The organism is Enterobacter sp. JUb54 (genome assembly GCF_014298075.1).
Classification (GTDB): Bacteria; Pseudomonadota; Gammaproteobacteria; order Enterobacterales; family Enterobacteriaceae; genus Klebsiella; species Klebsiella lignicola.
This window is the reverse complement of record NZ_CP060418.1, coordinates 3,968,343-4,026,013: the sequence shown is the minus strand read 5'-3', so window position 1 is coordinate 4,026,013 and position 57,671 is coordinate 3,968,343. Positions and strand designations below refer to the sequence as shown.

52 protein-coding genes, 1 pseudogene and 1 other annotated feature (2 of these 54 cut by a window edge) are annotated in these 57,671 nt (G+C 54.7%); of the genes and pseudogenes, 14 read left to right on the top strand and 39 right to left on the bottom strand.

Translation table 11 applies throughout. The annotated features are described in order from the left end of the window. Both HF679_RS18530 and HF679_RS18525 read right to left on the bottom strand, forming a co-directional pair. Positions 1–1,025: the 5' portion of a 6-phospho-alpha-glucosidase gene (locus tag HF679_RS18530; protein ID WP_154144387.1), read on the bottom strand. The gene continues 298 nt to the left of window position 1, outside the view; only the first 1,025 of its 1,323 coding nucleotides appear in the window; it begins with the start codon at positions 1,023–1,025; its stop codon lies beyond the left edge, outside the window. After that, positions 1,022–2,644, bottom strand: a complete 1,623-nt coding sequence (locus tag HF679_RS18525) for an alpha-glucoside-specific PTS transporter subunit IIBC (RefSeq protein ID WP_123757006.1) — start codon at positions 2,642–2,644, stop codon at positions 1,022–1,024. Before HF679_RS18525 ends, HF679_RS18530 begins: the two co-directional genes overlap by 4 nt. A 298-nt stretch (positions 2,645–2,942) precedes the next feature. Here HF679_RS18525 and HF679_RS18520 point away from each other — a divergent pair, with 298 nt between their 5' ends. Next, positions 2,943–3,689, top strand: coding sequence for a GntR family transcriptional regulator (locus tag HF679_RS18520; RefSeq protein WP_123757005.1), 747 nt, complete (start codon positions 2,943–2,945; stop codon positions 3,687–3,689). Here HF679_RS18520 and HF679_RS18515 read toward each other — a convergent pair. The 3 genes from HF679_RS18515 to ibpA all read right to left on the bottom strand — a co-directional run bounded on the left by HF679_RS18515 (position 3,657) and on the right by ibpA (position 6,472). Further along, positions 3,657–5,318 (bottom strand): putative transporter, encoded by a 1,662-nt coding sequence (locus tag HF679_RS18515; RefSeq protein WP_123757004.1) that lies wholly within the window; start codon positions 5,316–5,318, stop codon positions 3,657–3,659. The genes HF679_RS18520 and HF679_RS18515 overlap by 33 nt on opposite strands. Before the next feature lie 191 nt (positions 5,319–5,509). Then, positions 5,510–5,938, bottom strand: a complete 429-nt coding sequence (gene ibpB / locus HF679_RS18510) for a small heat shock chaperone IbpB (protein WP_123757003.1) — start codon at positions 5,936–5,938, stop codon at positions 5,510–5,512. A 120-nt stretch (positions 5,939–6,058) separates the two neighbouring features. Further along, entirely contained in the window at positions 6,059–6,472 is a 414-nt protein-coding gene (ibpA, locus tag HF679_RS18505) for a small heat shock chaperone IbpA (protein WP_123757002.1), read from the bottom strand. After that, positions 6,466–6,539: a sequence feature (ROSE (Repression Of Heat Shock gene Expression) occurs in the 5'-region of heat shock genes and acts as an RNA thermometer to modulate expression.), on the bottom strand. Its footprint overlaps the gene before it by 7 nt. 243 nt (positions 6,540–6,782) lie before the next feature. Here ibpA and HF679_RS18500 point away from each other — a divergent pair. Next, on the top strand, positions 6,783–7,115 hold the full coding sequence (locus HF679_RS18500; RefSeq protein WP_123757001.1) for a YceK/YidQ family lipoprotein: 333 nt from the start codon (positions 6,783–6,785) through the stop codon (positions 7,113–7,115). Between the two features lies 1 nt (position 7,116). Here the strand turns inward: HF679_RS18500 and HF679_RS18495 are convergent, their stop codons facing one another. The 9 genes from HF679_RS18495 to HF679_RS18455 all read right to left on the bottom strand — a co-directional run bounded on the left by HF679_RS18495 (position 7,117) and on the right by HF679_RS18455 (position 16,999). After that, complete coding sequence (locus tag HF679_RS18495) at positions 7,117–8,343, bottom strand: DUF3748 domain-containing protein (RefSeq protein WP_187042279.1); 1,227 nt, start codon at positions 8,341–8,343, stop codon at positions 7,117–7,119. A 174-nt stretch (positions 8,344–8,517) separates the two neighbouring features. Then, complete coding sequence (locus HF679_RS18490) at positions 8,518–9,855, bottom strand: MFS transporter (protein ID WP_123757374.1); 1,338 nt, start codon at positions 9,853–9,855, stop codon at positions 8,518–8,520. A 174-nt stretch (positions 9,856–10,029) separates the two neighbouring features. Further along, the gene (gene dgoD, locus HF679_RS18485; protein WP_123756999.1) at positions 10,030–11,178 is read right to left on the bottom strand and encodes a galactonate dehydratase; all 1,149 of its coding nucleotides are present in this window, start codon (positions 11,176–11,178) and stop codon (positions 10,030–10,032) included. Beyond that, positions 11,175–11,792, bottom strand: a complete 618-nt coding sequence (locus HF679_RS18480; RefSeq protein WP_123756998.1) for a 2-dehydro-3-deoxy-6-phosphogalactonate aldolase — start codon at positions 11,790–11,792, stop codon at positions 11,175–11,177. Before HF679_RS18480 ends, dgoD begins: the two co-directional genes overlap by 4 nt. Before the next feature lie 26 nt (positions 11,793–11,818). After that, entirely contained in the window at positions 11,819–12,718 is a 900-nt protein-coding gene (locus tag HF679_RS18475) for a 2-dehydro-3-deoxygalactonokinase (RefSeq protein ID WP_123756997.1), read from the bottom strand. After that, positions 12,715–13,404, bottom strand: a complete 690-nt coding sequence (dgoR, locus tag HF679_RS18470; protein ID WP_123756996.1) for a D-galactonate utilization transcriptional regulator DgoR — start codon at positions 13,402–13,404, stop codon at positions 12,715–12,717. The genes HF679_RS18475 and dgoR overlap by 4 nt, the downstream gene beginning before the upstream one ends. A gap of 233 nt (positions 13,405–13,637) precedes the next feature. After that, entirely contained in the window at positions 13,638–14,768 is a 1,131-nt protein-coding gene (locus tag HF679_RS18465) for a BamA/TamA family outer membrane protein (protein ID WP_187043067.1), read from the bottom strand. Between the two features lie 278 nt (positions 14,769–15,046). After that, positions 15,047–15,859: a sugar-phosphatase gene (yidA, locus tag HF679_RS18460; protein WP_123756995.1), complete on the bottom strand. Its 813-nt coding sequence runs from the start codon at positions 15,857–15,859 to the stop codon at positions 15,047–15,049. Between the two features lie 114 nt (positions 15,860–15,973). Next, on the bottom strand, positions 15,974–16,999 hold the full coding sequence (locus tag HF679_RS18455; protein WP_123756994.1) for a zinc-dependent alcohol dehydrogenase family protein: 1,026 nt from the start codon (positions 16,997–16,999) through the stop codon (positions 15,974–15,976). 109 nt (positions 17,000–17,108) lie between these two features. Here HF679_RS18455 and HF679_RS18450 point away from each other — a divergent pair. Further along, positions 17,109–18,046 (top strand): annotated as a pseudogene (locus HF679_RS18450) (LysR substrate-binding domain-containing protein). 33 nt (positions 18,047–18,079) lie between these two features. Here HF679_RS18450 and gyrB read toward each other — a convergent pair. The 4 genes from gyrB to dnaA form a co-directional block, all read right to left on the bottom strand. After that, positions 18,080–20,494 (bottom strand): DNA topoisomerase (ATP-hydrolyzing) subunit B, encoded by a 2,415-nt coding sequence (gene gyrB, locus HF679_RS18445; RefSeq protein WP_123756992.1) that lies wholly within the window; start codon positions 20,492–20,494, stop codon positions 18,080–18,082. A 28-nt stretch (positions 20,495–20,522) separates the two neighbouring features. Next, positions 20,523–21,596, bottom strand: coding sequence for a DNA replication/repair protein RecF (recF, locus tag HF679_RS18440; protein WP_123756991.1), 1,074 nt, complete (start codon positions 21,594–21,596; stop codon positions 20,523–20,525). 139 nt (positions 21,597–21,735) lie between these two features. After that, positions 21,736–22,836, bottom strand: a complete 1,101-nt coding sequence (dnaN, locus tag HF679_RS18435; RefSeq protein WP_123756990.1) for a DNA polymerase III subunit beta — start codon at positions 22,834–22,836, stop codon at positions 21,736–21,738. 4 nt (positions 22,837–22,840) lie between these two features. Continuing rightward, entirely contained in the window at positions 22,841–24,247 is a 1,407-nt protein-coding gene (dnaA, locus tag HF679_RS18430; RefSeq protein ID WP_123756989.1) for a chromosomal replication initiator protein DnaA, read from the bottom strand. Between the two features lie 621 nt (positions 24,248–24,868). Here dnaA and rpmH point away from each other — a divergent pair. The 9 genes from rpmH (at position 24,869) to HF679_RS18385 (ending at position 32,615) form a co-directional block, all read left to right on the top strand. Next, positions 24,869–25,009 carry a 50S ribosomal protein L34 gene (rpmH, locus tag HF679_RS18425; RefSeq protein WP_004871828.1) on the top strand — a complete coding sequence of 47 codons (141 nt, stop codon included), beginning with the start codon at positions 24,869–24,871 and terminating at the stop codon, positions 25,007–25,009. A gap of 15 nt (positions 25,010–25,024) precedes the next feature. Further along, on the top strand, positions 25,025–25,384 hold the full coding sequence (gene rnpA, locus HF679_RS18420) for a ribonuclease P protein component (RefSeq protein ID WP_049264554.1): 360 nt from the start codon (positions 25,025–25,027) through the stop codon (positions 25,382–25,384). Then, entirely contained in the window at positions 25,348–25,605 is a 258-nt protein-coding gene (yidD, locus tag HF679_RS18415; RefSeq protein ID WP_123756988.1) for a membrane protein insertion efficiency factor YidD, read from the top strand. The genes rnpA and yidD overlap by 37 nt, the downstream gene beginning before the upstream one ends. A gap of 2 nt (positions 25,606–25,607) precedes the next feature. Further along, positions 25,608–27,254 (top strand): membrane protein insertase YidC, encoded by a 1,647-nt coding sequence (yidC, locus tag HF679_RS18410; RefSeq protein WP_123756987.1) that lies wholly within the window; start codon positions 25,608–25,610, stop codon positions 27,252–27,254. A gap of 195 nt (positions 27,255–27,449) precedes the next feature. Continuing rightward, the gene (gene mnmE / locus HF679_RS18405; protein WP_123756986.1) at positions 27,450–28,814 is read left to right on the top strand and encodes a tRNA uridine-5-carboxymethylaminomethyl(34) synthesis GTPase MnmE; all 1,365 of its coding nucleotides are present in this window, start codon (positions 27,450–27,452) and stop codon (positions 28,812–28,814) included. A 190-nt stretch (positions 28,815–29,004) separates the two neighbouring features. Beyond that, entirely contained in the window at positions 29,005–30,189 is a 1,185-nt protein-coding gene (locus tag HF679_RS18400) for an MFS transporter (protein ID WP_187042278.1), read from the top strand. Then, positions 30,158–31,117, top strand: a complete 960-nt coding sequence (gene yidZ, locus HF679_RS18395; protein ID WP_123756984.1) for an HTH-type transcriptional regulator YidZ — start codon at positions 30,158–30,160, stop codon at positions 31,115–31,117. Before HF679_RS18400 ends, yidZ begins: the two co-directional genes overlap by 32 nt. A 156-nt stretch (positions 31,118–31,273) precedes the next feature. After that, on the top strand, positions 31,274–32,011 hold the full coding sequence (locus HF679_RS18390) for a 4'-phosphopantetheinyl transferase family protein (protein WP_123756983.1): 738 nt from the start codon (positions 31,274–31,276) through the stop codon (positions 32,009–32,011). A 37-nt stretch (positions 32,012–32,048) separates the two neighbouring features. Further along, complete coding sequence (locus HF679_RS18385; RefSeq protein ID WP_187042277.1) at positions 32,049–32,615, top strand: NADPH-dependent FMN reductase; 567 nt, start codon at positions 32,049–32,051, stop codon at positions 32,613–32,615. 44 nt (positions 32,616–32,659) lie between these two features. Here the strand turns inward: HF679_RS18385 and adeP are convergent, their stop codons facing one another. After that, positions 32,660–33,997, bottom strand: a complete 1,338-nt coding sequence (gene adeP, locus HF679_RS18380) for an adenine permease AdeP (RefSeq protein WP_123756981.1) — start codon at positions 33,995–33,997, stop codon at positions 32,660–32,662. Positions 33,998–34,167: 170 nt separating this feature from the next. On the opposite strand from adeP, the gene yieH reads away from it, so the two are divergent. After that, positions 34,168–34,833, top strand: coding sequence for a 6-phosphogluconate phosphatase (gene yieH / locus HF679_RS18375; protein ID WP_154144399.1), 666 nt, complete (start codon positions 34,168–34,170; stop codon positions 34,831–34,833). 57 nt (positions 34,834–34,890) lie between these two features. Here the strand turns inward: yieH and phoU are convergent, their stop codons facing one another. From phoU to glmU, 7 genes are all read right to left on the bottom strand, one after another. Beyond that, on the bottom strand, positions 34,891–35,616 hold the full coding sequence (gene phoU / locus HF679_RS18370; RefSeq protein ID WP_123756979.1) for a phosphate signaling complex protein PhoU: 726 nt from the start codon (positions 35,614–35,616) through the stop codon (positions 34,891–34,893). Positions 35,617–35,752: 136 nt separating this feature from the next. Next, a complete protein-coding gene (gene pstB / locus HF679_RS18365; RefSeq protein ID WP_123756978.1) occupies positions 35,753–36,526 on the bottom strand; it encodes a phosphate ABC transporter ATP-binding protein PstB in 774 nt (257 codons plus the stop codon). A gap of 45 nt (positions 36,527–36,571) precedes the next feature. Further along, a complete protein-coding gene (pstA, locus tag HF679_RS18360; protein WP_123756977.1) occupies positions 36,572–37,462 on the bottom strand; it encodes a phosphate ABC transporter permease PstA in 891 nt (296 codons plus the stop codon). Beyond that, entirely contained in the window at positions 37,462–38,421 is a 960-nt protein-coding gene (gene pstC / locus HF679_RS18355) for a phosphate ABC transporter permease PstC (protein ID WP_123756976.1), read from the bottom strand. Before pstC ends, pstA begins: the two co-directional genes overlap by 1 nt. Before the next feature lie 125 nt (positions 38,422–38,546). Then, positions 38,547–39,587 (bottom strand): phosphate ABC transporter substrate-binding protein PstS, encoded by a 1,041-nt coding sequence (gene pstS / locus HF679_RS18350; RefSeq protein ID WP_123756975.1) that lies wholly within the window; start codon positions 39,585–39,587, stop codon positions 38,547–38,549. Positions 39,588–39,928: 341 nt separating this feature from the next. Next, entirely contained in the window at positions 39,929–41,758 is a 1,830-nt protein-coding gene (gene glmS, locus HF679_RS18345) for a glutamine--fructose-6-phosphate transaminase (isomerizing) (protein WP_154144401.1), read from the bottom strand. 308 nt (positions 41,759–42,066) lie between these two features. Further along, positions 42,067–43,437, bottom strand: coding sequence for a bifunctional UDP-N-acetylglucosamine diphosphorylase/glucosamine-1-phosphate N-acetyltransferase GlmU (gene glmU / locus HF679_RS18340; RefSeq protein ID WP_123756973.1), 1,371 nt, complete (start codon positions 43,435–43,437; stop codon positions 42,067–42,069). A gap of 346 nt (positions 43,438–43,783) precedes the next feature. Between glmU and HF679_RS18335 the strand changes: the two genes are divergently transcribed. Further along, the gene (locus tag HF679_RS18335; protein WP_154144403.1) at positions 43,784–45,955 is read left to right on the top strand and encodes a right-handed parallel beta-helix repeat-containing protein; all 2,172 of its coding nucleotides are present in this window, start codon (positions 43,784–43,786) and stop codon (positions 45,953–45,955) included. Between the two features lie 422 nt (positions 45,956–46,377). Here the strand turns inward: HF679_RS18335 and HF679_RS18330 are convergent, their stop codons facing one another. The 13 genes from HF679_RS18330 to asnC all read right to left on the bottom strand — a co-directional run. Continuing rightward, on the bottom strand, positions 46,378–46,797 hold the full coding sequence (locus HF679_RS18330) for a F0F1 ATP synthase subunit epsilon (RefSeq protein WP_123756971.1): 420 nt from the start codon (positions 46,795–46,797) through the stop codon (positions 46,378–46,380). Positions 46,798–46,817: 20 nt separating this feature from the next. Beyond that, on the bottom strand, positions 46,818–48,200 hold the full coding sequence (gene atpD / locus HF679_RS18325) for a F0F1 ATP synthase subunit beta (protein ID WP_004869217.1): 1,383 nt from the start codon (positions 48,198–48,200) through the stop codon (positions 46,818–46,820). Between the two features lie 26 nt (positions 48,201–48,226). Beyond that, positions 48,227–49,090: a F0F1 ATP synthase subunit gamma gene (atpG, locus tag HF679_RS18320; RefSeq protein ID WP_123756970.1), complete on the bottom strand. Its 864-nt coding sequence runs from the start codon at positions 49,088–49,090 to the stop codon at positions 48,227–48,229. 50 nt (positions 49,091–49,140) lie between these two features. Beyond that, a complete protein-coding gene (atpA, locus tag HF679_RS18315) occupies positions 49,141–50,682 on the bottom strand; it encodes a F0F1 ATP synthase subunit alpha (RefSeq protein ID WP_123756969.1) in 1,542 nt (513 codons plus the stop codon). Between the two features lie 12 nt (positions 50,683–50,694). Further along, complete coding sequence (atpH, locus tag HF679_RS18310) at positions 50,695–51,228, bottom strand: F0F1 ATP synthase subunit delta (protein ID WP_123756968.1); 534 nt, start codon at positions 51,226–51,228, stop codon at positions 50,695–50,697. Between the two features lie 14 nt (positions 51,229–51,242). Next, entirely contained in the window at positions 51,243–51,713 is a 471-nt protein-coding gene (atpF, locus tag HF679_RS18305; RefSeq protein WP_004869221.1) for a F0F1 ATP synthase subunit B, read from the bottom strand. Positions 51,714–51,767: 54 nt separating this feature from the next. Continuing rightward, positions 51,768–52,007 carry a F0F1 ATP synthase subunit C gene (gene atpE / locus HF679_RS18300; protein WP_000429386.1) on the bottom strand — a complete coding sequence of 80 codons (240 nt, stop codon included), beginning with the start codon at positions 52,005–52,007 and terminating at the stop codon, positions 51,768–51,770. Positions 52,008–52,054: 47 nt separating this feature from the next. After that, complete coding sequence (gene atpB / locus HF679_RS18295; RefSeq protein ID WP_123756967.1) at positions 52,055–52,870, bottom strand: F0F1 ATP synthase subunit A; 816 nt, start codon at positions 52,868–52,870, stop codon at positions 52,055–52,057. A gap of 8 nt (positions 52,871–52,878) precedes the next feature. Then, entirely contained in the window at positions 52,879–53,259 is a 381-nt protein-coding gene (atpI, locus tag HF679_RS18290; RefSeq protein ID WP_123756966.1) for a F0F1 ATP synthase subunit I, read from the bottom strand. Between the two features lie 614 nt (positions 53,260–53,873). After that, complete coding sequence (gene rsmG, locus HF679_RS18285) at positions 53,874–54,497, bottom strand: 16S rRNA (guanine(527)-N(7))-methyltransferase RsmG (protein ID WP_123756965.1); 624 nt, start codon at positions 54,495–54,497, stop codon at positions 53,874–53,876. Between the two features lie 108 nt (positions 54,498–54,605). After that, complete coding sequence (gene mnmG / locus HF679_RS18280) at positions 54,606–56,495, bottom strand: tRNA uridine-5-carboxymethylaminomethyl(34) synthesis enzyme MnmG (protein ID WP_123756964.1); 1,890 nt, start codon at positions 56,493–56,495, stop codon at positions 54,606–54,608. 381 nt (positions 56,496–56,876) lie between these two features. Next, positions 56,877–57,317, bottom strand: a complete 441-nt coding sequence (mioC, locus tag HF679_RS18275) for an FMN-binding protein MioC (protein WP_123756963.1) — start codon at positions 57,315–57,317, stop codon at positions 56,877–56,879. Positions 57,318–57,408: 91 nt separating this feature from the next. Continuing rightward, positions 57,409–57,671 carry the 3' portion of a transcriptional regulator AsnC gene (gene asnC / locus HF679_RS18270; RefSeq protein ID WP_045853727.1) on the bottom strand. The gene runs 196 nt beyond the window's last position, so 263 of the gene's 459 nt are visible here — the last part of the coding sequence; its start codon lies beyond the right edge, outside the window — the gene reads right to left on this strand; its stop codon occupies positions 57,409–57,411.

Below are 57,671 nucleotides of genomic sequence, written 5' to 3'. Positions count from 1 at the left end.
GGCACAATCAGCAGCATGCGCTCCTGGGTGTTGAAGGCAATGGCGGTCGCCAAATCCACAATGTAGGAGGCGTGCTCATCGATCTCCAGGTCGCCGGCGGAAGACTGACCCGCGGCAATAATCGAGCGGCAGGCGCTGAAGACATTTTTCTCACGGTGATCCATCACCTCGTTAGCACGGGTACGCGCCGGGTTGGAGTGCTCGACGACGTAATCCGGGAACAGGTAGTACTTCAGGTAGGTGTTCGGCATGGTGTCCGGATCCAGCGCCTGTACATCTTTGGCCTTGGCGAAGGTGTCGTTCCAGCTGGCCTCGGTGTGCGGATCGTTAGATGGCGGAACATAGCCAAATTTCGCCACATGTTCCCGCAGTTTCGGCATCAAATCGTTCCCTTGCAGGTCTTCAATTGAGGTCCACCAACCGAAGTGGTTCAGGCCGTAGTAGCGCACGCGCATCTGTTTACGGTCTTTCAGGCCGACGATTTGCGCCATCCGCCCTTCAATGCCGATCGGCATATCGCAGATATTGAGGATTTTCGCATTCGGACGCAGACGACGGGTGGCTTCCGCCACGATAGCTGCCGGGTTGGAATAGTTCAGCATCCACGCGTTCGGCGAATATTTTTGCATATAGTCCACCAGCTCCAGTACGCCGCCGATAGAGCGCATCCCGTAAGCGATACCGCCAGGTCCGCAGGTCTCCTGGCCCAGTACGCCGTGGCGCAGCGGGATCTTCTCATCTTTTTCACGCATCGGATATTTGCCGACGCGGATATGCGCCATCACAAAATCGACATCGGTAAAGGCCGCCTGCGGGTCGGTGGTGTAGCTGAATTCGATATCCGGCGCCTGCTCTTTGAGGATCACCTTACACGCTTCGGCGATGGTCTCCTGACGCGCGCCGTCGTTGTCATAAAATTTCAGTGCCCGCAGCGGAAAACGGTCCTGGTTTGCTAACAACATCAAAACGATACCCGGAGTGAAGGTACTGCCGCCGCCTGCGATAACAACTGAGAATTTTTTCATGATACTGCCTCCGTCATGGTGGTGTGTTCGGTCTGTAGAGATTCTTTCATCAGGGATTCCAGCTGGTCGCGCACCTGGGGAACATGCAGGCCAACGATGACCTGAATCCCGTTGCCGCGCCGCACGACCCCGTGCGCGCCCAGCGCTTTAAAGACGTCGTCGCTTTGTGTTTTCGCCATATCAACCAGCGTGATACGCAGCCGGGTGGCACAGTTGTTGACGCTTTCGATGTTGCTCGCGCCGCCCAGCGCCTGCAGGAAACCTGCGGCCTGGCCTAATTTGGATTCCGTCGCGCCTGCCGCGCTGGTCTTGCCGCGCGCCGCCTGATAATCCGCTTTGCTGTAGAGTTTGATTTCGCTCTCTTCGCGGCCCGGGGTCTTCAGGTTGAAATGCAGGATCAGGCTGCGGAAGATAACGAAGTAGATCGCGGTGAAGCACACCCCGATACCGATCTGGATGAACATCATCGAAGCGTGGTTGTGGAACATCGGGATCCAGTTTTGCGGCAGGAACTGGTCCAGCAGACCGCCGCCAAAGTTGCCGACGACCCCGCACATATACATCACCGTTGCCATGGTCGCGGCCAGCACCGCATGGACAGCAAACAGCAGTGGAGAGATAAACAGGAAGGTGAACTCCAGCGGCTCGGTAATCCCCACCAGCATCGCGGTCAGCGTCGCCGGGATCAGCAGGCCGGCCACCTTGACGCGGTTTTCAGGTGCGGCGGTAAAGTAGAGCGCCAACGCAATCCCGACGGAACCAAAGACTTTGGAGTTGCCATGCAGGGCGAAGCCGCCTTCCGGGAACAGGGCTTTCAGCGGTTCAGTGCTCTGGCTGAATTCCTGCAGATGTTGCGCCCAGTACACCTGGATGCCGCCTTCCACCACCGCCGGGCCGAAAATAAACGGTCCGTAGACAAAGTGATGCAGGCCGGTTGGGATCAGAATACGCTCAAGGAAAATATAGACCCAGACTCCCAGCGCCCCGGCTGAGCGTAAAAATGCCTGCAGAGACTCAATGCCCATCTGCACTTTTGGCCAACCCAATAACGTTAACCAGGCGCAGGGGATCATCGCCAGGAAGGCCACAATGACGACAAACGAGGAGCCCTGGAAAATACCGAGGAAAACCGGCAGCGGTTTATCAAAATAGCGGTTATGGAGTGCCGTGACGATCCCGGAAATAACGATCGCACCGATAATACTGGTATCCAGTGTTTTAATACCGGCGATCATCGTCAGGCCGCTTCCGGCGGTCGGGTCAGCCGTAAAGTCGACGCCGAAAAAATGCCCCCAGGTCATCCCCATGGCATTAATGAAGTAGTTCCAGGTCAGGAAACTCACCAGTACCGCCAGACAGGCGCGGCCCTGAGCCTGCTTTGCAAGACCAATGGGTAAGCCAACGGCAAAAATCAGCGGCATATTACGAAATACAGTCCAGCCGCCTTCTTCAATAATGTGAACAATTTGCGCAAATAAACTATCAGGAGCGGTCAGCGCTTCACCGACGAACATCGGGTTGCGCAGCATAATGGCAATACCGACCACGATCCCGGCGAAAGGAAAGAGTAAAACCGGGGTAAACATGGCGCCGCCAAAACGTTGTATTTGACTGAGCATTTTAAAATCCTCATAGAGCAACCAGTAGGGTAAGAGGCCTTATTTGTCTTGAGTATCGGCCTAAAGCGAGAATAGGAATTTACTGGACTGGCGACATGCAATGGCGCTGCGATTCGTGATCGCTTTCATGGTTTTAATTACAGCAATGTTGTCTACTTTTGGTGTTAAAAATAGACATGATGAATAACGCTGACCATCGCTTTGGGGACGCCACTTCATAGCATGCTGTATTACGTGTGTTTTTCGACCACTTCTATCCATTCACACACCGTTAAAAAAGCGGGACAGAGGTCTACTGGTGATCTACAAATCTATTGCAGACAGATTGCGCCTTCGGCTGAATTCCTCCGATTTCAATATCGGCAGTCCGCTTCCGGGTGAGAAAAAGCTGGCGGAAGAGTTCGGCGTGGCGCGGATGACCATCCGTAAGGCAATCGAGCTGCTGATTAGCTGGGGGCTGGTGGTGCGGCGTCATGGCTCAGGGACCTATGTCGCCCGCAAAGACGTGCACCACGAGACCACCAACCTCACCGGGCTTGCCGAAGTGCTGCATAAACAGGGGAAAGAGGTGGTGAGCCAGGTGTTGATCTTCGAAGTGATGCCGGCGCCACCGGCTATCGCCAGCCAGCTGCGCATCCAGATTAACGAGCGGATCTACTTCTCGCGCCGGGTGCGCTACGTGGACGGAAAACCGCTGATGCTGGAGGACAGCTATATGCCGGTCAAACTGTTCCGCAACCTGTCGCTAATCCACCTGGAGGGCTCGAAATTTGATTACATTGAGAAAGAGTGCGGGATCACCATCAGCGGTAACTACGAGAGCCTGACGCCGGTCCTCGCCGACAAGCAGCTGGCCCGGTCGATGAACGTGCAGGAGCAGACGCCGCTGCTGCGTATTACCTCCCTGTCTTATAGCGATAGCGGCGAGTTTCTCAACTATTCGGTGATGTTCCGTAACGCCAGCGAATATCAGGTGGACTACCATCTGCGGCGCGCCCACCTGGATACCCCGCTAACTCATCCCCCAGAACAACACGGCCAGTAGCTGCGGCGTGATAATGCGTAAAAACATCACCAGCGGGTAGACCGTGGCATAAGACAGCGCCGCCGCGCCGCTGGTGGCGTGCAGGTTGTTGGCGAAAGCCAGCGCCGGCGGGTCGGTCATCGAACCGGCCAGCATGCCGCACAGGGTCAGATAGTTCATCTTCATCAGCAATCGCGCCAGGATCCCCACCGTCAGCAGCGGTATGGCGGTAATAAAAATGCCGTAGGCAATCCAGCTGACCCCGTCGCCTTCCGTCAGCGTGGCGACAAAATCGCCGCCGGACTTCAGCCCAACCACCGCGAGGAACAGCACGATCCCCAGTTCACGCAGCGCCAGGTTGGCGCTCGGCGGCATAAACCAGTAGAGCTTGCCGATGCTGCCGATTCGCCCGAGGATCAGCGCCATAATCAGCGGCCCGCCGGCCAGCCCCAGCTTCAACGCCACCGGGAAGCCGGGAATAAACAGCGGCACTGAGCCAAGCAGCACCCCCAGACCGATGCCGATAAAGACCGGCAGCATCTGCACCTGCTGCAGTTTTTGCTGGGCGTTGCCCAGTTCGGCGGCCACCGCGTCAATCGCTTCCGGGCGTCCCACCAGGTTGAGGATATCGCCAAACTGCAGGCTGGCATTGCTGCTGGCCACCAGCTCCACCCCGGCACGATTGAGGCGCGAAATCACCACGTCATAGCGCTGTTTAAAATGCAGGTCGCGGATTCGCTTGCCTAGCACTTTCTCGTTGGTCACCACCACCCGTTCAACTTTCAGGTCGGTACCACGGGTTGAAAGGGAAGTTGCCACTTCCATCCCGATGACCAGCTGCGCGTTGTGTAAATCCGCCGGGTGCCCCACCAGGTGCAGGAGGTCGCCGGTCTGAATGAGGGTGGTCGGCGCGGGCACCATCAGCAGCTCATCGCGCTTGAGGCGAGAGCAAATCAGCTTGTCGCTATTGAGCATCGGCACGTCCTGAATCGCCATATTGTTCAGGTTGGGGTTCTCAACGCGGACGTTGATGGTTTGCAGCGCCGAGTGGCCGTTTCCGCTGCTTTCATCAAACTGTTGGGCCTCTTTTTCAACGTTAATGCGAAAGAACAGGCGCACCAGCCACATGGTCAGCAAAATCCCGCAGATGCCGAACGGATAGGCCATGGCGTAGCTCATCCCCATCTGATCGACCACGTCGAACGGTACGCCCAGGTCGCGCAGAATCTGCTGCCCGGCCCCGAGCGCAGGGGTGTTGGTCACCGCGCCGGAGAAAATCCCCAGCACCACCGGCAGCGGGATCTGAAAAAGCTTGTGCAGTATGGCGGTGACCAGCCCGCCGAGGATGACAATCAGGATAGCGAAGAGGTTAAGCCGCAGCCCGGAGACGCGAAGCGAGGCGAAGAACCCCGGCCCCACCTGAATACCGATGGTATAGACGAAGAGGATCAGGCCAAATTCCTGGATGAAGTGGAGCATCGGGTTGCTGAGGGCAATCCCCGCCTGATCCACAAAGTGGCCAACGATAATGCCGCCAAATAGCACACCGCCAATCCCAAACCCGACGCCGCGGATTTTGACACTGCCGATCCACAACCCGACAACCGCCACCAGCGCCAGTACGCTGACGGTCAATGCTATATCACTCATCGCCTGCTCCCTGTGAATAACACCATCAACATCAGGGATTATGGCCTAAGCCTCAGGGTCTGTATGCAGCCTGGCGCACAATAATCAGCGGGTCATCGGAACGACGTAGCGCGCTGGCTTAATCGTGAATCTTCGGGATTAGCGTGCAAAAAAAAGCCCCGAGAATCGGGGCTTTATAGGAAATGGTCGTATTAGCTGTTGAGTGCCGGGCGCTCGCTAATCGCGATGCGCTGCGGGATAACCACTTCCGGCTCGTTACGGGTTAACTCAATGTGCAGCAGCCCGTTATTGAACGTGGCGCCGGAGACTTCCATATTTTCTGCCAGGGTGAAGCTCAGGCTAAAGGCCTGGCTGACCAGCCCTTGATGCAGCCATTTTGTCTCTTTGTCAGCCTGCTGCGGCGTCCCTTTGACGCTCAGACGCGTGCCTTCCAGCTGAATATCCAGATCTTCCTGACGGAACCCTGCCAGCGCAAGGGTGATGCGATAGTGGTTATCGTCACTTTTTTCAATGTTGTACGGCGGGAAGCTCTGGCTTTCGCTGGTGGTTTGAAGCGCGTTGGCCAGTTTGTCAAAACCGATCCATTGACGCAGCAGCGGGGATAAATCGTAGTTACGCATAGGTGTTTCTCCTTCTAAGAAGCGAGTGAATATCTGCAAATCCCGTGGATTCGCATGTGCCCCCTGACGGCAGGCATATTTGGGTTGTTATCAGGCCGCAGCGCGTGCGGCCCAAACGACTTAGTTAATTTCGATACGACGCGGTTTGTCCGCTTCTGGGATCACGCGTTCCAGTTCGATGTACAGCAGGCCATTTACCAGGTTTGCGCCGCGGATATGGATGTTTTCCGCGATCTGGAATTTGCGCTCAAAGTTGCGCTCCGCAATGCCCTGATAAAGATAGGTCCGCTCTTTCTGCTCGTCCGCGTGGGCGCCTTTGACAATCAGCAGATTATCCTGCGCGGTGATCTCCAGTTCGCTCTCGGCGAAACCGGCCACGGCGATAGCAATGCGGTAATGGTTTTCATCTACCAGCTCAACGTTGTACGGAGGGTAGCCGCCATTGCTCTGGCTCTGATTGTTTTCTAACAGATTGAAAAGGCGGTCAAAACCAATAGCAGAACGATACAGCGGAGAGAGATCGAAATTACGCATAACAAATAGCTCCTGAAATCAGCGAGAGTGGTTGACCTTCCATCATGGACAGGTCGTTATTACCCGGAATACCCCGCAGGCGTACTCCTCATCGGGTTACATTCTTAAAATGTGGTTTATCCCGACGTTTTCAAGCGCGTTAAACCAATTTTTTTTGCAGTTTCCTGCTGATTGCTTAGACTGGGTGGAAAGCACAAAAGGCAAAATGCGATGGCTGCCACAGTGCAGCGCAATAACGCTAGGCATTCTCGGGATGGCTCGATATAACCGATGTGAAGGTTATCTCAATGCCCGACACTACGATGGAAGAATGATGAAAAGCGGTCTGTTAAAGCTGTTACTGTTCAGCGGAGTTGTGGGTTTAGGCGGTTGCTCCAGCGTGATGTCACATACCGGCGGCAAGGAAGGCACCTATCCGGGAACCCGTGCCAGCGCGCAGATGCTGGGTAACGAAGATGCCAACTGGGGAACCAAATCCCTGGTGGTACTGGATATGCCCTTCACTGCAGTGATGGACACCTTGCTGTTGCCGTGGGACATGTTCCGCACCGATAGCTCGATAAAATCGCGCGTGGAAAAAAGTGAGAAAGCGACGCTGGCGACCAACTCAGTGATCCCGCCAGCGGACATGCCATTACCCTGATCTAAAACGCGACCTCAGTTATCCACAGCTGACGATAGCCGCCCGTCTCCTGCATCCAGGCAAGATGCTTCCCGTCCGGTGAAAACACCACAGCATCTGCTGACGGTGGGTTTTCATGATCGGCAGTCAAAAATGAGATTTCCCCACTTTGGGCATGACAGATAGCCACGCGGTTATCCAGCACGAACCCCAGCCATTCCCCTGACGGGTGCCAGTTAAAGGCCGACTGAATGTCATTCACGTTATGGGTGAGCTGACGCAGATTGTCGCCCTGCGGCGAAATCAGCCACAGCTGAACCACTCCCGCCTGATCCCGCATCAAAAAGGCTATCTGCGTCGCCTGCGGATTGGCCCGTACCCAATGTCGCGGCGTCGTGGCCAGCCCCGGATAGCGGCGCTGATGAGTAAAGGTTAAACGGCGTTGCATCACCCCGGCTGGCGGGGCCGGCAGAGTGGCGTCAGTGCCCGCCAGCGGCGCGTCTCCCGCCTGCTTCCAGCCCTGCTCGCTCATCGGCAATGACACAATGAACAACTCCGGAATTTTTTCGCCCTTGAGCGACAACGTATCGCCAATAAACGCCAGCGCATGGTTCCCCACCCAGCCTTCTTCATACGCACGGTTAATCTCATCGCTGCCCGGCACCGGCGTTGGCGTGGTCCGGCTCACCAGCACGCACCAGTGGCTACCGCCATACTCCCGCGGATGCTGCCCCTGAGGAATGACCGGACCATAGGGCACCGCGACGCCAACGTTGCGTAGATCCAGCGCGGCTGAGCGTTCATGAAGCACATGATCGTTATAGGTAAAGCTCACCGCTTGTCCGTCCGGGCTGTAAACATGGACGTGGCTGCCGCCGCGCAACGCGCCGGGCGTATAGGGGGCGGTGATATCCATCGCGTCAAGATTGTGCGTCTCTCCCTGAGACGTCACCACGCCGCGACGATGGTGGAAATCGTACTGCCAGTGCTCATCCGGGTGCTCGGGGCCATGAATAAAGACATATTTATCGGCCGATGGATGTACGGTGACGACGCCAACATGGGCGCCATGGTCGGCGCGATAAAGCGTTTCGACGACGCCGGTTTGCACATTGACGCGTTCAATAGTCTCACCGGTAAAAGACGCACCTGACGGTCGAACATCAAAGACCAGCCACTGGCTATCCGCCGTCCAGGTGCGGGTATTGGTAAGCTGATGATTACGTGCAGAAAAAGTAACTTGCTTCATGGGATACCCTAAATAATTCGAGTTGCAGGAAGGCGGCAACGCAGGGGATCCCCTGGCGCTTACTCAAGTAAGTGACTGGGTGAGCGAGGACAGCCAATGCACATGCAACTTGGAGTATGACGGGTATATACCCTGATGAACAACCATCGCATCAGGGTATTGCATCGGGAAGACTTAGCCTACACGTTTAACATCGCCCACCAGCAGGATGTAGGAAAGCGCGCCGATCAGGGCAATCACCGCGATGTAGGTCAGCGCCGGGGCAAAACCGTAATCCTGTGCCAGGTAACCGATCACCAGCGGCACGGTGATGCCGCCGAGGCCACCAATAAAGTTAAATACCCCACCGGTCAGGCCAATCAGGCGCATCGGGGCCAGGGACGAAACCAGCGACCAGGTAATCGACGCAAAACCGTTACCGAAAAATGCCAGCGCCATCAGCACCATGATCCACACCGGGTCATTGGTGTAGTTCGCGCCCATAATGCAGGTCGAGATCAGCAGGCCGCAGATAATCGGCGTTTTACGCGCCACGCCCAGCGAGAAGCCTTTTTTCACCAGCCGGTCCGCCAGCCATCCTGAGAGCAGCACGCCAACAAAGGCGGCCAGGAACGGCACCGTGGTCATGAAACCGGCTTTCAGTGCGGTGATGCCTTTTTCCTGCGTCAGGTAGTTCGGGAACCAGGTCAGGAAGAACCACAGCGTGGACGCCACCGCGAACTGCCCGATATAAACTCCTACCAGCTTACGGTGGAAGACCAGCTTCCAGTCCGCTTTGGTTAACGGCTGGCGGGATGCTTTATTCACCGGCGCATCGCCATCCACCAGGCCACCGCCATCACGGATGTAATCCAGCTCAGCTTTGCTGATATTTTTGGTCTGACGCGGCGGCTGATAGACCTTAAACCAGATCAGCGACCAGATAATGCCGATGCCGCCGGTCACGATAAATACCCAGTGCCAGCTCAGCATCTCCTGAATCCAGATCAGCAGCGGAGTGAGGAACGCCAGCCCGACAAACTGCCCGGAGGTGTAAAAGCCAACGGCAGAGGCGCGTTCATGTTCCGGGAACCAGCTGGTGACCATGCGGTTATTGGTCGGGAAGGCCGGCGCTTCAAAAATCCCGGTAATCGCCCGCAGGCCAATCAGCGACATCAGACCGGTGGCAAAGCCCTGGAATAACGTCGCCACCGACCAGCCCATAATGGCGATAAAGTAGGTCAGACGCGAACCCACGCGGTCAAGGAACCAGCCGCCTGGGATCTGGCAGAGCGTATACAGCCAGGCAAAGGCCGAGAATACATAACCCATTTGCGCTTTGGTGATGCCAAATTCTTCCTGAATATGGACGGATGCCACCGCCAGATTGGCGCGGTCGACATAGCAAATAACGACGGTAATAAAGATCATAATCAGCGTCAAATAGCGGCGACGCCCGGGTTTTACAGCGGTAACTGAAATATCCATCGTAATCTGTCTCCAGATTTTGGGCATAGCGAAGCCGCTCACCATGCCCTGTAGTTTACAGAGGGTGTGTTTAAAATTTTTATTTTGCTTTCGAATGCTCTACATAGTTCACGTTGCAGGAAGGCGGCAAAATTGCAAATCCTCAGGAGCTTACATTAGTAAGTGACTGGGGTGCGCAATTGCAGCCAACACACCTGCGGCGTGAAATATGACGCGCATTTACCATTCCGCGACAGAACCATCCGCATGCCGCCACAAAGGATTACGCCAGTCCGGCGCATTTTCACTTAGCTCAATCACCCGCGCTTCATCGATCTCCACGCCAAGCCCTGGTTTCATGAGCGGTTTAAAGAAGCCGCCTTCCATGTTGAAGTCCTCTTTATTTTTTACAAAGTCGAGCAGTTCCGCGCCCTTGTTGTAGTGAATGCCCATACTCTGCTCCTGGAGGACCGCATTACGAGAGACGAAATCGATGTGCAGGCAGGCCGCCAGAGCGATCGGTCCCAACGGACAGTGTGGTGCCAGCGCCACATCGTAGGCTTCCGCCATTCCGGCAATTTTATAGCACTCGGTAATACCGCCGGCGTGCGACAGGTCCGGCTGTAAAATCGCCAGGCCGCCGGCTTCCAGCACCCGTTTAAATTCAAATCGCGAGAACATCCGTTCACCGGCAGCAATAGGAATATGGGTTTGTGCTGCCAGCTTCGGATAATATTCTGCCTGCTCCGCCAGTACCGGCTCTTCAATAAATAACGGACGATAGGGTTCCAGCTCTTTAATTAAGACTTTGGCCATTGGCGCACTGACGCGGCCATGAAAATCGAGGCCAAACTCAATATCGCTGCCGAAAGCTTCGCGAATTTGTGCGACGGTATTGACCGCAGCATCGACCGCGCGAGAATTATCGATTACGCCCATCTCTTCGCAGCCGTTTAATTTGAACGTATCAAAGCCGATGCCGCGCAGCTTTTTAATACCGTCAATGACTTCTGCAGGACGATCGCCCCCTACCCAGCTGTAGGCTTTGATTTTATCGCGCACCAGGCCGCCCATCAGCTGCCACACCGGGGCGTTCAACACCTTGCCTTTGATATCCCACAATGCCTGATCGATCCCGGCAATTGCGCTCATCAGAATCGGGCCGCCACGATAAAATCCGCCGCGGTACATCACCTGCCACAGGTCGTTAATTCGCGCCGGGTCCTGACCAATGAGATAGTCGCTCAGCTCGTGGACCGCCGCTTCAACGGTACGCGCGCGCCCTTCAATGACCGGTTCGCCCCAGCCGACCACGCCTTCATCGGTTTCGATTTTCAGGAACATCCAACGCGGAGGTAAACGGTACGTGGTGATTTTGGTTATTTTCATTGCACAGCCTCTCGATACGCTTTAACAAATGCTGTTGCCTGTTGTACGGTCCGTTCGACGGACTGCCCGGCACGATACAGATCGCTGCCCAGCCCGGCGCCGACACAGCCGGCCTTCATCCATTGCGCCAGATTCTCTGGCGTCACGCCGCCCACGGCGAACACCGGAACCTCCGGCGGTAACACGGCTTTCAGCGCCTTGATGTACTCCGGGCCAAAGGCGGATGAAGGGAACACTTTTAGCGCCTGCGCACCGGCATCCAGGGCGGTAAATGCCTCCGTCGCCGTCGCGCAGCCCGGGCAGACGGTCATGCCGTAACCCACCGCGCGGCGAATCACCTCGGCCTGAATGTTCGGCGTCACGATCAGCCGGCAGCCCATTTTTGCCAGTTCATCAACCTGCTCCGGCTGGAGCACGGTGCCTGCGCCAATCAGCGCCCGCGAACCGTAGGCCTCGACAATGGCCGGAATGCTCTGCTGCCAGCGGGGGGAATTCAGCGGGATCTCAACGGCGTCGAACCCGGCGTCGATCACCGCGCCAACGTGCGCCAATGCCTCTTCCGGCGTTACGCCGCGCAGAATTGCGATCAGCGGAAGCTTAGTTTGCCACTGCATATGCGATGCTCCTTAGTTACACAAAATCATTCCGCTGAGCGGGTCGCCAGCACCGGGGCGGACTGGATCAGGAAGCGTATGCCCGCCTGAAAGGCCGTATCGCCGTCAATGGTGGCGACATCGCGCCCCATGGCATGAAACGCCTGAGCGTAGCGGGCGGTCAGCGTCGATCCGGCAACCAGCGTTATCGCCTGCTGCCCGGCAAAGCGCTCGCTGAGGGTGGCGACTTCCGCGCCAATCAGCAGCCCGGAGAGAAACTCGCTCACCTGTTCACGCGGGAGCGCCCCCAGGACATGCGCCGCCCGCACTTCAAACAGCCGGGCCAGCAGGTCAGGCGAGGCCAGCCCGCGTTCGAGTCCGGCGTGAAATGCTTCCGGTGCCGCAACTTGCGGCGGCAGCCCGGCGCCAATCAGCGAGTGGCTCAACAGCAGGTGATGCAGTTCACCGGTCATCACGGTGCGGAAATGGTGGATTTGCTGGCGGTCGGCCTGCACCCATTTGCAGTGGGTGCCGGGCATCACATAGACAGAAGAAGGGGCAAGCGCCTGGGCCCCGAGCAGCTGGGTCTCTTCGCCACGCATGACGTTGTGGTTGTTATCTTCAGAGACGCACAGCCCGGGAATAATCCAGATATTGTCGCCAACAGCGGTTAACTGTTGGCCAATTGCCGAGAAATGAACGGGAACCGGCAGGTAGGGCGCAACCTTCCAGCCGACATTACTGCCGACCATTCCCGCCATCACTACCGGAGTGGCGCCTTCGCGCCAGTTTTCGGTTATCTCACTCAACACCGCGGCCGGGGATTTGCCATTCAGGCGAGTGACGCCTGCTTCTGATTGCCTGCTTTCCAGGCATTTTTCGCCCTGATAAAGCCAGGCGCGCAGATTGGTCGAACCCCAGTCTATTGCGATGTAGCGAGATATCATGTGATTTCCTTCAGCCTTCGTGTTGAGCTGGCGATCATGGTGAGCGCCGCCTGCTCTGCCGCTTCGCTATCCTGATGCCGGATGGCATCAAACAGCGCCTTATGTTCCTGGAGCGTTTTCGGCATATTGCCCTCATCGCCCATCCAGGTCCGTTCAAACACCGCTCGCTGTAATGAGCTGATGGCTACCGTCAGCTGCTGGAGCACCGGGTTATGGACCGATTGCAGTACCGCCTCGTGATAACGAATATCGGCTTCGTTAAACGCATCACGGTCCTGGTTATTGGCGATCATGTCGTTAAGCGCTTCTTCTATTTGCGCCAGATCGCTGGAAGTTGCCCGCTCCGCCGCCCAACGAGCGATGGCCGGCTCCACCAGGTTTCGTACTTCGCTCATGGCGCCAATCAGGCGCGGGTCATAATCGTGTTCCAGTACCCACTGCAGGACTTCGGTATCCAGGTAATTCCAGTGGTTACGCGGCGCGACAAACGCCCCGCGATAGCGTTTCATTTCAATCAGCCGTTTCGCCATCAAAGAACGAAACACTTCGCGAATGATGTTGCGCGAGGTTTCAAACTCTTCACACAGCTCGGCCTCTGCCGGCAGCGCGGAACCGGGAACGTATTTGCCCCCAACAATCTGGCGGCCCAGCGTCATGATGATGCGGTCGGTTTTGGTCAGGTTCATGGCATGTCCTTTAAGAGATGACGTCGCCTTACTTTACTCTGACTGGCGGTTTTCGCCTCACCTTTGCAGTACAAACATGACACCTTTATTTATCTGATGCGACAGATAGTAGTACCAATTGATTATGTTGTACTACAATTTAGATCACAAAAAGAACAATTGATAAGATAAAAAAACAGCGCATCGGAGAGCGCTGTCGGAGGGGACGTCAGAAGATTGGTGGGAAATGGCGGTCAGAAGGCCTCGCCGACCTGGAAGTAAAAGCCGCTGCTGCCTTTGCCAATGCCATAGTCGAGGCGGATATTCACCTTAGGTTTAAATTCAAAACGATAGCCAACGCCCGCCGTCGGTAGCCAGCGGCCATCATTAAGCGTATCGACGGACGGCCCCATCGTTCCGGCGCCCACCCAGGCAACAATGCCGTGGCGCCAGGTTAGCTGACGGCGATACTCCAGCTGCGAGCTGAATACGTTTTTATCGCGATAGCGCCCCTGATAGTAGCCGCGCATACGTTCATCGCTGCCCAGCAGCGGGAGCATGCTCCACGGCACATCGCCCTGGGTAAAGACCCCGTCGGCCTCCCAGGCCAGCACGCTTTTGTCGCTGAGCGCGGTGTAGCGGCTGTAGTGCAGATGGAATTCGTCAAATCGGGTGTCGCTCCCGAGGCCCGGCGCGTAGTGGGTATACCGCAGATCGGCGTACTGGCCCTGACGCGGGTTGGGGACAAAATCGCGGTCGTCCCAGGTTAAATCAATGCTGACGCCAGAACTGAAGACCGACGGCCCCTGAGGGGTACTTTCTATTTTCGGCAGATCTTCCCGGTCCATTTCGTCGGCATTCTGGGCCGCCAGCGACCAGCCAACCCCAAGATATACGTTGTCCACCAGCTGGCGATAGACCGTGGGGCGCAGCGTCAGCACCTGAGCGGTATATTTCTCTTTGTCGCCGTCATTATCGGCGGCGGCGAAGCCCTGACCCCAGTAGTAGGTGGGCGTATTGGCCAGCGAGCCTTCAAGAAAAATACGCCAGCGATCGTCAGCAAAAAAGGCGTAATTCTTGACGCTGACGCCGAAGGCGCCGGTAGAGCTGGCATAGCCGCTGAGCGTTAAGGTCGAGTTTTGACTGAGGGTGTCATTGGGGTCAGGCCGGTACATACCGACCACCGCGGTTCCGATCCCGAGGCCTAATTCCGGCGTATAAAACGGACCAGGCATCACGCCCCAGTCGATACCTTTGGAGGCATCAAATTTGTCGCTGGCGCCCAGCCGTTTTAGCCAGTCGTCAATCTGCTCCCGGTTAAGGGCCTGCGCCTGAACCTGCCCGATAAACGAGCATGTAATGCAACACAGAATGACGCTACGCAGCGTGCTCAACAACGATGCTCTCCAGAGATAAAAAATGGTGACGGCCAGTAAAGCAAGATAGCGTCGAATTTGAGTATAGCTGGCATCCAGCCTGACTCTTTCGGAGCAGAAATGGGGTCGTCGAACGTTAAACAGGAAAGCTTATAGAATTCGTCGTCATCAAGGGAAGGGATAAGTGCGGATTTCCCCCTTTCAGTGCAAAAAAAGGACCTAAGTGATTCATTTTACGCACCATCGGCGGGTTTTCAGGCCCGGAGCTGCCGGGCCTGAAAGTTCGGTCAGGATAATACGTACTTCTCAATCGCCCAGGCCACGCCATCTTCCAGGTTCGATTTAGTAATAAAGTTTGCAGCTTCTTTCACCGTTGGGATGGCGTTGTCCATCGCCACGCCGACGCCAGCGAACTCAATCATCGCAATGTCATTTTCCTGATCGCCAATCGCCATGATCTCGTCCTGCTTGATATTCAGCGCGTCGGCCAGCGATTTCACGCCGGTCCCTTTATTGACGCGTTTATCGAGGATTTCGAGGAAGTATGGCGCGCTTTTCAGCACGGTATATTTCTCTTTCACTTCCGCCGGGATGCGGGCAATAGCCTGGTCGAGGATCGCCGGCTCATCGATCATCATCACCTTCAGCAGCTGGATGTTCGAGTCCATATTTTCGGCTTCGCAGAAGACCAGCGGGATCGTCGCGACATAGGATTCATGCACCGTGTAGTAGCTGACATCGCGGTTGGCGGTGTACAGCGTATTGCGGTCAAGGGCATGAAAATGCGACCCCACGTCACGGGAGAGCTGCTCGAGATAGCGGTAGTCGTCATAGCTCAGCGCCGTTTGCGCCACGGTGCTGCCGTCGCTCGCTTTCTGTACCAGCGCACCGTTGTAGGTGATGCAGTAGTCTCCCGGCTGTTCCATCTGCAGTTCTTTCAGATAGCTGTGAACTCCGGCATACGGGCGCCCGGTGGTCAGTACCACATTGACGCCGCGTGCGCGTGCTGCGGCAATCGCCGCTTTCACTGCAGGAGAGATGGTATGGTCAGGCAGCAGCAGCGTGCCGTCCATATCGATTGCAATAAGTTTGATAGCCATGAGATCCCCAGGATAAATGAGTGCTACCTCATGCTAACGCGATTAAGCTCGCAAAAATAGAGCTACATTGCGCAGCAAAAACACCCCTTTTACGCCCGTCCTGGGGAACCTGGCTCACTCGCGGGTGAGGACGATTTTACCAAACGCCCCACGATCGAGATGTTCAAGCGCCTGTTCAAGCTGGTTAAAGCGGTAGCGCTGCTCGATCACCGGTTTCAACCCGGTCACCTCAACGGCGCGGACGAAATCTTCCAGCGCGCGGCGGTGCCCAACCCCAATTCCCTGAATAACCGGCGATTTCAGCAACAGCTCGCTGGCTGGCAGCGAGATTTCACTCCCGCCCAGAACGCCAATCACCGATATGCGACCATGAACGGCAACGGCTCGCAGGGAATGCCTCAGGTTCTCCCCGCCGACGGTTTCGATAATATGGTCGATACCGCGATCGTCGGTCAGCTGATATATCTCTTCTGCCCAGTCGCCTTTGAGTCGGTTAATGCCGTGATCGGCGCCGAGCTTTTTGGCCTGCGCCAGCTTTTCATCGCTGCCGGAGGTGACAAAAACCTCTGCCCCCTGCGCTTTTGCAATTTGCAGAGCGAATATCGCAACCCCTCCGGTGCCTTGCACCAGCACCGACTGGCCGGCGCGTAAATTCCCGCGTTCCACCAGCGCGAACCAGGCGGTAAGCCCTGCGCAAGGTAAGGTGCTGGCCTCAGCGTCATCCAGCATTTGCGGGGCAGCCACCAGCCCGTTTTCATTCACAATCACGTATTCAGCCAGCATGCCCTGGAAGTAACCCCCAAGCGTTTTATAGGGCAGGTGGCGTGCGTCCGCGACCGGCTTGCCGTCGATCCACTCAGGGAAGAAGGTCGAGATAACGCGATCGCCGGATTTAAAACGCGTGACGCCCGCCCCCGTACTCTCCACCACGCCCGCCATATCCGACGCTGGCGTAAAGGGGAAGGAAAGTGAAATCGGCATAGTGCCTTCAATGACCATTTTATCGCGATAGTTGAGCGCGACGGCGTTCACGCGCACGCGCACTTCACCGGGGCCAGGCCGGGGAACCGGCTCCTGAATGAGTCTGAGATTCTCGCGCCCAAGGGCGTTCATTGACCAGCGTTGCATTGTCTCTGTCATCGTTTTTCTCCTGCCATCAAAAGGCTTCAGTAGCGACAGTTTAGCGTTGACTAACCGTCGCCAGTGGCGATAACTTTTCCCATCATTGACGCCAAAATCGATACAATCTATGACCGATACGCTGAAGGATATTCCCGTTTTCGTGGCCGCCGTTGAGGCGGGAAGTTTTGCGCAGGCGGCAATTCGTCTGCACTTATCTCGTTCGGCGGTGGGCAAGAGCATCGCCCGGCTTGAAGAGCGGCTGGAGGTGCGTCTGTTTCAACGCACAACACGCAGCCAGAGCCTGACGGATAGCGGCGCACTGTTTTATGAGCACTGCCTGCGCGCGCTGGAGGAGATTCGTGGTGCCGAATCGCTGCTGGAAACCGGGAAACAGCAGGTGCGTGGCCGCCTGCGTGTCGCGATGCCCATGCTGTTTGGTCGTCAGTGCATCGCGCCGCTGTTAATTGAGCTGGCACAGGAACATCCGGGGCTTGAGCTGGAAATGTCATTCAGCGACCGGGTGGTGGATCTCATCGAGGAAGGGTTTGATATGGCGGTGCGCAATGGCGCACTGGCAGACAGCACCGTGCTGGCCGCCAGAAGGCTGGGGGAACACAGAATGGTGCTGTGCGCCGCGCCGGATTATCTGATGAATCACGGCCAGCCACACACCATTGCCGATTTACATCAGCATTCGGCCATCAACTATCTGCGCGCCGGTCGGGTTTTGCCCTGGCAACTTGCGGATAACGAAGGAACGCCGCACACAATCGTGCCCCGGTCATCACTGAATATGGATGATTTACAGGCGATCTGCGACGCCGCGCTGGCCGGACACGGCATAGCATGGTTGCCCTGCTGGATGGTGCGCCAGGACCTGCAAAATGGAAAACTCGTCCCGCTGTTCAAGCAGGCAGCTGATGTGCGCTTCCCCGTTCATGCCGTCTGGCAACAAACGGCACATTTGCCCCTGAGGGTGAGAATAGCCATCGACAGGCTGGTGAGTCGCTTGCCGGCAGTGATGTCGCTGGATCCTGACCCGCGCCCATAAAAAAGCCGCGCTGAACGCGCGGCCTGAGTATGACCCTATCGCAACGATTAAATATCGATATTCGCCGCTTTCAGGGCGTTCTCTTCGATAAAGGCACGACGTGGTTCAACGGCATCACCCATCAGGGTGGTGAACAGCTGGTCGGCGGCAATCGCATCCTTCACGGTCACGCGCAGCATGCGACGGCTGTCCGGATCCATGGTGGTTTCCCACAGCTGATCCGGGTTCATCTCGCCCAGACCTTTATAGCGCTGGATAGACAGGCCGCGGCGGGACTCTTTAACCAGCCACTCCAGCGCCTGCTCAAAGCTGGCAACCGGCTGACGGCGCTCGCCACGTTCGATAAACGCGTCGTCTTCGATCAGACCGCGCAGTTTCTCACCCAGGGCACAGATACGACGATATTCGCCGCCGGTGACAAACTCGTGATCCAACGGATAGTCGGTGTCTACGCCGTGAGTACGCACGCGGATAATCGGTTCGAACAGCTGCAGTTCGGTATTTTCGTGAATATCGAACTTCCACTGGCTACCGTGCTGCTCTTTTTCATTCAGATCGCTCACCAGCGCGTTCACCCAACGGGTCACGATCTGCTCATCAGAGAGGTCGGCTTCGTTCAGCGTTGGCTGGTAAATCAGCTCTTTCAGCAGTGATTTCGGGAAGCGACGCTCCATGCGAACAATCATTTTCTGCGTGCCGTTGAATTCGGCTACCAGTTTTTCTAACGCTTCGCCGGCCAGTGCTGGCGCGCTGGCGTTGGTGTGCAGGGTCGCGCCATCCAGAGCGATAGAAATCTGGTACTGGTCCATCGCTTCGTCGTCTTTGATGTACTGTTCCTGCTTGCCTTTCTTCACTTTGTACAGCGGCGGCTGAGCAATGTAGACATGGCCACGCTCAACAATTTCCGGCATCTGACGGTAGAAGAAGGTCAGCAGCAGCGTACGGATGTGCGAGCCATCGACGTCCGCATCGGTCATGATAATGATGCTGTGATAGCGCAGCTTATCCGGGTTGTATTCGTCACGGCCGATACCACAGCCCAGGGCGGTGATCAGCGTCGCCACTTCCTGAGAAGAGAGCATCTTGTCGAAACGGGCTTTCTCAACGTTGAGGATTTTACCCTTCAGCGGCAGAATCGCCTGGTTCTTACGGTTACGACCCTGCTTAGCAGAGCCGCCCGCGGAGTCCCCTTCCACGAGGTACAGTTCGGACAGCGCCGGGTCACGTTCCTGACAGTCAGCCAGTTTGCCCGGCAGGCCTGCCAGGTCCAGCGCGCCTTTACGACGGGTCATTTCACGTGCACGACGCGCGGCTTCACGAGCGCGAGCCGCATCGATAATTTTGCCTACCACGATTTTCGCGTCAGACGGATTTTCCAGCAGGTATTCGTTCAGCAGTTCATTCATCTGCTGTTCAACCGCGGTTTTCACCTCGGAGGAGACCAGTTTGTCTTTGGTCTGCGAGGAGAATTTCGGATCCGGTACCTTCACGGAGACAACGGCAATCAGGCCTTCACGCGCATCGTCGCCGGTGGCGCTGACTTTGGCTTTTTTGCTGTAGCCTTCTTTATCCATATAGGCGTTCAGGGTACGGGTCATCGCCGCGCGGAAGCCCGCAAGGTGAGTACCGCCATCGCGCTGCGGGATGTTGTTGGTGAAGCAGTAGATGTTTTCCTGGAAGCCGTCGTTCCACTGCAGCGCCACTTCGACGCCAATACCGTCTTTTTCGGTGGAGAAGTAGAAGATATTCGGGTGGATCGGCGTTTTGTTCTTATTGAGATACTCAACGAACGCCTTGATGCCGCCTTCGTAGTGGAAATGGTCTTCTTTACCGTCACGCTTGTCGCGCAGGCGGATAGAAACCCCGGAGTTCAGGAACGACAGCTCGCGCAGACGTTTTGCCAGGATCTCGTATTCGAACTCGACAACGTTGGTGAAGGTTTCATAGCTTGGCCAGAAACGTACCATGGTGCCGGTTTTTTCGGTCTCACCGGTCACTGCCAGCGGAGCCTGCGGCACACCGTGCGCATAGATCTGACGGTGAACTTTATTGTCGCGCTGAATAACCAGCTCCAGCTTCTGCGACAGGGCGTTAACCACGGAAACGCCTACGCCGTGCAGGCCGCCGGAAACTTTATAAGAGTTATCATCGAATTTACCGCCTGCGTGCAGGACGGTCATGATGACTTCTGCCGCCGATACGCCCTCTTCCGGGTGAATACCGGTCGGAATACCGCGTCCGTCATCCTGTACGGAGACGGAGTTATCGCTATGGATGGTGACAACGATATCTTTACAGTAACCTGCGAGCGCTTCGTCGATAGCGTTATCCACAACCTCGAATACCATGTGGTGCAGACCGGTGCCGTCATCCGTGTCGCCGATATACATACCCGGGCGCTTACGCACCGCATCCAGCCCTTTCAGGACTTTGATACTGGAGGAGTCATAAGAATTCGACATCAACGTTTCTCGCTCATTTAAACTTAGGTTAATCCGTTATTTTACCCTTTTCCACGGTGAACATCTTCGAATTTTTGTCCGACATGTCCATTACGTGTTCAGCGCTGATGGCGCTGACGAAAACCTGCGACTGCGTGGCTTTTAAGCGGCTGGCAAGCAGACCGCGCCGTGCGTCGTCCAGTTCCGAGGCAAAATCATCTATCAGATACAGACAGCGTCTTCCGCTTTCGCGGGTTAGAAACTCTCCCTGCGCCAGTCGTAGCGCGCACATCAGGAGTTTAAGCTGCCCACGTGACAAGGTATCTTCGACCGGCGCGCCATCGGCACGAATGCGGAAATCCGCTTTGTGCGGGCCGTGGGCGGTGTAGGTCAGCATGCGGTCACGCTCGAAATTCCGCTCCAGCACTTCGGAGTAATCCGTTTCTTTCTCCCAGCCGCGCTGGAAGGAGAAGGCCAGAGAGAATTCAGGTAAAAACTGCTTACAGGTATCCGCCATGTCTTCGACGATAGCGGCGCTATATTCGGCACGCCAACGGCTGATTTGTTCCGCCAGCGGAATAAGTTCCTGATCCCAGGGCCGTATCTGAGCATAGCGACTGACCTGGCGCAACGCGGCATTGCGCTGCTTCAGCAGGCGCTTGAGGTTGCTCCAGGCGGTAAAGAACCCGGCTTCATTGTGAAAGCATCCCCAGTCAAGGAAGGCTCTTCTGTATTTGGGGCCGCCGTTGAGTAAAGTAAACCCTTCAGGCGTAATCAGCTGCATCGGCATCAGGTGCGCCAGCTCCGCCACCTTGTGGCCATCGGTGCCGTCAATCCGCACCTTGCTGTCGCCCTGCTTATCTTTGGTCAGGCCGATGGAGACTTCACGCTCGCCGCCCTGCAGACGTCCGTGCAGAATAAACGACTCTTGTTCGTGACGGATCACCCGGCCAATCTGCAAACTGCGAAACGCCCGGCCGTGGCCAAGCGTATAGATAGCTTCCAGCACGCTGGTTTTACCGCTGCCGTTGGCACCCACCAGGAAGTTAAAGCCAGGGGATAGAGCGAGATCCGCATTTTCAATATTGCGGAAGTCTTTGATTAGAAGTCGGGAAAGCGACATATCAGCTCATAACCAGGGCGTTATCGTCGCCGTTAGTCTGGTTACGGCCAGCGCACAGCAACCGGAGCGTACTGAAGTACGTGAGGATTGCGAGCACTGCCCGGAGCCAGAATAACAAGTAAGATAGCCCGATACTTTTCTATAAACGCATTGGCATGACAACGTAAGCCGCGCTCTGACTGGCTGCATCTTCAATCTGGACGCTTGAAACGGAGTCGGTCAGCAGAATACGGACGTTTTCGCACTTCAGCGCATTCAGCACATCCAGCACGTAGCTGACGTTAAAGCCGATTTCCATCTCGCTGCCGGAGTAAGAAACATCAAGAATTTCTTCTGCTTCTTCCTGTTCCGGGTTATTGGCGGTGATTTTCAGCTGGTTTTCACTGACATACAGACGCACGCCGCGGAATTTTTCGTTCGAGAGGATCGCCGCGCGGGCAAAAGCCTGCTTCAGAATATCGCAGCCGGCATCGAGGTGCTTGTCCGGGTTTTTCGGCAATACGCGGCGATAATCCGGGAAACGACCGTCAACCAGCTTCGAAGTGAAGATAAAATCACCGACGTGGGCGCGAATATTATTGCTGCCAATCTGCACGCGCAGCGGCGTATCGCCGCCATCCAGCATGCGCATCAGCTCAATCACCCCTTTACGCGGCACGATCACCGAATGGTTCGGCAACGATTCGCCCAGCGGCATTGAACAGACCGCCAGGCGGTGTCCGTCAGTGGCAACGGTACGCAGTTCGTCACCTTCGGTTTCAAACAGCATGCCGTTTAAGTAGTAGCGAACATCCTGATGCGCCATCGAAAACTGCGTGGCTTCAATCAGACGCTTCATGGTCGCCTGCGGCAGGGTAAATTCAACTTCGCTCTGCCAGTCATCAAGGTTCGGGAAATCCGCTGCGGGCAGGGTCGACAGAGAGAAACGGCTGCGCCCGGAGCGTACCAGCATCCGGTCGCCCTCCAGCTGTACCGCAATCTCCGCGCCTTCGGGCAGACCGCGGCAGATATCAAAAAATTTACGTGCCGGAACGGTGGTTGCACCCGCATCATGCGGCTGAATCAGCGCAACGCGCGCCACCATTTCCATTTCAAGGTCCGTGCCGGTCAGCGACAAGGCGCCATCCGAAACCTGAAGCAGCAGGTTACCGAGAATGGGCAGCGTCGGACGGCCACCTAAGGGACCGCTCACCTGTTGCAGCGGTTTTAATAAATGTTCACGTTCTACGGTAAATTTCATAGCGTCACGAGGATAATGTTCTGATTAAATTGGAAAAATCTTCTTTGATATCATGGCTTTCTTCACGCAACTGCTCAATCTTACGGCATGCATGCAGCACGGTGGTATGGTCGCGGCCGCCAAACGCATCGCCGATTTCCGGCAGGCTGTGGTTGGTCAGCTCTTTCGCCAGCGCCATCGCCATCTGGCGTGGTCGCGCCACCGAACGGGAGCGGCGTTTAGACAGCAAATCCGCTACCTTAATCTTGTAGTACTCCGCCACCGTCTTTTGAATATTGTCGATAGTGACCAGTTTTTCCTGCAGAGCCAGCAGATCGCGCAGCGCTTCGCGCACGAAATCGATGGTGATCGCCCGTCCGGTAAAGTTGGCGTTGGCGATAACGCGGTTCAGTGCCCCTTCCAGCTCACGCACGTTTGAACGTAAACGCTTGGCAATAAAGAAGGCGACTTCACCCGGCAGACGAATGTCGTTTTCGTCGGCCTTTTTCATCAGGATCGCTACGCGGGTTTCCAGCTCAGGCGGCTCGATCGCCACCGTCAGGCCCCAACCGAAGCGGGATTTCAGACGATCCTCAACACCATTGATCTCTTTTGGATAACGATCCGACGTCAGAATGATCTGCTGATTACCTTCCAGCAGGGCATTAAAGGTGTGGAAGAACTCTTCCTGAGAACGTTCTTTATTAGCAAAGAACTGAATATCATCGATCAGCAGGGCGTCTACGGAGCGGTAGTAGCGTTTGAACTCTTCAATGGCGTTGTTCTGCAAGGCTTTAACCATGTCCTGAACAAAACGCTCGGAGTGCATATAAACCACTTTGGCGTTCGGTTTGCGCGCGACGATGCCGTTACCGACCGCGTGCAACAGGTGGGTTTTACCCAGACCGGTACCACCATAAAGGAATAAAGGGTTATAGGCGCCGCCAGGATTATCCGCGACCTGACGTGCTGCGGCACGGGCCAGCTGGTTCGACTTACCTTCAACAAAGTTATCAAAGGTATGTTTGACGTTAACGTTAGAGCGGTAGGTCGGTTCCGCCGGTGCCGGGACGTTATCCCAGCCTGGACGCACGATGGTTGGCGCCACGCGCGCCGTCTGCACCTGTGCCGCCGGTACGGTGGCCGCAACGTTGCTCGTTACCGCGCCTCTTTGCGCCTGTACCGCCGGACGTGTGCCGACTTCAAATCGCAGCTGTGGGGCATCAGCACCGCAAAAATCATTGAGGAGTCCATTGATATTATTGAGGTATTTATCCCTTACCCAATCGAGCACAAAACGGTTTGGCGCATACAGTGCCAGCGTGTTATCGCTCAATTCCGCCTGCAACGGGCGTATCCACATACTGAATTCTGTGGCTGGTAACTCATCCTGCAATCGGGCAAGACACTGCTGCCAAAGCGAAAGTGACACGGCGGACTCCACTCGAACATAAAATCGATATAAAGAAAAAAAGAAACAATCGTGATTGTTGGCACACGTCGACAAGACCCTGCATTGGCCGAAAAGCCCCTGCACAAAAGGGGTGACGCGCGAACCGCTATCTGCGGTATTTATCCGATGCGGATCGGTAGATCGCGATCAGGACCGGGGATCATAGCCTAAACTGAGAAAGAGATCTTCTGTTTCTCAACAGATTCTTCCCGATTTATCCACAGGAAGGATCAAAGCCGGGTAAGTGTAATCGATCCAGCGCAGAGTGGGGGACGATTTCAGCCACATATCGGAAAATTTAATGAGCTAAGTCGGTTTTGGGTCTAAACGATCTAACAAAGATCCTTTACGATCCTTGCGCTTTACCCGTCAGGCCGTATAATCCTCCACCCGGCGCGTAATGCCCGTTTTCCGTCGACTGTCGCCGGTCATTTTTTGTGCGACAACGTGCGAGAAATAAGGAAAGAGAATTGACTCCGGAGTGTACAATTATTACAATCCGGCCTCTTTAATCACCATCGCTGAGGCGTAAGTCGTTCGAAGTTCGTTCGGGTATACGCAAAAGTCAGTGAATTTATTCAAGTTTAGGTAGAAACCGCCATGAAACGCACTTTTCAACCGTCTGTACTGAAGCGCAACCGTTCTCACGGCTTCCGTGCACGTATGGCTACTAAAAATGGTCGTCAGGTTCTGGCACGTCGTCGTGCTAAAAGCCGTGCTCGTCTGACCGTTTCCAAGTAATAAAGCTAACCCTGCGTGGTTAAGCTCGCATTTCCCAGGGAGTTACGTTTGTTAACTCCCAGTCATTTCACTTTCGTCTTCCAGCAGCCACAACGGGCTGGCACGCCGCAAATCACCATCCTCGGCCGCCTGAATTCGCTGGGGCATCCCCGCATCGGTCTTACCGTCGCCAAGAAAAACGTCAAGCGCGCGCATGAACGCAATCGGATTAAACGTCTGACGCGTGAAAGCTTTCGTTTGCGTCAACATGAACTCCCGCCTATGGATTTCGTGGTGGTGGCAAAAAAAGGGGTTGCTGACCTCGATAACCGTGCTCTCTCGGAAGCGTTGGAAAAATTATGGCGCCGCCATTGTCGCCTGGCTCCAGGGTCCTGATAGGCCTTATCCGGGTCTATCAGCGCCTGATTAGTCCGCTACTCGGGCCGCATTGTCGTTTCACGCCTACCTGTTCTCAGTACGGAATTGAGGCCTTGCGCAGGTTTGGAATGATAAAAGGCAGTTGGTTGACAGTGAAACGCGTATTAAAATGCCACCCTTTACACCCTGGTGGTGACGACCCCGTCCCGCCTGGACCATTTGATACCAGAGAACACTAACGATGGATTCGCAACGCAATCTTCTTATCATCGCTTTGTTGTTCGTGTCTTTCATGATCTGGCAAGCCTGGGAGCAGGATAACAATCCTCAAGCCCAGCAGCAGACCACGCAGACTACGACCACAGCAGCGGGTAGCGCCGCAGACCAGGGCGTACCGGCCAGTGGCCAAGGGAAACTGATTACGGTTAAAACTGACGTGCTGGAGCTGACTATCAACACCCGTGGTGGTGATATTGAGCAATCTCTGCTTCCGACTTACCCGAAAGCACTGAAGTCAGACGAACCGTTCCAGTTACTGGAAACCACGCCACAGTTTATCTATCAGGCACAGAGCGGCTTAACCGGTCGTGATGGCCCGGATAACCCGGCTAACGGCCCACGTCCGCTGTATAACGTCGATAAAGATGCGTTTGTACTGGCCGAAGGCCAGAACGAAATCGTCGTTCCGCTGACCTATACCGATAAAGCTGGCAACGTATTCACCAAAACCTTCACCCTGAAACGCGGTGATTATGCGGTGAACGTGAGCTATAACGTACAGAACACCAGTGAAAAACCGCTGGAAGTTTCGACGTTCGGTCAGCTGAAACAAACGGCAGCACTGCCGACCAGCCGTGATACGCAAACCGGTGGCCTGTCCACCATGCACACTTTCCGTGGCGCCGCGTATTCCACTTCTGAGTCGAAGTACGAAAAATATAAATTCGATACCATCATCGATAACGAGAACCTGAACACCAACACCAAAAACGGTTGGGTTGCCATGCTGCAGCAGTACTTTACGACAGCATGGGTTCCGGAAAATAACGGTACGAATAACTTCTACACCTCGAACCTTGGCAACGGTGTTGTCGCTATCGGCTATAAATCTCAGCCGGTACTGGTTCAGCCAGGACAGACCGACAAGCTGCAAAGCGTACTGTGGGTTGGCCCGGCAATTCAGGACAAAATGGCAGCCGTTGCGCCGCACCTGGATCTGACCGTTGACTACGGCTGGTTGTGGTTCATCTCTCAGCCGCTGTTCAAGCTGCTGAAATGGATCCATAGCTTCCTGGGCAACTGGGGCTTCTCGATCATCGTTATTACCTTTATCGTTCGTGGCATCATGTACCCGCTGACCAAAGCGCAGTACACCTCCATGGCGAAGATGCGTATGCTGCAGCCGAAAATTCAGGCAATGCGTGAGCGTCTTGGTGATGATAAACAGCGTCAAAGTCAGGAAATGATGGCGCTGTATAAAGCTGAGAAGGTTAACCCGCTGGGTGGCTGCTTCCCGCTGATTATCCAGATGCCAATCTTCCTTGCGCTGTACTACATGCTGAGCGCCTCGGTTGAACTGCGTCATGCGCCGTTTATCCTGTGGATCCACGACCTGTCTGCACAAGACCCGTACTACATCCTGCCGATCATCATGGGCGCCACGATGTTCTTCATTCAGAAGATGTCGCCGACCACCGTGACCGACCCAATGCAGCAGAAGATCATGACCTTTATGCCGGTCATCTTCACGGTGTTCTTCCTGTGGTTCCCGTCTGGTCTGGTGGTTTACTATATCGTCAGCAACCTGGTCACCATTATTCAGCAGCAGCTGATTTATCGTGGTCTGGAGAAACGTGGGCTGCATAGCCGCGAGAAGAAAAAGAGCTAATACTCTTCATTCTTCAAGCCGCTGATGCGTTGGCTTCGTTAGTTCGCCCCAGTCACTTACTTCAGTAAGTTCCTGGGGCCTCGCTAACCTGCCGCTTTCCCGCAGCTTGAATTATTTTGAGTATCTACGGTAGTAGTTAATGCCAGAGAAGGCGGTCAATAGACCGCCTTTTTTACATTTACATAGAGAGTCATCATGAGCCATAACGACACGATCGTCGCCCAGGCAACCCCACCGGGACGCGGTGGTGTGGGCATTCTGCGTATCTCTGGCCTGAAGGCACGCGACGTGGCACAGGCGGTGCTGGGCAAACTGCCAAAGCCGCGCTATGCCGATTATCTGCCTTTTAAAGATGCCGACGGTACGCCGCTGGATCAGGGGATTGCGCTATGGTTCCCCGGCCCGAACTCCTTTACCGGTGAAGATGTGCTGGAGCTCCAGGGCCACGGTGGCCCGGTCATTCTCGACCTGCTGCTCAAACGCATTCTGACCCTGCCAGGTTTACGCATTGCCAACCCCGGCGAGTTCTCCGAGCGCGCGTTTTTGAACGACAAGCTCGATTTAGCCCAGGCTGAAGCGATTGCTGACCTGATTGACGCCAGCTCCGAGCAGGCGGCACGTTCCGCGCTGAACTCCCTGCAGGGCGCATTCTCCACGCGTGTAAACCATCTTGTGGAAGCACTCACTCACCTGCGCATCTACGTGGAAGCGGCCATAGACTTCCCGGATGAGGAGATAGACTTCCTCTCCGACGGGAAAATCGAAGCCCAGCTCAACGGCGTGATCGCCGATCTCGATGCCGTTCGCGCTGAAGCGCGCCAGGGCAGCCTGCTGCGTGAAGGGATGAAAGTGGTCATTGCCGGTCGCCCGAACGCCGGGAAATCGAGCCTGCTGAACGCGCTGGCCGGGCGTGAAGCAGCGATTGTCACCGACATCGCCGGAACCACCCGTGACGTCCTGCGCGAGCATATCCATATTGACGGTATGCCGCTGCATATCATCGATACTGCCGGCCTGCGTGATGCCAGCGATGAAGTTGAGCGCATCGGTATTGAGCGCGCCTGGCAGGAGATCGAGCAGGCCGACCGGGTACTATTTATGGTCGATGGCACCACCACCAGCGCCATCGATCCGGCGGAAATCTGGCCGGACTTTATCGAACGCTTGCCGGCGAAACTGCCGATTACGGTGGTGCGCAACAAAGCCGACGTCACTGGCGAAACGCTGGGCCTCAGTGAAGTGAATGGCCACTCACTGATCCGTCTGTCGGCGCGCACCGGTGAAGGCGTGGATGTTCTGCGCAATCATCTTAAGCAGAGCATGGGCTTTGAAACCAATATGGAAGGCGGCTTCCTTGCCCGTCGTCGCCACCTGCAGGCGCTATCCGACGCGGCCAACCATCTGCAGCAGGGTAAAGCCCAGCTGCTTGGCGCGTGGGCCGGCGAGCTGCTGGCGGAAGAGCTGCGCCTCGCCCAGCAGGCGTTAAGCGAAATCACCGGCGAATTTACCTCCGATGATCTGCTGGGACGGATTTTCTCCAGCTTCTGTATCGGTAAATAAGCGCGGTAAGTGAGTCTTGACTAACCCGCGTTAACACATTGTTAACGCGGGTTTTTCCGTTTTAGCGCCCTCTCACCCTGCGATCTGCAGGAGGGTTTTTCCTCTCAGGAAATCATTGTTGTCCAAATGGCAACTCGTGCTGCCATGCAATAGCCATTACTCTGTACCCCACTATTTTCCCGGGGGTCTTATGGCACGCTTTCTGATCTGTAGTTTTGCGCTGGTTTTGCTCTATCCATCCGGCATCGATATGTATCTGGTGGGGCTGCCGCGGATTGCGCAGGATCTCGGTGCCAGCGAAGCGCAGCTGCATATCGCGTTCTCGGTCTATCTGGCCGGTATGGCCGCCGCGATGCTGTTTGCCGGCAGAATTGCCGATAAATCCGGGCGTAAGCCGGTCGCGCTGTTCGGCTCGTCGGTGTTTATTCTCGCCTCCGTGCTCTGCGCACATGCGCATACCAGCGACCTCTTTCTGGTTGGGCGCTTTATGCAGGGCATCGGTGCCGGAAGCTGCTACGTGGTCGCTTTCGCCGTCCTGCGCGATACCCTCGACGATCGCCGCCGTGCGAAAGTCCTGTCGCTGTTGAACGGCATCACCTGCATTATCCCGGTTCTGGCGCCGGTACTGGGCCACCTGATTATGCTGAAGTACCCGTGGCAAAGCCTGTTCTATACCATGACCGGCATGGGGGTGATGGTCGGCCTGTTCTCGGTCTTTCTCCTGCGGGAAACGCGACCGGCAGCACCTTCGCTGGCGACCGCCGGGCAGGATACGGTTGCTGAATCACTGCTGAACCGCTTTTTCCTCAGCCGCATCGCCATTACCACCCTCAGCGTTACGGCGATCCTCACCTACGTGAATGTCTCGCCGGTATTGATGATGGAAGAGATGGGGTTCGATCGCGGGCAATATTCAATGGCGATGGCCTTAATGGCGCTGGTGAGCATGATGGTGTCGTTCTCCACTCCCTTCGCCCTCACGATATTTAAACCCCGCACCCTGATGCTGACCTCGCAGGTGATGTTCCTGCTTGCCGGTGTCTTGCTCAGCCTCGCCACCAGCCAGACCGTCACCCTGCTGGGCCTGGCGCTGATTTGCGCCGGCTTCTCGGTGGGGTTTGGCGTGGCCATGAGCCAGGCGCTGGGGCCATTTACCCTGCGGGCGGGCGTAGCCAGCTCCGTCCTGGGGATTGCTCAGGTCTGCGGTTCGTCGTTGTGGATTTGGCTGGCGGCGATTGTGGGGCTGAGTGCAATGAATATGCTGATCGGGATACTCATTGGCTGTAGCATAGTGAGCCTTGTACTGATTCTGGCCACCTCCCCAGCACGGGTCGCGCAACACTATGAAGAAGCCCCTGTCGAGTCTCGATCTTAATTTATTACTCTGCCTGCAGCTTCTGACGCAGGAGCATAGCGTGACCCGCACGGCGAAACGGATGAACGTTTCGCCGTCGGCGGTGAGCAAATCGTTAGCCAAGCTGCGCGCATGGTTTGACGATCCCTTGTTTGTCAAAACCCCGCTCGGCCTGTCACCGACGCCATTGATGTCCAGCATGGAGCAGGATCTGGCGGACTGGATGCAGATCGGTCACCAGATCCTCGATAAGCCTCATCATGCCACGCCAAGCGGCCTGAAGTTCGAACTGGCGGCGGAATCACCGCTGCTGATGATCCTGTTTAACACCCTGTCGCAGCAGATCTATCAGCGCTATCCCCAGGCGCTGATCCGCCTGCGTAACTGGGATTACGACTCGCTGGACGCGATTATTCGCGGCGAGGTCGACATCGGCTTTTGCGGGCGGGAAACGCATCCCCGCTCACGGGAGCAGTTAAGCCAGCTACCGTGGTATATCGATTTTGACGTCCTGTTTACCGACCTGCCTCAGGTCTGGCTACGTGAAGATCACCCGGCCCTCGCCGAGGAGTGGAATCTGGAGACCTTTTTGCGCTACCCGCATATCAATATCAGCTGGGAGCAGAGCGATACCTGGGCGCTGGATGACATTCTGCACGATATGGGGCACAAACGGACCGTCGCGTTAACCTTGCCGGGCTTTGAGCAGTCGCTGTTTATGGCGGCCCAGCCACATCACACCATGCTGGCCACCGCGCCGCGCTATTGCCATCACTACAACCGTCAGCACCACCTCCCGCTGGTGTCGCGCCCGCTGCCGCTGGAGCCTCAGCTCCTGGAAAAAACGCGCGTGCCGTTCACCCTGCTGTGGCATAAACGCAATAGCAACAACCCGAAGATCGTCTGGCTCAGAGAGACCCTCAAACAGCTCTATCAGGGCCCGTTATAAGCCGATTTTGTTGCTCTTCCTCTCCTGCCTGCGCAAGAAATTGTAAAGTTCGCATAAATACCCTTTTCAAGGGGGGAATTCCGCATTAAAACCTATTAATACCAGGTGATAATAGACCTCAGAATTTTCCAATGACCATTAATCACGGAGCGACGAATGGCAACGCATTTTGCAAGAGGGATACTCAGCACCAGGGAGCCGCTATCGACACGACTGTCAGCGGCCTGCTATCAATCAGCCCAGCGCCTGCCCGAGTATCGGCAGAGCCGCTACCGCGCATCACGTTCACTGCTCGCCGAGCTGCTGTTTATGCTGTATGGCATTAGCGAGCTGCCCGATATCATCACCGACGACAATGGCCGACCGGTCTTTTCCGATCCCAATCTGCCGCGCTTTTCCATCTCTTATGCCGGGAATATTGTCGGCGTCGCGCTGACCACCGAAGGCGACTGTGGGCTGGATATGGAACTCCAGCACGCCTCGCGCGGGATCCATCCGCTGCACGACCCTAACCGCTATGTATTCAACAGCAATGAGAACTTGTGGATTAACATCCAGCACGATCCCGATGAAGCACGCGCCCAGCTGGTAGCGCTGCGTCGGAGCGCGCTGAAGCTGACCGGTGAAGACCCGGTGCGCCTGCAGCTACTGCCCGGCGCGGGTCGCCTGCGAACCACCAACATACAGCCTGTAGAGGCCCTCTGCGATGCAGAAACGGTGCTGGTGTGGTCCATTGCCGCCACCCCCGCCATCGGCCAGCTCAAAGTCTGGGAATATCATCATCAGGAAGGCTGGCGTAATCTGCCGGACGCCCAGATGCGGGCAAAAGAGTCCGCCGCCCGGTTGATGCGTTTTACCAGCCTCCCCGTAGAAAAAGCACTCTCCCTCAACTGACCGGTCAGTCCGGCCATCATGATGCAAAGGAGCAATCATGTCTGATACGTTGAAAGTTGTTACGTTACTCGGAAGTCTGCGCAAAGGGTCTTTTAATGGCATGGTCGCCCGCACCCTGCCAGGGATCGCGCCGGCGAACATGGCGATCTCCGCGCTGCCATCCATTGGCGACATCCCGCTTTATGACGCGGATTTTCAGCAGGAAGAGGGATTCCCGCAAAGCGTGCAGGATATTGCGCAGCAGATTCGTGAAGCTGACGGCGTTGTTATCGTGACGCCGGAGTACAACTATTCGGTGCCGGGCGGCCTGAAGAATGCGATTGACTGGCTGTCGCGTCTGCCTGAGCAGCCGCTATCCGGCAAGCCGGTGCTGATCCAAACCAGTTCGATGGGGGCTATCGGCGGCGCGCGCTGCCAGTATCACCTGCGCCAGATTCTGGTGTTCCTCGACGCAATGGTGATGAACAAACCGGAGTTTATGGGCGGCGTGATTCAGAACAAAGTTGACCCGCAGTCGGGCGAGGTGGTCGATCAGAGCACGCTCGATCATCTGAGCGGACAGCTGAGCGCCTTTGGTGAGCATATTCAGCGTGTGAAAGCGTAAGTAAATCACCCTCTCCCTGCGGGGAGAGGGTGTCGTGCGACACATTAATGGGCGTCGATAAACACAATTTTCAGCACAAACAGCAGTGACACGATAATCACGCATGGGCTGAGATCGCGCAGGCGACCGGTACCAATCTTCATCACGCAGTAAGAGATAAAACCTAACGCAATCCCTTCGGTAATCGAGAAGCTAAACGGCATCATCACCGCGGTAATAAACGCCGGTACCGCTTCCGTCAGATCGTCCCACTTCACGCGCGCCAGGCTGGATGTCATCAGCACACCCACGTAAATCAGTGCACCCGCAGCTGCATAGGCCGGCACCATTCCCGCCAGCGGTGACAGGAAAATCACCAGCAGGAACAGGAGCCCGACAACCACTGCCGTCAGGCCGGTACGCCCGCCCACGGAGACGCCGGAAGAGGATTCGATATAGGCCGTCACCGAAGAGGTACCGATAAAGGAACCTGCCACCGATGAGATACTGTCGACAAACAGCGCCTGCTTCATACGAGGGAACTTACCTTTCTCATCGGCAAGACCGGCTTTGTCGGTCACGCCGATCAGGGTACCGGAGGAGTCGAACAGGTTAACCAGCATGAAGGAGAAGATGATGCCTGCCAGGCCGAGGTTAAACGAACCGGCTAAATCCACATGACCAATCACCGAGGTGATGCTCGGCGGCGCGGACACAATCCCGGTGTAGTGCACATCACCCAGCATCCAGCCTAACAGCGTCGTGACGACGATAGAGACCAGGACCGCCGCATGAATATTGCGGGAGGCCAGGATGGCAATAATAAAGAAGCCGAGGATCCCCAGCAGCACGCTGTGAGAGGTCAGGTTACCGATGCTGACCAGCGTATCTTTGTTGGCCACAATCACGCCGGCGTTTTTCAGCCCCATCATGCCGATGAACAACCCGATACCGCTGGTGATCCCCACACGCAGGCTGACCGGAATATTGGCAATCATCCAGTAACGGACGCGGAAAATGGTCAGCAGCAGCAGGCCCACGGCGCCCCAGAAGATAGCCCCCATGCCCACCTGCCACGGCAGGCCCATGGCCTGTACGACGACAAAGGCAAAGAATGCGTTCAGACCCATTGCTGGCGCCAGCGCGACCGGCAGGTTAGCAAACAGCCCCATCAGAATACTACCGAAGGCGGCGATCAGACAGGTCGTCACAAACACGGCGCTGGTATCCATACCCGCCACGCCAAGAATTTGTGGGTTAACGAAAACAATGTAGACCATTGTCAAAAAGGTGGTGAAACCTGCTATCGCTTCGGTACGTGCCGTCGTGCCGTGTTCACGTAGTTTGAACACGCGCTCCAGCAGACCCTGGCCAGAAGACTGGCTGGTTTGTTGTTGACTCATTATCGGTTTCCGAACTTAAGGAGGGAAAATTCGTCGCTATCCTATACCAAAATGCGACACCAGGTGCAGTTGTATGGTAACTTTTTTTCATTGAATTTGCTTATACGGCAACGATTGCGTGGCACCAATACGCATTACGAAAACGTTAAACTTGTTTGAATGGAAACGGCATGTCTCAAATAGAAGCTCTGTTTTTCGACTGTGACGGAACGCTGGTCGACAGCGAGGTGATCTGTTCCCGCGCCTATGTTCACATGTTCAACGCGTTCGGCATTACGCTGGATCTGGAAGGAATCTTCAAACGTTTCAAGGGGGTAAAACTCTACGAAATCATCGACACCATCAACGAAGAGTACGGCGTCAACCTGCAGAAACCGGAGCTTGAGCCGATTTATCGGGCGGAAGTCGCGCGCCTGTTTGACTCCGAGCTGCAGGCTATCGCCGGTGCGGAAACGCTGCTGGAGGCGGTCAGCGTGCCGATGTGCGTCGTCTCTAACGGCCCGGTCAGCAAAATGCAGCACTCGCTCGGGAGAACCGGCATGTTGCACCATTTCCCTGAACAACTGTACAGCGGCTACGATATCCAGCGCTGGAAGCCTGATCCGGCGCTGATGTTTCACGCGGCAAAAGCGATGAACGTTAACGTTGAGAACTGCATTCTGGTGGATGATTCCAGCGCGGGCGCGCAGTCAGGAATCGATGCTGGCATGGAGGTCTTTTACTTCTGCGCCGATCCGCACAACAAACCGATCGACCATCCAAAAGTGACGACCTTTACCGATCTGGCACAGTTGCCAGCGCTGTGGAAAGCACGAGGGTGGGAGGTCACGCGTTAAGAGCCGCTCAGCCGGGCTACGCTGCTCTGTAGCCCGGCACGCGCCGTATCGCCGGGATTACTCTTTCGGGTCTTTCCCCGCCAGCAGTTTGTCCAGCTCGTCGCCGCCAACGTGACGGAAGTCCTGACCCTTCACGAAGTAGAAGATGTATTCGCAAATGTTCTGGCAACGGTCGCCGATACGCTCGATTGAACGGGCGCAGAACAGGGCGGTCAGCACGCTGGGGATGGTGCGTGAATCTTCCATCATGTAGGTCATCAACTGACGCACGATGCCCTCATATTCCTGATCGACTTTCTTATCTTCGCGATAGATACGCACGGCCTCGTCCAGATCCATGCGCGCAAAGGCGTCCAGCACATCATGCAGCATCTGCACGGTGTGACGTCCCAGCGACTCCAGGCTCACTAGCAGCGGCTGGTGCTGCTGAGAAAACTTCTCCAGCGCGGTGCGGCAGATTTTATCCGCGACGTCGCCGATACGTTCCAGTTCGGCGATGGTTTTGATGATCGCCATCACCAGGCGCAGGTCGCTGGCGGTAGGCTGGCGTTTCGCGATGATGCGCACGCAGGCTTCATCGATCGCGACTTCCATCATGTTGACCTGCTTATCGCCGTCAATAACCCGTTTTGCCAGCTCGCTGTCCTGATTGTGCATCGCGGTGATGGCATCAGAAAGCTGCTGTTCCACCAGCCCACCCATGGTCAATACCTGGGTGCGGATATACTCCAGTTCAGCATTGAACTGGCCGGAAATATGTTTATTAAGGTTTAAATTATCCATCATTTCTCCAGATGCCCAAAAGAGTTCGAGCGAGAGCAAGGCGGCAACTGCGCGAATCCCCGGGTGCGTAGTCTACTACGTGACCGGGGTGAGCAAAGGCAGCCAACGCGTTATCGCTTGAAAGCTGAAGGGCATATCAACCGTAGCGGCCAGTAATATAATCTTCAGTTTGCTTCTTCGCGGGCTTGGTAAACAGATCGTCCGTGTTACTGAATTCAATCAGCTCGCCAAGATACATAAATGCCGTATGGTCTGAACAACGCGCAGCCTGCTGCATGTTGTGGGTAACGATAACGACGGTGTAATCCTGTTTCAGCTCGGTGATCAGCTCTTCAATGCGCCCGGTGGAGATCGGGTCCAGCGCTGAACACGGCTCATCAAGCAGCAACACTTCCGGGCGGATCGCGATACCGCGGGCGATGCACAGACGCTGCTGCTGGCCACCGGAGAGCGAATAGCCGCTCTGGTGCAGTTTATCTTTGGTTTCGTTCCATAACGCGGCCTTGGTCAACGCCCACTGCACGCGCTCGTCCATATCCGCACGGGACAGCTTTTCAAACAGGCGCACACCGAAGGCGATATTGTCATAGATCGACATCGGGAACGGCGTCGGCTTCTGGAAAACCATGCCTACTTTCGCCCGCAGCAGCGCAATATCCTGAGTATTGGTCAGAATATTGTCGCCATCCAGCAGGATCTCGCCTTCGGCGCGCTGCTCCGGATACAGCTGGAACATTTTGTTAAAGGTACGCAGCAGCGTTGATTTACCACAGCCTGACGGACCGATAAACGCCGTAACCTGGTTTTTGGTGATATCCAGGTTAATGTTTTTCAGGGCATGGAATTTTCCGTAGTAGAAGTTCAGGTTACGAACTGAAAGTTTACCCGGGGTCGCATTCACCATACTCATCAATCTCTTCCTCATTCGGCGCCGCATTTCGCCGCGCCGCAAAAATTAACCGTGTTTATTCTTCGCGAAAATAACGCGCGCCAGAATGTTCAGCAGCAATACGCACAGGGTGATAATCAATACCCCGGCCCATGCCAGTTGCTGCCACTCCGCGAACGGACTCATGGCAAATTTGAAAATGGTCACCGGCAGGTTGGCGATCGGCTGCATCATATCGGTGCTCCAGAACTGGTTGGAGAGCGCGGTAAACAGCAGCGGTGCCGTTTCCCCGGCGATACGTGCGATAGCCAGCAAGATCCCGGTCATGATGCCGGATACCGAGGCCTTCAGCGTGATCGCGGAAATCATTTTCCACTTCGGCGTCCCCAGCGCATACGCGGCTTCACGCAGGCTATCCGGCACCAGTTTCAGCATGTTTTCGGTGGTACGAATAACAATAGGAACCTGCAACAGCGCCAGCGCAATCACGCCGGCCCAGCCGGAAAAGTGCTGCATCTGCGCGACCACGATGGTGTAGACAAACAGCCCCACCACGATAGACGGTGCGGAAAGCAGAATGTCGTTAATAAAACGAATCACTTCCGCCAGAACCGACTTACGGCCATATTCCGCCAGGTAAATCCCCGCCATGATGCCCAGCGGCGTACCAAAAATCGTCGACCACAGGATCAGCAGGCCGCTGCCCGCCAGGGCGTTTGCCAGACCACCGCCTGCGGTGTTCGGCGGCGGCGTCATTTCGGTAAACAGCGCCAGGCTCATGCCATCAAAACCACGGGTGATGGTGGCCATCAGGATCCAGATAAGCCAGAACAGACCGAAGGCCATGGTGCCCATAGAAAGCGTCAGGGCGATGCGGTTTTTCAACCGACGTTTGGCCTGCATCTTACGGCGGGATTCCGCCAGCTCTGCGGTAGTTTGCAATTCGATCGTCGCCATTAACGAGCTCCCTCATTCTTCGCCAGACGCATCACCATGAACTTCGATGCGGCCAGAACAATAAAGGTAATCACGAACAGGATCAGCCCCAGCTCCATCAGCGCTGCCACGTGCAGGCCGCTTTCAGCTTCGGCAAACTCATTCGCCAGTGCGGAGGTAATACTGTTGCCCGGCATATACAGCGACGCGCTATCCAGCTGGTAGGTGTTGCCGATGATAAAGGTCACCGCCATGGTTTCCCCCAGCGCACGTCCCAGACCCAGCATCACCCCGCCAATAACCCCGTTCTTGGTAAAAGGCAGCACGATGCGCCAGATAACTTCCCAGGTGGTGCAGCCGATACCATAGGCCGACTCTTTCATCATGACCGGCGTCTGTTCGAACACATCACGCATCACCGCCGCAATGTACGGGATGATCATGATGGCGAGGATCACGCCAGCGGCCAGAATACCGATACCAAACGCCGGACCGGCAAACAGGGCGCCAACAAACGGGATCGTCGACAGTACGTTGCCGACCGGCTCCTGGAAGTACTTCGCAAACAGCGGGGCAAAGATAAACAGGCCCCACATGCCATAAACAATACTCGGGATAGCCGCCAGCAGTTCAATCGCGATACCAAGAGGACGCTTCAGCCAGGCAGGAGAAAGTTCGGTCAGGAACAGCGCGATACCAAAACTCACCGGGACGGCAATCAGTAACGCAATAAACGAGGTCACCAGCGTCCCGTAGATGGGCACCAGCGCACCGAAGATTTCGTTTGGCGCATCCCACTCTTTGGTCCACAAAAAGGAAAAACCAAACTTCTGAATGCTTGGCCAGGAAGAAATAATGAGGGAAACGATGATGCCGCCCAGCATCAATAGCACAATCAGCGCCGCCAGTTTGACCAGCACGCTGAAAATTATGTCACCCTTTTTCCCCGGAGGGTTAAATGCCGGCTTGGTTGCAGCCATAAGTTACTCTTTCTGTTTGGGCCTGGAGGCGCGCATTTTACCGTGCCTCCAGGCTAACGTAATGCTATACCCTAAATAATTCGAGTTGCAGCCAATGCAGCTGCGGCTCGAAGTGTGACGGGTATTTAGTACAGCGCTTTACCGCTGCTGTCTTTCACGTTGGTTTTCCATGCAGAACGAACCTGCTCAACCACGCTTTCCGGCAGCGTTGCGTAATCCAGGGCGTTAGCTTCTTTACCGCCATTTTTGTACGCCCAGTCGAAGAACTTCAGCACTTCTGCTGTCTGCTCTGGTTTGGTGGTCGCTTTGTGTACCAGGATAAAGGTCGTTGAGGTGATCGGCCATGCATTCTCACCGTTCTGGTTGGTCAGATCCTGTGCGAAGGATTTGCTCCAATCGATACCTTTTGCGGCGTTAGCAAAGTTATCTTCGGTCGGGCTAACCGGCTTGCCATCTGCGGAGAGCAGCTTGGTATAAGCCAGATTGTTCTGCTTAGCGTAAGCGTATTCAACGTAGCCAATGGAGCCCGGCAGACGCTGAACGAAAGCCGCGATACCGTCGTTGCCTTTACCGCCCAGACCGGTCGGCCAGTTAACGGTAGAGCCCGCGCCAATCTTAGATTTCCACTCTTCGTTCACTTTTGACAGGTAGCTGGTGAACACGAAGGAAGTACCGGAACCGTCAGCGCGACGCACGACAGCAATGTTCTGCGCAGGCAGTTTCATACCTGGGTTGAGTTTAGCGATCGCTTCATCATCCCACTTCTTAATTTTGCCGAGGTAGATATTGCCCAGCGTTTTACCGTCCAGAACCAGCTCGCCAGACTTCACGCCCGGCAGGTTGATCGCCAGCACCACGCCGCCGATCACGGTCGGGAACTGGAACAGGCCTTCCTGCGCCAGCTTGTCATCAGACAGAGGAGCATCAGAAGCACCGAAATCAACGGTGTTAGCAATAATCTGTTTTACACCACCGGAAGAGCCGATCCCCTGGTAGTTCACTTTATTGCTGGTTTCTTTCTGATAGGTATCAGCCCATTTGGCATACACCGGAGCAGGGAAAGTTGCGCCCGCGCCAGTCAGACTTGCTGCTGCAAAAGCAGAGAAAGCGCTCATCGATAAGGTCGCGGCGACAACTGTTGCGACGGTGGTACGCATAACGTTCATAATGTCTCCTGCTGGGTTCGTAAATTGTTGTTTCAAGGCTATGGTGAGCAAAATAGGACAAAGAGGTGACAGTAAAATGTACGAATTATTACAGTTTTATGACACCCAAAAAGATGGCGATCGCGGAAAAATAAAAACAATATAAATCATAATGTTAATTTCTTTCGTGACCGAAACATTGCAGGAAAATTTTCTTTTTATGACACTTAAGATCGTAGTCGAAGATGACGGTTTGTCATAAACCAGCGCCCGGGCATTTTTTTTCAGGGCGATGAAAAAATCGCTGGAAGGGATAAAAAAAGGGCCGCCGAATGGCAGCCCTTGTCACGACAGGTGTTGTTTTATTCTACGGTGACCGATTTCGCCAGGTTACGCGGCTGGTCAACGTCGGTGCCTTTAATCAGCGCGACGTGGTACGCCAGCAGCTGCAGCGGCACGGTGTAGAAGATCGGCGCAATCACCTCTTCCACATGCGGCATTTCGATGATGTGCATGTTGTCGCTGCTGTTGAACCCGGCCTCGCCGTCGGCGAAGACGTACAGCTGACCCCCACGGGCACGAACTTCCTCAATGTTGGATTTCAGTTTTTCCAGCAGTTCGTTGTTCGGTGCCACCACAATCACCGGCATTTCAGCATCAATCAGTGCCAGAGGCCCGTGTTTCAGCTCGCCTGCCGCGTAGGCTTCCGCGTGGATGTAAGAGATCTCTTTCAGCTTCAGCGCCCCTTCCAGAGCGATCGGGTACTGATCGCCACGGCCGAGGAACAGCGCATGGTGCTTATCAGAGAAGTTCTCGGCCAGCGCTTCAATACGCTTATCCTGAGACAGCATTTGCTCAATACGGTTTGGCAGAGCCTGCAGACCATGCACAATATCGTGCTCAATCGCCGCATCCTGGCCTTTGAGGCGCGCCAGTTTTGCCACCAGCAGCAGCAGCACGGTCAGTTGAGTGGTGAAAGCCTTAGTCGAGGCGACGCCAATCTCGGTGCCCGCTTTGGTCATTAACGACAAATCGGACTCACGCACCAGCGAAGAGCCGGCAACGTTACAAATCGCCAGTGAACCGAGGTAGCCCAGCTCTTTTGACAAACGCAGAGCGGCCAGAGTATCAGCCGTCTCACCGGACTGAGAGAGGGTGATCATCAGGCTGTTGCGGCGCACCGCTGATTTGCGATAGCGGAATTCAGAGGCGATTTCGACGTCACAAGGAACGCCAGCCAGCGCTTCAAACCAGTAGCGAGAAACCATACCGGAGTTGTACGAGGTCCCGCAGGCGACGATCTGGATATGCTCAACCTGAGACAGCATCTCGTTGGCATTGACCCCCAGCTCGCTGAGATCCACTTCACCATGGCTGATACGCCCGGAGAGCGTGTTTTTAATGGCGTTTGGCTGCTCGTAAATCTCTTTCTGCATGTAGTGGCGATAGATACCTTTATCACCGGCGTCATATTGCAGGTTGGATTCGATATCCGGGCGTTTCACTTCCGCGCCTGATTTATCGAAGATCACAACGGAACGACGCGTGACTTCAGCGATATCGCCCTCTTCAAGGAAGATAAAGCGGCGAGTCACCGGCAGCAGCGCCAGCTGATCGGACGCGATGAAGTTTTCCCCCATCCCCAGACCGATAACCAGCGGGCTACCAGAACGGGCAGCCAGCAACGTCGCCGGATCGCGGGTATCCATAATCACCGTGCCGTAAGCACCGCGCAGCTGAGGGATAGTGCGCAGCACCGCTTCGCGCAGCGTACCGCCTTGTTCCAGCTCCCAATGCACCAGGTGAGCAATCACCTCGGTGTCGGTCTCTGAGACAAAGACATAGCCGCGGGACTGCAGCAGTTCTCGCAGCGGTTCGTGGTTTTCGATGATGCCGTTATGGACCACCACAATGTGTTCAGAAACATGCGGGTGCGCGTTGCCTTCTGACGGTTCGCCGTGCGTCGCCCAGCGGGTATGGGCAATCCCGGTACCGCCGTGTAACGGCTGCTCTTCGACTGCCTGAGCCAGCATCTGGACTTTACCAAGGCGACGAACGCGGGACATATGCCCTTCGTTATCAACCACTGCCAGACCGGCAGAGTCATAACCACGGTATTCCAGACGACGTAAACCTTCGAGAAGGATTTCAGCAATATCACGCTGCGCGACTGCGCCAACAATTCCACACATAGTTAAATTTCCTGATAATGGCGTTATGCCATGCGTTGTCGCCGACCTGTATAACTCTCGTCTTTCACGCTGTGACTGCGTTGGCTGCACGTGCTCGCCATCGTCACTTACTCAAGTAAGCTCCCATGGACTCTCACGCTTGCCGCCTTGTCACAACACGACATTCTTTGAGTCATGCCCTTTTCGGGCGCCCCGAGCCTTGTAGAGAGTGGGGTTATTTTTATGGTACTGCCTGCGGACGGGGAACTATGTTGTTCCTCTCATCCTGATTCGCCGGACTATTTTCATACCCGGCGACAATCCAAAAATTACTTTTTCTTCACCGGACGTTGCCAGCCCTGTTTATGGACCTGCGGCACGCGGCTTAACACCAGTTCGTTATCGGCAATGTCGCGCGTCACCGTGGTACCGGCGGCGATGGTCACGCCATTTCCTACCGTCACCGGCGCCACCAGCTGTGTGTCGGAACCGACAAACACATCGTCGCCGATGATGGTTTTAAACTTATTGGCACCATCGTAGTTACAGGTAATGGTACCGGCGCCGATATTAACGTTATCGCCAATCTCCGCATCACCCAGATAGCTAAGATGACCGGCTTTCGATCCCTTGCCCAGACGCGCTTTTTTCATTTCGACGAAGTTGCCAACATGGGCACCTTCCAGCAGTTCAGCACCTGGACGCAGACGCGCGAACGGTCCGATGGTGCAGGCGGCATGCAGATGAGCGTCTTCCACCACCGAATAGGGGCTGATCTCGCAGTCATCATCAATGCGGCTGTTTTTAATGATGCAGCCGGTGCCGATCTTCACGCGTTCGCCGAGAACAACGTTACCTTCCAGAATAACGTTAGTATCAATCTCAACATCGCGCCCGTGTGTCAGCGTTCCGCGCAGATCAAAACGTGCCGGATCGCGCAGCATCACGCCCGCTAACAGCAATTTTTCCGCTTGTTCAGACTGGTAGACGCGTTCCAGACGGGAGAGCTGCAGGCGGTTGTTCACCCCTTCCACTTCGCTCAAACGCTGCGGATGTACGGCAACGATTTCCCGGCCTTCCTGATAGGCCATAGCGATAATGTCGGTGATGTAGTATTCACCCTGCACGTTGTTATTGGTCAGCTTCGCCAGCCAACGTTTTAGGTCCGCCCCGCCGGCGATCAAAATCCCGGTATTGATTTCCTGAATTTGACGCTGTTCATCGCTGGCATCTTTGTGCTCAACAATGCCGGTGACCTGGCCGTTTTCACGCGTGATGCGCCCGTAGCCGCTCGGATCGTCCAGCTTGACTGTCAGCAGGCCAATGCCGCCCTGCGGTTTGGCCGCACGCAGACGCTGGAGCGTATCGACAGAGATCAGCGGCACATCGCCATACAGCATCATGATGTCTTCATCATCACGGAAGAACGGCGCCGCCTGCTGCATCGCATGACCAGTACCGAGCTGTTCGGCCTGTAAGACCCAGTTGAGATTGTCTTCATGCAACGTCTGACGCAGCAGATCGCCGCCGTGTCCGTACACCAGATGTACGGCGGTGGCGCCTAAATCTTTAGTAGCATCAATAACATGTTGCACCATTGGCTTCCCGGCCAGGGAGTGCAGCACCTTAGGAAGATCGGAATACATGCGGGTCCCTTTGCCTGCGGCAAGGATAACCACGCTCATCGCACTGTTTGACATACGCATCCTGACAGCTGTTAGAACGAAAAGTAAAAGCCTTTCACGTTGAAATATCTACATATTTTTCATCATGAAACGAGACGAGGAGAAAACGCCCTGGCTCAACGATATACACCATTTTATGGCGCTATTTTTCACCACTGCAAATGAGTTTATCTCCTAAAAAACATAATAAAGGAGATAAAAGGCTGCTATCTCACTGCTTTTCTTGTTTTTTCGATGAATGAATAAAGCTCACGTTAAAAAATAAAACGATATTTCAATATTCACTTATTGTGACGCGGTAAATAGAAACGCCATTTCATTATCATGATAATGCTGGTCAATATTTACCCAGGAGCAAAAAATGAATAACAAAATACCTTTGGCATTAGCCCTTTGCAGCACAATTATCGCATTGCCGCTGCAGGCTGACGAGCAACATCTCTGGCGAGGCATCGCGTTTGGTCAATCGACTGACGTTAATTTTTCTTCTAACGTGCTGACAGATAAAATCGGCGTCAACGATGTGACCATCGCGGGAAAAAAGCTGACCCCACAAGATGTTGCCGATCTCAGCGCGCCGGTCACCATTGAAAGCCGTGGCGGAAAAATTGCCAACTCACACGATGGCCTGACCTTCTTTTATACCGAGCTACCGTCAGGCGAGAACTTTGTCCTGCAGGCAACGGTGAAGGTCGATCAGTTTGGCCCGGAAAACGGCGCCCTGCCGGCGGCACAGGAAGGGGCCGGCCTGCTGGTGCGTGATGTCATCGGCAATCCGCGTCACCAGCCTTTAATGGTTGGTTACGAAGAGTTTCCGGCAGCCTCCAATATGGTCATGAACGCCATCATGACGCAGGATAAAAAAGATCATGACCGCGTGAAGCTGCAGGCTATCACTCGTGACGGGATTACCCAGCCATGGGGGAACGCAGGCTCTTCTATCAATAAGCTGAGTTATAAAGAAAACGTTGATGTGAAGCAGACGCCTGAATTCCAGCTGCGACTGGAACGCACCAACGAGGGGTTTATCACGTCGTGGGCGCCGGTCGGCAGCGATGCCTGGGTTAGCCAAAACGTACCGCATGCCGATCTGGTTACCCGGCAGGATAAAGATAACTACTATGTCGGCTTTTTTGCATCACGTAACGCGAAGATAACCGTCAGTAACGCCTCCCTGGTGACCTCTCCCGCCCAAACTGTGGTCTCGAAACCGTATGTTGCCAAAGCCTGGCCGGTGGTCATGCAAATTGCGTCAGGGGCCACCAGCCAACGTGCCGATTATGTGCTGCAGGTCCGGGCAAATTACGATGGTGACTTTACCGTCCGTCAGGACGAAATCACCATCGGGCAAAACAAAAAGGTCAAAGCGGGTGAGATGCTGACCCAACCTGCGACGCTCAAAGAGAAGAGTACCTTTGAGATTGCTTTTACCCCCGCCGGTGGCCAAAAGCCCGTGACGCAACGTGTGACGGTTGAGCACAACCCGCGCATTTCAGGCAACACGCTGTACGTCGCGCCTCAGGGGAAGTCTGATGCTAAAGGGACGGCAGATTCTCCGCTCGATCTCTCCACCGCCGTGGAACTGCTGCCGCCGGGAGGCAAGATTGTGTTAGCCGCCGGAGACTACCCGCAAACGGTCATTCCGCTGCAGGCCAGTGGACTGAAAGACAGCAGTAAGACGCTGCAGGCCGACGGTAAAGCCGTTATTCACGGTCTGTTACTGGATGCGAGCTACTGGCATATCAACGGGATCTCGGTCACCGATAAAAGCCTGCGTATCCAGGGGAGCCATAACCTGATCGAAAACGTCACCGCTTACCAAAACGATGATACCGGGATCCAGATTTCCTCTCCGGATAAGATCGGTCGCCCGCTGTGGGCCAGCTATAACCGGGTCATTAATTCAGAATCCTTCAATAATGCCGATCCCGGTAAGATTAACGCCGATGGTTTTGCGGTCAAAATGCGGGTCGGGGAAGGGAACCGTCTGGAAGGGTGCTACGCACACGACAATATCGACGATGGCTTCGACCTGTTCAACAAGATTGAAGACGGCGCCAACGGCGTTGTGGTGATCGAGAATTCAATTGCGCAGAACAACACCAGCAACGGGTTCAAGCTCGGCGGGGAAGGGCAACCGGTGGCGCACGAGGTGCGTAACAGCATTGCGATTGGCAACCATCTGGACGGGTTCACCGATAATTTCAACCCCGGCAAGCTGGTGGTGGTCAATAACGTGGCGGTCGATAACCAGCGCTTTAACTATATTTTCCGCCCGAGTCCTTATGGTAAGCCCGACACTCAGGGCCACTTCAGCGACAACCTGTCGCTGCGTAGCCAGCCGGGGAAATATGATGACGCCGTCGTCGGCAACATCGAGGCAAACAACTACTTCATTCGTGACGGTAAAAGCGTAGACGCGGAAGGAAAAACCATTCAGAGCGCCGATTATGAAACCCTGGCGCTGCCGGACCCGCTGCTGCGCCGCGATGACGGGAGCTTTGCTACCGGGGACTTCCTCAGCCGCAACTAGTCTCTGTCGCGTTTTCTGGAAGACCACAAACACAAAGGTCGCCCTCAGGCGACCTTTTTTCTTTTCTGCTTTACACCGCATGTGTTGTCGTTTTAGTTAGCGGGACAGCGCAAATGCAGTCTGGAAAGTTTTATTCTCAGTTGTTGAAAGTACCAAAGGTAACGTTCATAGCACTGAAGAAAGCGACGATTTTATTGATCAGTTTCATGATGACTTCCTGGATAGCGATTAATTTTGATGGGTTATTTTTGTGACTCACATCACAAAACCAAGTCTACGCCTCATTTTTTAATCGATCAACAAAAATGAGACATTCATCACAAAAATATTGAACTCGCTTTTTAGTTTCATCTTTTCTGAAACGGAACCATAAAAAAAACCAGCCTGGAAACCAGACTGGCTTTTTAACTTTCAAGCCGGTGTTACATCGCTTTTTTGGTCAACTCGATAACGCGCAGTTTGGCGATCGCTTTGGCCAGTTCCGCAGACGCCTGAGCGTAATCTACGTCGCCGTGAGAGCTATTGATATGCTCTTCGGCTTTACGCTTCGATTCCAGGGCTCGCGCTTCGTCGAGATCCTGGCCACGAATTGCCGTATCAGCCAGAACGGTCGTGCTACCAGGCTGCACTTCAAGAATGCCGCCAGACAGGTAGATAAACTCTTCATGACCGTGCTGTTTAACGATGCGAATCATACCAGGCTTAATGGCGGTGAGCAGCGGTGCGTGACCCGGGTAAATACCCAGTTCACCTTCACTACCCGTTACCTGGATTTTTTCGACCAGACCAGAGAACATTTGTTTCTCTGCGCTGACGACGTCCAGGTGGTAAGTCATTGCCATATCACCCTCCGATTAAGGCGTTAAAGTTTTTTGGCTTTTTCTACGGCTTCGTCGATAGAACCGACCATGTAGAACGCCTGCTCTGGCAGGTGATCGTATTCGCCTTCCATGATGCCTTTAAAGCCACGGATCGTGTCTTTCAGGGAGACGTATTTGCCCGGAGAACCGGTAAATACTTCTGCCACGAAGAACGGCTGGGACAGGAAGCGCTGAATTTTACGAGCGCGAGCTACCACCAGTTTATCTTCTTCAGACAGCTCATCCATACCCAGGATCGCGATGATGTCTTTCAGTTCCTGATAACGCTGCAGCAGGGACTGTACGCCACGCGCGGTGTCGTAGTGTTCCTGACCAACAACCAGCGGATCCAGCTGACGGCTGGTGGAGTCCAGCGGGTCAACGGCCGGGTAGATACCCAGAGACGCGATCTGACGGCTCAGTACCACGGTTGCATCTAAGTGAGCAAAGGTGGTGGCTGGGGATGGGTCAGTCAAGTCATCCGCAGGTACGTATACTGCCTGTACGGAAGTGATAGAACCGGTTTTGGTGGAGGTGATACGTTCCTGCAGAACGCCCATCTCTTCCGCCAGCGTCGGCTGATAACCTACCGCAGAAGGCATACGACCCAGCAGTGCAGATACTTCTGTACCGGCCAGGGTATAACGATAGATGTTATCGACGAACAGCAGAACGTCACGACCTTCGTCACGGAATTTCTCAGCCATGGTCAGGCCGGTCAGTGCAACGCGCAGACGGTTTCCCGGCGGCTCGTTCATCTGGCCGTAAACCAGGGATACTTTATCCAGAACGTTGGAGTCGGTCATTTCGTGGTAGAAGTCGTTACCCTCACGAGTACGCTCACCAACACCAGCAAACACGGAGTAACCGGAGTGTTCGATCGCGATGTTACGGATCAGCTCCATCATGTTTACGGTTTTACCAACACCCGCACCACCGAACAGACCGACTTTACCGCCCTTCGCGAACGGACACATCAGGTCGATAACTTTGATGCCGGTTTCCAGCAGTTCCTGAGAGCTGGAGAGCTCTTCATAGGAAGGTGCTGCACGGTGAATCGCCCAACGTTCTTCTTCGCCGATGTCGCCTTTCATATCGATCGGCTGACCCAGCACGTTCATGATACGACCCAGCGTTGCTTTACCAACCGGGACTTCGATCGGGTGCTCAAGGTCTTTAACTTCCAGACCACGACGCAGACCGTCGGAAGAACCCATGGCGATAGCACGTACGATACCACCACCGAGCTGCTGCTGAACTTCCAGCACCAGGCTCTCATTACCATTTTGTACCTCAAGAGCATCGTACACGCGCGGTACGGCATCCTGAGGGAATTCGACGTCAACCACGGCGCCGATTACCTGGACAATTTTTCCAGTAGCCATCTTGAATCCTCTACGAATTAACCTGGTTATACCGCGGATGCACCACCGACGATTTCGGTGAGTTCCTGAGTAATGCTGGCCTGACGAGCTTTGTTGTATACCAACTGCAGCTCTTTAATCAGGCTGCCGCCATTATCGGTTGCGGCTTTCATCGCCACCATACGTGCGGCCTGCTCGCTGGCCAGGTTTTCTACCACGCCCTGATAAACCTGGGACTCGACATAACGACGCAGGAGGGTATCCAGCAGCGCTTTCGGGTCTGGTTCATACAGATAATCCCAGGATTTACGCTTCAGATCAGCATCATCTGATGCCGGTAACGGCAGCAGCTGAGTGATAGTCGGTGTCTGGGACATGGTATTAATAAATTTGTTGCTGACAACGTACAGCTTGTCCAGACGGCCTTCATCATAGGCCTGCAACATCACTTTTACCGGACCGATCAGTTCGGACAGGGACGGGTTATCACCCATGCCGGTCACCTGGGCGACAATATTGCCACCTACGGAACTAAAGAAAGAGACGCCTTTAGAGCCGATCATTGCGATATCGCTCTGAACGCCTTTATCGGACCATACTTTCATATCTGCCAGCACTTTCTTGAACAGGTTAATGTTCAAGCCACCGCACAGACCACGGTCGGTTGACACCACCAGGTAGCCCACGCGTTTAACGTCGCGTTCTTCCAGGTAAGGGTGCTTATATTCCAGATTACCGTTTGCAAGGTGACCAATCACTTTGCGCATGGTTTCTGCATAAGGACGGCTGGCCGCCATGCGCTCCTGCGATTTACGCATTTTGGAAGCGGCGACCATTTCCATCGCTTTAGTGATCTTTTGCGTGTTCTGGACGCTTGCGATCTTACTACGTATCTCTTTTGCGCCGGCCATGAACTTCTCCTCAATGCCTTGCGGCCTGCCCTAAGGCAAGCCGCCAGACTTTACCAGGACTGGGTTGCTTTAAAGGAGTCGAGGATGCTTTTCAGCTTGCCTTCGATCTCGTCGTTATAGCCACCGGTCTGGTTAATCTCTTGCATCAGCGGAGCGTGGTCACGGTCAACGTAAGCCAGCAGAGCGGCTTCGAAACTACCGATTTTCGCCAGTTCCACATCTTCGAGGTAACCACGTTCAGCAGCAAACAGGACCAGGCCCTGCTGTGCTACAGACATCGGAGCATACTGTTTCTGTTTCAGCAGCTCGGTTACTTTCTGACCATGGCTCAGCTGTTTACGGGTTGCTTCATCCAGATCGGATGCGAACTGAGAGAACGCAGCCAGTTCACGATACTGTGCCAGCGCGGTACGGATACCACCGGACAGTTTCTTGATGATCTTGGTCTGAGCAGCACCACCAACACGGGATACGGAGATACCCGGGTTAACCGCAGGACGAATACCAGAGTTAAACAGGTTGGTTTCCAGGAAGATCTGACCATCGGTAATGGAAATTACGTTGGTCGGAACGAACGCAGAAACGTCACCCGCCTGGGTTTCGATAATCGGCAGTGCAGTCAGGGAGCCGGTTTTACCTTTAACTTCACCATTGGTGAATTTCTCAACGTACTCAGCGTTAACGCGGGATGCGCGCTCCAGCAGACGGGAGTGGAGGTAGAAAACGTCGCCCGGGAATGCTTCACGTCCTGGCGGACGACGGAGCAGCAGGGAAACCTGACGATAAGCAACAGCCTGTTTAGACAGGTCATCGTATACGATCAGCGCATCTTCACCGCGGTCACGGAAGTATTCGCCCATTGCGCAACCGGCATACGGCGCCAGGTATTGCAGTGCAGCAGACTCGGAAGCGGTCGCAACAACAACGATAGTGTTGGACAGCGCGCCGTGCTCTTCCAGTTTACGAACCACGTTAGAAATAGTGGATGCTTTCTGGCCGATAGCGACGTAGACGCATTTGATACCGGAATCGCGCTGGTTGATGATCGCATCGATTGCCATCGCGGTTTTACCGGTCTGACGGTCACCGATGATCAGCTCACGCTGGCCACGACCGATTGGAATCATCGCATCGACAGATTTATAACCGGTTTGTACCGGCTGGTCGACGGACTGACGTTCAATAACGCCTGGTGCGATAACTTCGATTGGCGAGAAGCCATCGTTATCAACCGGACCTTTACCGTCGATTGGTGCACCCAGGGTGTTCACCACGCGACCCAGCAGGCCACGGCCTACCGGAACTTCAAGGATACGGCCAGTACATTTGACTTTCATGCCTTCGGCAAGGTCAGCGTACGGACCCATCACAACTGCACCAACGGAGTCGCGCTCCAGGTTCAGTGCGATAGCGTAACGGTTACCCGGCAGAGAGATCATTTCACCCTGCATACAATCGGCCAGGCCGTGGATGCGGATAACACCGTCACTGACGGAAACAATCGTACCTTCGTTGTGAGCCTCGCTCACAACATTGAACTGAGCAATGCGCTGCTTGATCAGTTCGCTGATTTCGGTGGAATTCAGTTGCATGCTCCAGTCCCCTTAAGACTGCAAGACGTCTGCCAGGCGATCAAGACGGCCGCGTACGCTACCATCAATGACCATATCACCCGCACGGATGATAACACCTGCCATAACAGACTTATCGATTTTGCAATTCAGCTTAACTTTGCGTGACAGACGTTTTTCCATCGCGCCGACGATCTTCGCAAGCTGTTCTTCACTCAGCTGGGAGGCAGAAATAACATCTACCTCTGCGGTTGCCTCACTGGCAGCGCGCAGGTGAATGAACTGCTCGAGAACATCCGGGAGCACCTTAAGACGACCATTTTCTGCCATAACCCGAATCAGGTTCTGGCCATTTTCGTCCAGTTGCTCACCGCAGACCGCAATGAACGCTTCAGAGAGCGTTTCCGGCGCCAGAGCACCGGACAGAAGCTCTGCCATTTGTTCGTTTTTGGTCACTTCAGCGGCAAACGCCAGCATATCCTGCCAGCGTTCAACACTTTTGTGTTCGACGGCAAAGTCAAAAGCTGCTTTGGCGTAGGGGCGAGCTACCGTTACAAATTCAGACATCAGCCCCTCCCTCCTTACAGTTCAGCGACAAGTTTGTCCACGATGTCGCTGTTAGCAGCTTCATCCACGGAACGTTCGATGATCTTCTCGGCGCCAGCAACAGCCAGGATAGCGACCTGCTTACGCAGCTCCTCACGAGCACGTTTACGTTCGGCATCGATTTCAGCCTGCGCCTGTGCGACGATTTTGGTGCGTTCCTGTTCTGCTTCAGCTTTAGCTTCGTCCAGCATCTGAGAGCGACGCTTGTTCGCCTGCTCGATGATGACCTGGGCTTCCGCCTTCGCTTTTTTCAGCTGGTCGGTCGCGTTGGCCTGTGCAAGGTCCAAATCTTTCTTAGCGCGTTCTGCAGAAGCCAAACCGTCAGAAATCTCTTTCTGGCGCTTTTCGATGGCAGCCATTAAAGGCGGCCATACGTACTTCATGCAGAACCATACGAAAAGAACAAACGCGATGGCCTGGCCGAGGATTGTTGCGTTCATGTTCACAGCACAATACCTCTTAAATTAACTCTGTGGCTTAGGTTTCTTTCGAACAACTTACTACGCGACAGCAAACATCACGTACAGACCCAGACCTACAGCGATCATCGGGATAGCATCCACCAGACCCATAACGATAAAGAACTGAGTACGCAGCAGAGGAATCAGATCCGGTTGACGCGCTGCGCCTTCCAGGAATTTGCCCCCGAGGATGCCGATACCGATCGCAGCACCGATCGCCGCCAGACCCATCATCACAGCGGCAGCCATGTACAGCAGATCCATATTCAGGTTTTCCATGACAGTCTCCAGTTTGTTTCAGTAAAAACGTAGTATGTTGGTAAAAATCAATGCTCTTCAGACGCCATCGACAGATAGACAATCGTCAGAACCATGAAGATGAAGGCTTGCAGCGTAATAATCAGGATGTGGAAAATGGCCCATGGCACATTCAGAATCCACTGTGACCACCACGGCAACAGACCAGCAATCAGAATGAAAATCAGCTCACCGGCATACATGTTGCCGAACAGTCGCAGACCAAGTGATACCGGTTTGGACAGCAGGCTTACCCCTTCAAGGATTAAGTTGACAGGAATGAACGCCCAGTGATTGAACGGCTGCAGTGTCAGTTCTTTAACGAACCCACCCACGCCTTTCATTTTGATGCTGTAGAAAAGAATCAGGATAAACACGCCAAGTGCCATCGACAGGGTGATGTTCACGTCAGCAGACGGAACGACACGCAGTGCAGGCAGGCCGAAAATGTGCTCACCGATGTAAGGAATCAGGTCGATTGGCAGCAGGTCCATCAGGTTCATCAGGAATACCCAGACAAACACGGTGAGGGCCAGCGGAGCAATCAGCTTGCTCTTGCCATGATACATATCTTTGACGCTGCCATGGACGAAGCCAATGGTCATCTCAACGGCCGTCTGGAGCTTACCAGGAACACCGCTGGTCGCTTTTTTAGCAACGCTACGGAAAATGGTAAGGAACAACAGACCGAGCACCACTGAGAAGAACATGGAGTCAATGTTGAGCGTCCAGAAGGTGGCCGGGGGGTTGTGCGGATCCACCAGCGAGAAAGTACGCAGGTCCAACTGAAGGTTGTTCAGATGGTGACCTATGTATTCCTGCGGCGTCATATTTTCTGCAGCCATGATGCCTTTTACCCTTTGTTGTTAATTACAGCTGGTGCCAGAATTTGTACCACCAGCACCAAAACCCACGTCACTATCAGCGGCATGAATACCACTTTGAAAACGGCCAGCGCCATCGCGAGGAGGGCAAAGGTCAGCAACACCTTGAATGCTTCACCGAAGGCGAAGGTCCAGGCCACACGGCCTTTAGATGGTGTATGCGCCTGATGACGCCAGGCAAAAATCATAAAAAACATGTTTGGCAAAACAACCGCCAAACCTCCGCATACTGCGGAGATGCCCCAGAAGGGGTCTTTTAGGCTGAACAGCAGTCCACTTGCTATTACTGCCAGTAACTGAATAAACAGAAGCTTACGAGCAACGTTTCGACTCAAGAGCGACACAGACATCACGTTTTTACTCCTGCTCCCTTTGAGGTATGTCGCGTGTCGTATAAAACGTCCTTTAAGACGAAGAGTCAAGCATCAAAAAGCGGACAAATTATACGGTGACGCCCCGTGATTTCAAACAATAAGTAGCAAAATAGTGAATAAATGTTTAATTATTTTCTGACTGGCAACTTTTCCTGCATTTTACCAATCTGTGAGCGATCATACGAAACTGCAAATACTGAGAAAACACAGAAAACAAAGCGTGCGACAGATCACATATTAAACATTTTTGGCTTAATCGAATTAATTCTGTTCATAAATTGTCTGATTTCATCGTTTTGATATTAAAGACAAAAAATAGCGACAATTTATAAAACAACCCTATATACAATAAAAACTACTCATTGACATTTATAATAAAAATTTAACATTCGTATGCTTTGTCAGCGCCTGTATTTTTAGCACGCTGATATTTTCAGTGTTGACTATATTATCTGTTAACAAATTGCCAAGGTTAACGACTGGATAACCCTTAGTAAAAACATGGTTAAAAAGAGTCCGATATCCGCGCGTACTGACGTCCATTTTTGTAACACGCGGCAGACTTTTTTTTTCACATTTTTTGATAAAATTTAAATCTTTTTTGGTTTAATAAGCACCAAATGGCGCTCCCCTTCCAGCTGCGGAACCTGCAGTTCAATCACCTCGCTGACCACATATCCTTCCGGAAGATTGGCCATTTCCTCTTCCTGAGCAACGCCTTTAAGCGCGTAGAAAGCGCCCTCTTCCGTCGGCAGGTGGTGACACCAGCTCACCATGTCATTGAGTGAAGCAAAGGCACGGCTGATGACGCCATCAAACGGCGGCTCTGCCGGAAACGCTTCCACGCGGCTTTGTACCGGCTCGATGTTATCCAGTTTTAGCTCATGCTGAACCTGGCGAAGAAAGCGTACGCGCTTGCCAAGGCTGTCCAGCAGCGTGAAGTGCGACTGCGGGCAGACGATAGCCAGAGGGATCCCCGGCAGACCCGGTCCTGTTCCGACATCGATAAAGCGGCTGCCTTTCAGGTGCGGCGCAACGACAATGCTATCGAGAATATGGCGTACCAACATTTCGTTCGGATCGCGAACGGAAGTCAGGTTATAGGCCTTGTTCCACTTATCCAGCAGTCCAACATACCCTACCAGCTGATTTTTCTGGTGATCGGAGAGCGAAATGCCAGCTTCTGCAAGCAGATGAGAAAGTTTGTTAAGCACTGTTGATACCTGTCTGAATAATTTGCCCGGTGCGCTAACGCTAACCGGGCATACAAGCTTGTGAGGCGGGTTAGCCATGCACCACCCGCCGGAAGACAATGAAATAGATTATGCGCTGCGGCGCAGCATGCCCTGTTTTTTCAGCCAGATCAGCAAAATGGAGATCGCCGCAGGGGTCACGCCTGAAATACGGGTAGCCTGGCCGATCGAAGACGGCTTGTGATCGTTTAGCTTGGCAATGACTTCATTCGACAGCCCAATCACCTGGCGGTAATCAAGGGTCGCCGGCAGTATCGTATTCTCATTACGCTGCTGCCTTTCGATCTCTTCCTGCTGGCGCGCAATATAGCCTTCGTATTTGACCTGAATCTCAACCTGCTCTGCGGCCTGCGTATCTCCCAGGCCCGGCGCGAATGGTGGCAGCTGGACCAGCTGCTCGTAGGTCATTTCCGGACGACGGAGTAAATCTTCACCGCTGGCTTCGCGAGAAAGCGGCGCGCTCAGATGCGCGTTAACGGCTTCAACGCTGTCTGCTGCCGGGTAAACCCAGGTCGATTTCAGGCGCTGACGTTCAAGCTCAATGCTTTCCAGCTTCTGATTGAAACGCGCCCAGCGTTCATCATCGACCAGACCCAGCTCACGCCCCTGTTCGGTCAGGCGCAGATCGGCATTATCCTCGCGCAGCATCAGACGATACTCCGCGCGGGAGGTAAACATGCGGTACGGTTCTTTGGTACCGAGCGTGCACAGGTCGTCGACCAGTACACCCAGGTAGGCTTCAGAACGCGCTGGCGCCCAACCCTCTTTTTCTGCAGAGAAGCGACCGGCGTTGAGGCCAGCAAGCAGACCCTGGGCAGCGGCTTCTTCGTATCCGGTAGTCCCGTTGATCTGACCGGCAAAGAACAGGCCGTGGATATATTTACTTTCCAGCGTCGGCTTCAGATCGCGAGGATCGAAGAAGTCGTACTCAATAGCGTAGCCTGGGCGAACGATTTTGGCGTTCTCCATGCCTTGCATCGAGCGAACAATCTGCATTTGTACATCGAATGGCAGGCTGGTGGAGATGCCGTTCGGATAAATTTCGTTTGAGGTCAGCCCTTCCGGCTCGAGGAAGATCTGATGCTGGTTGCGATCGGCAAAGCGCATCACTTTGTCTTCGATCGACGGGCAATAGCGTGGACCGATCCCTTCAATCACCCCGGCGTACATCGGGCTGCGATCGAGGTTATTGCGGATCACGTCATGGGTTTTCTCGTTGGTATACGTGATGTAGCACGGAACCTGACGCGGATGCTGATCCGCAGAGCCCATGAACGAGAAGACCGGCATTGGGTTATCGCCATGCTGTGGTGCCAGAACGCTGAAGTCGATAGTGCGGGCGTCAATACGCGGCGGCGTCCCGGTTTTCAGACGGCTAACGCGCAGCGGCAGTTCACGCAAGCGACGAGAGAGCGGGATAGACGGCGGATCGCCTGCACGGCCACCGCTGTAGTTATCCAGGCCAATGTGGATCTTGCCGTCGAGGAACGTCCCTACGGTCAGGACCACCGCTTTGGCGCGGAATTTCAGGCCCATCTGGGTCACTGCGCCGACAACGCGATCGTTTTCGACAATCAGATCTTCAACCGCCTGCTGGAAGATCATCAGGTTTGGCTGGTTTTCCAGGGCCGTGCGAACCGCCTGGCGATAGAGTACACGGTCAGCCTGTGCTCGGGTGGCACGTACCGCCGGGCCTTTGCTGGCGTTTAGTATCCTAAACTGAATGCCTGCCTGGTCGATCGCTTTCGCCATCAGGCCGCCAAGTGCATCCACTTCTTTTACCAGGTGTCCTTTCCCAATGCCGCCAATCGCCGGATTGCAGCTCATCTGCCCCAGCGTGTCGATATTGTGTGTCAAAAGCAGGGTTTGTTGACCCATTCGCGCTGCGGCCATCGCGGCCTCAGTGCCTGCATGACCCCCGCCAATGATGATGACGTCAAAAGGATCCTGATAAAACATGGTGGTATGCCTCGCATAAAGCGGTTTGAAAATGGATTGAAGCCCGGGCCGTGGATTCTACTCAACTTTAGTCGATCGAGAAAGCTCCGGGATCTTGAGTATTAAAAAGAAGATCTTTTATTTAGAGATCTGTTTTATTGTGATCTCTTATTAGGATCGAGCTTGTCTGTGGATAAGCCGGATCCAGACTTTAAGATCAACCGGTTAAGAAGGATCACTATCTGTGAATGATCGGTGATCCTGTTCCGTATAAGCTGGGATCAAAATGAAGGGTTATGCACAGCCCAAAAAGCGAGCAAGGGTTATTCTTTGGATAACTACCGGTTGATCAGAGCTTTTAAGCAGAGTTATACACAGAAAAACGGACGATCTTTACAAAACTCAGAGTAAATCTTTCCAGGATCCGACCCAAATCTCTGCCGGATCTTCCGGAATTTCATGTTCCAGCACATTTATCTTCAGCGTTTCGCCGATCTGTTTTGCGCCGCATGCTTTCAGCGCGCTGTCGATCTTGTCGATGGCTCCGCAGAAGGTGTCATATTCCCGGCTGCCAATACCAATGGCGCCAAAACGCACGGCAGACAGGTCTGCGCGTTGTTCCTGAATAGCTTCAAAGAACGGCAGCAGGTTATCAGGGATATCACCTGCACCATGAGTAGAGGAGATAACTAGCCAGATCCCTTCAGCCTGCAGATCCTCGATCAACGGACCGTGCTGGATTTCGGTGCTGTAGCCCGCCTCTTCCAGCTTTTCAGCCAGATGCTCCGCTACATATTCCGCACTGCCCAGGGTACTGCCGCTGATAAGCGTAATGTCTGCCATGATCGTCTGCTCAATTATTCAGAGTGGCACATTGTACGCTGTGTGTGAGCTGGGATCTACCTGTGGAAAATGTGGGATTAAAAAAGCCCGATCACGGGCGGATGGTCCGCATGATCGGGTTCTGCAGGGAGATCAGCGTCTCGGTGGACTGAATTTCATCGATTGTTTGGATCTTGTTGATAAGTACCTGCTGCAGGGCATCGATCGAGCGGCACATCACCTTGATAAAGATGCTGTAGTGCCCGGTGGTGTAGTAGGCCTCGGTGACCTCGTCGAGGCTTTCGAGTCTGGCCAGTGCGGAAGGATAGTCTTTGGCGCTTTTCAAAATAATGCCGATAAAGCAGCAGACGTCGT

Coding starts and splice junctions, on each gene's coding strand:
- HF679_RS18525 (WP_123757006.1), bottom strand. CDS start 2,644: ATGCTCAGTCAAATACAACGTTTTGGCGGCGCCATGTTTACCCCGGTT.
- HF679_RS18515 (WP_123757004.1), bottom strand. CDS start 5,318: ATGAGTGATATAGCATTGACCGTCAGCGTACTGGCGCTGGTGGCGGTT.
- ibpB (WP_123757003.1), bottom strand. CDS start 5,938: ATGCGTAACTACGATTTATCCCCGCTGCTGCGTCAATGGATCGGTTTT.
- ibpA (WP_123757002.1), bottom strand. CDS start 6,472: ATGCGTAATTTCGATCTCTCTCCGCTGTATCGTTCTGCTATTGGTTTT.
- HF679_RS18500 (WP_123757001.1), top strand. CDS start 6,783: ATGATGAAAAGCGGTCTGTTAAAGCTGTTACTGTTCAGCGGAGTTGTG.
- HF679_RS18495 (WP_187042279.1), bottom strand. CDS start 8,343: ATGAAGCAAGTTACTTTTTCTGCACGTAATCATCAGCTTACCAATACC.
- HF679_RS18490 (WP_123757374.1), bottom strand. CDS start 9,855: ATGGTGAGCGGCTTCGCTATGCCCAAAATCTGGAGACAGATTACGATG.
- dgoD (WP_123756999.1), bottom strand. CDS start 11,178: ATGAAAATAACCAAAATCACCACGTACCGTTTACCTCCGCGTTGGATG.
- HF679_RS18480 (WP_123756998.1), bottom strand. CDS start 11,792: ATGCAGTGGCAAACTAAGCTTCCGCTGATCGCAATTCTGCGCGGCGTA.
- HF679_RS18475 (WP_123756997.1), bottom strand. CDS start 12,718: ATGATATCTCGCTACATCGCAATAGACTGGGGTTCGACCAATCTGCGC.
- dgoR (WP_123756996.1), bottom strand. CDS start 13,404: ATGAACCTGACCAAAACCGACCGCATCATCATGACGCTGGGCCGCCAG.
- yidA (WP_123756995.1), bottom strand. CDS start 15,859: ATGGCTATCAAACTTATTGCAATCGATATGGACGGCACGCTGCTGCTG.
- HF679_RS18455 (WP_123756994.1), bottom strand. CDS start 16,999: ATGACAGAGACAATGCAACGCTGGTCAATGAACGCCCTTGGGCGCGAG.
- gyrB (WP_123756992.1), bottom strand. CDS start 20,494: ATGTCGAATTCTTATGACTCCTCCAGTATCAAAGTCCTGAAAGGGCTG.
- recF (WP_123756991.1), bottom strand. CDS start 21,596: ATGTCGCTTTCCCGACTTCTAATCAAAGACTTCCGCAATATTGAAAAT.
- dnaN (WP_123756990.1), bottom strand. CDS start 22,836: ATGAAATTTACCGTAGAACGTGAACATTTATTAAAACCGCTGCAACAG.
- rpmH (WP_004871828.1), top strand. CDS start 24,869: ATGAAACGCACTTTTCAACCGTCTGTACTGAAGCGCAACCGTTCTCAC.
- yidD (WP_123756988.1), top strand. CDS start 25,348: ATGGCGCCGCCATTGTCGCCTGGCTCCAGGGTCCTGATAGGCCTTATC.
- yidC (WP_123756987.1), top strand. CDS start 25,608: ATGGATTCGCAACGCAATCTTCTTATCATCGCTTTGTTGTTCGTGTCT.
- mnmE (WP_123756986.1), top strand. CDS start 27,450: ATGAGCCATAACGACACGATCGTCGCCCAGGCAACCCCACCGGGACGC.
- HF679_RS18400 (WP_187042278.1), top strand. CDS start 29,005: ATGGCACGCTTTCTGATCTGTAGTTTTGCGCTGGTTTTGCTCTATCCA.
- yidZ (WP_123756984.1), top strand. CDS start 30,158: ATGAAGAAGCCCCTGTCGAGTCTCGATCTTAATTTATTACTCTGCCTG.
- HF679_RS18390 (WP_123756983.1), top strand. CDS start 31,274: ATGGCAACGCATTTTGCAAGAGGGATACTCAGCACCAGGGAGCCGCTA.
- HF679_RS18385 (WP_187042277.1), top strand. CDS start 32,049: ATGTCTGATACGTTGAAAGTTGTTACGTTACTCGGAAGTCTGCGCAAA.
- adeP (WP_123756981.1), bottom strand. CDS start 33,997: ATGAGTCAACAACAAACCAGCCAGTCTTCTGGCCAGGGTCTGCTGGAG.
- yieH (WP_154144399.1), top strand. CDS start 34,168: ATGTCTCAAATAGAAGCTCTGTTTTTCGACTGTGACGGAACGCTGGTC.
- phoU (WP_123756979.1), bottom strand. CDS start 35,616: ATGGATAATTTAAACCTTAATAAACATATTTCCGGCCAGTTCAATGCT.
- pstB (WP_123756978.1), bottom strand. CDS start 36,526: ATGAGTATGGTGAATGCGACCCCGGGTAAACTTTCAGTTCGTAACCTG.
- pstA (WP_123756977.1), bottom strand. CDS start 37,462: ATGGCGACGATCGAATTGCAAACTACCGCAGAGCTGGCGGAATCCCGC.
- pstC (WP_123756976.1), bottom strand. CDS start 38,421: ATGGCTGCAACCAAGCCGGCATTTAACCCTCCGGGGAAAAAGGGTGAC.
- pstS (WP_123756975.1), bottom strand. CDS start 39,587: ATGAACGTTATGCGTACCACCGTCGCAACAGTTGTCGCCGCGACCTTA.
- glmS (WP_154144401.1), bottom strand. CDS start 41,758: ATGTGTGGAATTGTTGGCGCAGTCGCGCAGCGTGATATTGCTGAAATC.
- glmU (WP_123756973.1), bottom strand. CDS start 43,437: ATGTCAAACAGTGCGATGAGCGTGGTTATCCTTGCCGCAGGCAAAGGG.
- HF679_RS18335 (WP_154144403.1), top strand. CDS start 43,784: ATGAATAACAAAATACCTTTGGCATTAGCCCTTTGCAGCACAATTATC.
- HF679_RS18330 (WP_123756971.1), bottom strand. CDS start 46,797: ATGGCAATGACTTACCACCTGGACGTCGTCAGCGCAGAGAAACAAATG.
- atpD (WP_004869217.1), bottom strand. CDS start 48,200: ATGGCTACTGGAAAAATTGTCCAGGTAATCGGCGCCGTGGTTGACGTC.
- atpG (WP_123756970.1), bottom strand. CDS start 49,090: ATGGCCGGCGCAAAAGAGATACGTAGTAAGATCGCAAGCGTCCAGAAC.
- atpA (WP_123756969.1), bottom strand. CDS start 50,682: ATGCAACTGAATTCCACCGAAATCAGCGAACTGATCAAGCAGCGCATT.
- atpH (WP_123756968.1), bottom strand. CDS start 51,228: ATGTCTGAATTTGTAACGGTAGCTCGCCCCTACGCCAAAGCAGCTTTT.
- atpE (WP_000429386.1), bottom strand. CDS start 52,007: ATGGAAAACCTGAATATGGATCTGCTGTACATGGCTGCCGCTGTGATG.
- atpB (WP_123756967.1), bottom strand. CDS start 52,870: ATGGCTGCAGAAAATATGACGCCGCAGGAATACATAGGTCACCATCTG.
- atpI (WP_123756966.1), bottom strand. CDS start 53,259: ATGTCTGTGTCGCTCTTGAGTCGAAACGTTGCTCGTAAGCTTCTGTTT.
- mnmG (WP_123756964.1), bottom strand. CDS start 56,495: ATGTTTTATCAGGATCCTTTTGACGTCATCATCATTGGCGGGGGTCAT.
- mioC (WP_123756963.1), bottom strand. CDS start 57,317: ATGGCAGACATTACGCTTATCAGCGGCAGTACCCTGGGCAGTGCGGAA.